The 56,203-nt window shown below is 35.9% G+C and carries 58 protein-coding genes, 6 tRNA genes and 3 rRNA genes (2 of these 67 running past the window's edge); 36 read left to right on the top strand and 31 right to left on the bottom strand.

Going from position 1 to position 56,203, the window contains the following annotated elements; all coding sequences use genetic code 11:
* On the top strand, window positions 1-784 hold the 3' portion of the coding sequence (gene dusB / locus AC6EIZ_RS10170; RefSeq protein ID WP_498510965.1) for a tRNA dihydrouridine synthase DusB. 209 nt of this gene lie to the left of the window's left edge; only the last 784 of its 993 coding nucleotides appear in the window; its start codon lies beyond the left edge, outside the window; its stop codon occupies window positions 782-784.
* Window positions 785-790: 6 nt separating this feature from the next.
* On the opposite strand, the gene cobI is transcribed toward dusB, so the two are convergent.
* The 3 genes from cobI to aroQ are packed head-to-tail and all read right to left on the bottom strand — an operon-like array spanning window position 791 to window position 2,614.
* Entirely contained in the window at window positions 791-1,519 is a 729-nt protein-coding gene (gene cobI, locus AC6EIZ_RS10165) for a precorrin-2 C(20)-methyltransferase (RefSeq protein WP_498510963.1), read from the bottom strand.
* 35 nt (window positions 1,520-1,554) lie between these two features.
* Window positions 1,555-2,169: a MiaE family protein gene (locus AC6EIZ_RS10160; protein WP_498510961.1), complete on the bottom strand. Its 615-nt coding sequence runs from the start codon at window positions 2,167-2,169 to the stop codon at window positions 1,555-1,557.
* A gap of 7 nt (window positions 2,170-2,176) precedes the next feature.
* Window positions 2,177-2,614 carry a type II 3-dehydroquinate dehydratase gene (gene aroQ, locus AC6EIZ_RS10155; protein WP_498510959.1) on the bottom strand — a complete coding sequence of 146 codons (438 nt, stop codon included), beginning with the start codon at window positions 2,612-2,614 and terminating at the stop codon, window positions 2,177-2,179.
* 108 nt (window positions 2,615-2,722) lie between these two features.
* Between aroQ and AC6EIZ_RS10150 the strand changes: the two genes are divergently transcribed.
* Together AC6EIZ_RS10150 and AC6EIZ_RS10145 are read left to right on the top strand one after the other, a co-directional pair.
* Window positions 2,723-2,804: transfer RNA gene (locus AC6EIZ_RS10150), tRNA-Tyr, on the top strand.
* A gap of 11 nt (window positions 2,805-2,815) precedes the next feature.
* Window positions 2,816-2,887: transfer RNA gene (locus tag AC6EIZ_RS10145), tRNA-Thr, on the top strand.
* Window positions 2,888-2,995: 108 nt separating this feature from the next.
* Here the strand turns inward: AC6EIZ_RS10145 and AC6EIZ_RS10140 are convergent.
* Together AC6EIZ_RS10140 and AC6EIZ_RS10135 are read right to left on the bottom strand one after the other, a co-directional pair.
* Window positions 2,996-3,196, bottom strand: coding sequence for a hypothetical protein (locus AC6EIZ_RS10140; protein WP_498510958.1), 201 nt, complete (start codon window positions 3,194-3,196; stop codon window positions 2,996-2,998).
* A gap of 505 nt (window positions 3,197-3,701) precedes the next feature.
* Window positions 3,702-4,553, bottom strand: a complete 852-nt coding sequence (locus AC6EIZ_RS10135; RefSeq protein ID WP_498510956.1) for a PD-(D/E)XK nuclease family protein — start codon at window positions 4,551-4,553, stop codon at window positions 3,702-3,704.
* 1,010 nt (window positions 4,554-5,563) lie between these two features.
* Here AC6EIZ_RS10135 and AC6EIZ_RS10130 point away from each other — a divergent pair.
* A complete protein-coding gene (locus AC6EIZ_RS10130; RefSeq protein ID WP_011125327.1) occupies window positions 5,564-5,671 on the top strand; it encodes a high light inducible protein in 108 nt (35 codons plus the stop codon).
* Window positions 5,672-6,437: 766 nt separating this feature from the next.
* The gene (locus AC6EIZ_RS10125; RefSeq protein WP_498510954.1) at window positions 6,438-6,539 is read left to right on the top strand and encodes a DUF4278 domain-containing protein; all 102 of its coding nucleotides are present in this window, start codon (window positions 6,438-6,440) and stop codon (window positions 6,537-6,539) included.
* 59 nt (window positions 6,540-6,598) lie between these two features.
* Here AC6EIZ_RS10125 and AC6EIZ_RS10120 read toward each other — a convergent pair whose 3' ends face one another.
* Both AC6EIZ_RS10120 and AC6EIZ_RS10115 read right to left on the bottom strand, forming a co-directional pair.
* Window positions 6,599-7,084, bottom strand: coding sequence for a VTT domain-containing protein (locus tag AC6EIZ_RS10120; protein ID WP_498513268.1), 486 nt, complete (start codon window positions 7,082-7,084; stop codon window positions 6,599-6,601).
* Window positions 7,085-7,422: 338 nt separating this feature from the next.
* The gene (locus AC6EIZ_RS10115; protein WP_498510952.1) at window positions 7,423-7,746 is read right to left on the bottom strand and encodes a hypothetical protein; all 324 of its coding nucleotides are present in this window, start codon (window positions 7,744-7,746) and stop codon (window positions 7,423-7,425) included.
* Window positions 7,747-7,954: 208 nt separating this feature from the next.
* Between AC6EIZ_RS10115 and AC6EIZ_RS10110 the strand changes: the two genes are divergently transcribed.
* The 3 genes from AC6EIZ_RS10110 to AC6EIZ_RS10100 all read left to right on the top strand — a co-directional run bounded on the left by AC6EIZ_RS10110 (window position 7,955) and on the right by AC6EIZ_RS10100 (window position 10,239).
* Window positions 7,955-9,334: an aldehyde dehydrogenase family protein gene (locus AC6EIZ_RS10110; protein ID WP_498510950.1), complete on the top strand. Its 1,380-nt coding sequence runs from the start codon at window positions 7,955-7,957 to the stop codon at window positions 9,332-9,334.
* A 45-nt stretch (window positions 9,335-9,379) separates the two neighbouring features.
* Window positions 9,380-9,658 (top strand): LysM peptidoglycan-binding domain-containing protein, encoded by a 279-nt coding sequence (locus AC6EIZ_RS10105; RefSeq protein WP_498510948.1) that lies wholly within the window; start codon window positions 9,380-9,382, stop codon window positions 9,656-9,658.
* A gap of 245 nt (window positions 9,659-9,903) precedes the next feature.
* Complete coding sequence (locus tag AC6EIZ_RS10100) at window positions 9,904-10,239, top strand: DUF8654 domain-containing protein (RefSeq protein WP_498510946.1); 336 nt, start codon at window positions 9,904-9,906, stop codon at window positions 10,237-10,239.
* Between the two features lies 1 nt (window position 10,240).
* Here AC6EIZ_RS10100 and AC6EIZ_RS10095 read toward each other — a convergent pair whose 3' ends face one another.
* Window positions 10,241-11,290, bottom strand: coding sequence for a hypothetical protein (locus tag AC6EIZ_RS10095; RefSeq protein WP_498510944.1), 1,050 nt, complete (start codon window positions 11,288-11,290; stop codon window positions 10,241-10,243).
* A gap of 200 nt (window positions 11,291-11,490) precedes the next feature.
* Here AC6EIZ_RS10095 and AC6EIZ_RS10090 point away from each other — a divergent pair, with 200 nt between their 5' ends.
* Both AC6EIZ_RS10090 and AC6EIZ_RS10085 read left to right on the top strand, forming a co-directional pair.
* On the top strand, window positions 11,491-11,709 hold the full coding sequence (locus AC6EIZ_RS10090) for a photosystem I reaction center subunit IV (protein WP_498510942.1): 219 nt from the start codon (window positions 11,491-11,493) through the stop codon (window positions 11,707-11,709).
* A gap of 13 nt (window positions 11,710-11,722) precedes the next feature.
* A complete protein-coding gene (locus tag AC6EIZ_RS10085) occupies window positions 11,723-12,571 on the top strand; it encodes a DNA-formamidopyrimidine glycosylase (RefSeq protein ID WP_498510940.1) in 849 nt (282 codons plus the stop codon).
* 45 nt (window positions 12,572-12,616) lie between these two features.
* Here AC6EIZ_RS10085 and rrf read toward each other — a convergent pair.
* The 5 genes from rrf to AC6EIZ_RS10060 form a co-directional block, all read right to left on the bottom strand.
* Window positions 12,617-12,733: ribosomal RNA gene (gene rrf, locus AC6EIZ_RS10080) — 5S ribosomal RNA — on the bottom strand.
* Window positions 12,734-12,823: 90 nt separating this feature from the next.
* Window positions 12,824-15,701: ribosomal RNA gene (locus AC6EIZ_RS10075) — 23S ribosomal RNA — on the bottom strand.
* Window positions 15,702-16,006: 305 nt separating this feature from the next.
* A tRNA-Ala gene (locus AC6EIZ_RS10070) sits at window positions 16,007-16,079 on the bottom strand.
* Between the two features lie 9 nt (window positions 16,080-16,088).
* A tRNA-Ile gene (locus tag AC6EIZ_RS10065) sits at window positions 16,089-16,162 on the bottom strand.
* 165 nt (window positions 16,163-16,327) lie between these two features.
* Window positions 16,328-17,812: ribosomal RNA gene (locus tag AC6EIZ_RS10060) — 16S ribosomal RNA — on the bottom strand.
* The 16S, 23S and 5S rRNA genes sit together here with 2 tRNA genes alongside, the layout of an rRNA operon.
* A gap of 650 nt (window positions 17,813-18,462) precedes the next feature.
* Between AC6EIZ_RS10060 and AC6EIZ_RS10055 the strand changes: the two genes are divergently transcribed.
* Window positions 18,463-19,914, top strand: a complete 1,452-nt coding sequence (locus AC6EIZ_RS10055) for a glycoside hydrolase 100 family protein (RefSeq protein WP_498510938.1) — start codon at window positions 18,463-18,465, stop codon at window positions 19,912-19,914.
* Here the strand turns inward: AC6EIZ_RS10055 and petD are convergent.
* Together petD and petB are read right to left on the bottom strand one after the other, a co-directional pair.
* Window positions 19,911-20,393 carry a cytochrome b6-f complex subunit IV gene (gene petD, locus AC6EIZ_RS10050; RefSeq protein ID WP_498510936.1) on the bottom strand — a complete coding sequence of 161 codons (483 nt, stop codon included), beginning with the start codon at window positions 20,391-20,393 and terminating at the stop codon, window positions 19,911-19,913. The two genes, AC6EIZ_RS10055 and petD, sit on opposite strands and share 4 nt — an antisense overlap.
* 65 nt (window positions 20,394-20,458) lie before the next feature.
* The gene (gene petB / locus AC6EIZ_RS10045) at window positions 20,459-21,115 is read right to left on the bottom strand and encodes a cytochrome b6 (protein WP_011294336.1); all 657 of its coding nucleotides are present in this window, start codon (window positions 21,113-21,115) and stop codon (window positions 20,459-20,461) included.
* A gap of 69 nt (window positions 21,116-21,184) precedes the next feature.
* On the opposite strand from petB, the gene ctpZ reads away from it, so the two are divergent.
* The 6 genes from ctpZ (at window position 21,185) to AC6EIZ_RS10015 (ending at window position 25,883) form a co-directional block, all read left to right on the top strand.
* Window positions 21,185-22,501 carry a carboxyl-terminal processing protease CtpZ gene (gene ctpZ / locus AC6EIZ_RS10040; RefSeq protein ID WP_498510934.1) on the top strand — a complete coding sequence of 439 codons (1,317 nt, stop codon included), beginning with the start codon at window positions 21,185-21,187 and terminating at the stop codon, window positions 22,499-22,501.
* Between the two features lie 2 nt (window positions 22,502-22,503).
* Window positions 22,504-23,763, top strand: coding sequence for an HD domain-containing protein (locus AC6EIZ_RS10035; RefSeq protein WP_498510932.1), 1,260 nt, complete (start codon window positions 22,504-22,506; stop codon window positions 23,761-23,763).
* A 2-nt stretch (window positions 23,764-23,765) separates the two neighbouring features.
* The gene (minC, locus tag AC6EIZ_RS10030; protein ID WP_498510930.1) at window positions 23,766-24,413 is read left to right on the top strand and encodes a septum site-determining protein MinC; all 648 of its coding nucleotides are present in this window, start codon (window positions 23,766-23,768) and stop codon (window positions 24,411-24,413) included.
* A gap of 157 nt (window positions 24,414-24,570) precedes the next feature.
* Window positions 24,571-25,386 (top strand): septum site-determining protein MinD, encoded by an 816-nt coding sequence (gene minD / locus AC6EIZ_RS10025; RefSeq protein ID WP_498510928.1) that lies wholly within the window; start codon window positions 24,571-24,573, stop codon window positions 25,384-25,386.
* A gap of 4 nt (window positions 25,387-25,390) precedes the next feature.
* Window positions 25,391-25,732, top strand: a complete 342-nt coding sequence (gene minE, locus AC6EIZ_RS10020) for a cell division topological specificity factor MinE (RefSeq protein ID WP_498510926.1) — start codon at window positions 25,391-25,393, stop codon at window positions 25,730-25,732.
* A 79-nt stretch (window positions 25,733-25,811) separates the two neighbouring features.
* Window positions 25,812-25,883: transfer RNA gene (locus AC6EIZ_RS10015), tRNA-Thr, on the top strand.
* A gap of 192 nt (window positions 25,884-26,075) precedes the next feature.
* Here AC6EIZ_RS10015 and AC6EIZ_RS10010 read toward each other — a convergent pair.
* The 4 genes from AC6EIZ_RS10010 to psbM all read right to left on the bottom strand — a co-directional run bounded on the left by AC6EIZ_RS10010 (window position 26,076) and on the right by psbM (window position 28,277).
* Window positions 26,076-26,609 carry a Sua5/YciO/YrdC/YwlC family protein gene (locus AC6EIZ_RS10010; RefSeq protein ID WP_498510924.1) on the bottom strand — a complete coding sequence of 178 codons (534 nt, stop codon included), beginning with the start codon at window positions 26,607-26,609 and terminating at the stop codon, window positions 26,076-26,078.
* A 42-nt stretch (window positions 26,610-26,651) separates the two neighbouring features.
* Window positions 26,652-27,473 carry a peptide chain release factor N(5)-glutamine methyltransferase gene (gene prmC, locus AC6EIZ_RS10005; protein WP_498513266.1) on the bottom strand — a complete coding sequence of 274 codons (822 nt, stop codon included), beginning with the start codon at window positions 27,471-27,473 and terminating at the stop codon, window positions 26,652-26,654.
* 66 nt (window positions 27,474-27,539) lie between these two features.
* Window positions 27,540-27,980 carry an acyl-CoA thioesterase gene (locus tag AC6EIZ_RS10000; RefSeq protein ID WP_498510922.1) on the bottom strand — a complete coding sequence of 147 codons (441 nt, stop codon included), beginning with the start codon at window positions 27,978-27,980 and terminating at the stop codon, window positions 27,540-27,542.
* A gap of 138 nt (window positions 27,981-28,118) precedes the next feature.
* Window positions 28,119-28,277, bottom strand: coding sequence for a photosystem II reaction center protein PsbM (psbM, locus tag AC6EIZ_RS09995; protein WP_413677325.1), 159 nt, complete (start codon window positions 28,275-28,277; stop codon window positions 28,119-28,121).
* A 492-nt stretch (window positions 28,278-28,769) separates the two neighbouring features.
* Between psbM and psbB the strand changes: the two genes are divergently transcribed.
* From psbB to AC6EIZ_RS09950, 9 genes are all read left to right on the top strand, one after another.
* Window positions 28,770-30,293 carry a photosystem II chlorophyll-binding protein CP47 gene (psbB, locus tag AC6EIZ_RS09990; RefSeq protein ID WP_498510920.1) on the top strand — a complete coding sequence of 508 codons (1,524 nt, stop codon included), beginning with the start codon at window positions 28,770-28,772 and terminating at the stop codon, window positions 30,291-30,293.
* A 37-nt stretch (window positions 30,294-30,330) separates the two neighbouring features.
* Window positions 30,331-30,426: a photosystem II reaction center protein T gene (locus tag AC6EIZ_RS09985; RefSeq protein ID WP_011294325.1), complete on the top strand. Its 96-nt coding sequence runs from the start codon at window positions 30,331-30,333 to the stop codon at window positions 30,424-30,426.
* Window positions 30,427-30,612: 186 nt separating this feature from the next.
* Window positions 30,613-31,092 (top strand): transcriptional regulator NrdR, encoded by a 480-nt coding sequence (nrdR, locus tag AC6EIZ_RS09980; RefSeq protein ID WP_498510918.1) that lies wholly within the window; start codon window positions 30,613-30,615, stop codon window positions 31,090-31,092.
* Between the two features lie 103 nt (window positions 31,093-31,195).
* Window positions 31,196-32,305, top strand: a complete 1,110-nt coding sequence (locus AC6EIZ_RS09975; protein ID WP_498510916.1) for a 30S ribosomal protein S1 — start codon at window positions 31,196-31,198, stop codon at window positions 32,303-32,305.
* An 18-nt stretch (window positions 32,306-32,323) separates the two neighbouring features.
* A complete protein-coding gene (locus tag AC6EIZ_RS09970; RefSeq protein WP_498510914.1) occupies window positions 32,324-33,112 on the top strand; it encodes an HAD family hydrolase in 789 nt (262 codons plus the stop codon).
* A 24-nt stretch (window positions 33,113-33,136) separates the two neighbouring features.
* Window positions 33,137-34,366, top strand: coding sequence for a methionine adenosyltransferase (gene metK / locus AC6EIZ_RS09965; protein WP_498510912.1), 1,230 nt, complete (start codon window positions 33,137-33,139; stop codon window positions 34,364-34,366).
* Between the two features lie 19 nt (window positions 34,367-34,385).
* The gene (locus tag AC6EIZ_RS09960; protein WP_498510910.1) at window positions 34,386-35,621 is read left to right on the top strand and encodes an FGGY-family carbohydrate kinase; all 1,236 of its coding nucleotides are present in this window, start codon (window positions 34,386-34,388) and stop codon (window positions 35,619-35,621) included.
* Window positions 35,622-35,768: 147 nt separating this feature from the next.
* Window positions 35,769-35,987, top strand: coding sequence for a DUF2470 domain-containing protein (locus AC6EIZ_RS09955; protein WP_498510908.1), 219 nt, complete (start codon window positions 35,769-35,771; stop codon window positions 35,985-35,987).
* A gap of 142 nt (window positions 35,988-36,129) precedes the next feature.
* Window positions 36,130-36,205: transfer RNA gene (locus AC6EIZ_RS09950), tRNA-Phe, on the top strand.
* A 398-nt stretch (window positions 36,206-36,603) separates the two neighbouring features.
* Here AC6EIZ_RS09950 and AC6EIZ_RS09945 read toward each other — a convergent pair.
* The 5 genes from AC6EIZ_RS09945 to AC6EIZ_RS09925 all read right to left on the bottom strand — a co-directional run bounded on the left by AC6EIZ_RS09945 (window position 36,604) and on the right by AC6EIZ_RS09925 (window position 39,620).
* On the bottom strand, window positions 36,604-36,747 hold the full coding sequence (locus AC6EIZ_RS09945) for a helix-turn-helix domain-containing protein (protein ID WP_498510906.1): 144 nt from the start codon (window positions 36,745-36,747) through the stop codon (window positions 36,604-36,606).
* A complete protein-coding gene (locus AC6EIZ_RS09940) occupies window positions 36,696-36,857 on the bottom strand; it encodes a hypothetical protein (protein ID WP_498513289.1) in 162 nt (53 codons plus the stop codon). The genes AC6EIZ_RS09945 and AC6EIZ_RS09940 overlap by 52 nt, the downstream gene beginning before the upstream one ends.
* Complete coding sequence (locus tag AC6EIZ_RS09935; protein WP_498513265.1) at window positions 36,811-36,927, bottom strand: hypothetical protein; 117 nt, start codon at window positions 36,925-36,927, stop codon at window positions 36,811-36,813. The genes AC6EIZ_RS09940 and AC6EIZ_RS09935 overlap by 47 nt, the downstream gene beginning before the upstream one ends.
* Window positions 36,928-37,013: 86 nt before the next feature.
* Window positions 37,014-37,151, bottom strand: a complete 138-nt coding sequence (locus tag AC6EIZ_RS09930; RefSeq protein ID WP_498510904.1) for a recombinase family protein — start codon at window positions 37,149-37,151, stop codon at window positions 37,014-37,016.
* A 240-nt stretch (window positions 37,152-37,391) separates the two neighbouring features.
* On the bottom strand, window positions 37,392-39,620 hold the full coding sequence (locus AC6EIZ_RS09925) for a tetratricopeptide repeat-containing sulfotransferase family protein (RefSeq protein ID WP_498510902.1): 2,229 nt from the start codon (window positions 39,618-39,620) through the stop codon (window positions 37,392-37,394).
* A 702-nt stretch (window positions 39,621-40,322) separates the two neighbouring features.
* Between AC6EIZ_RS09925 and AC6EIZ_RS09920 the strand changes: the two genes are divergently transcribed.
* Together AC6EIZ_RS09920 and AC6EIZ_RS09915 are read left to right on the top strand one after the other, a co-directional pair.
* A complete protein-coding gene (locus AC6EIZ_RS09920) occupies window positions 40,323-40,490 on the top strand; it encodes a photosystem I reaction center subunit XII (protein ID WP_498510900.1) in 168 nt (55 codons plus the stop codon).
* Window positions 40,491-40,860: 370 nt separating this feature from the next.
* Complete coding sequence (locus AC6EIZ_RS09915) at window positions 40,861-41,118, top strand: hypothetical protein (RefSeq protein WP_498510899.1); 258 nt, start codon at window positions 40,861-40,863, stop codon at window positions 41,116-41,118.
* A gap of 35 nt (window positions 41,119-41,153) precedes the next feature.
* Here AC6EIZ_RS09915 and AC6EIZ_RS09910 read toward each other — a convergent pair whose 3' ends face one another.
* Window positions 41,154-42,200: an NAD-dependent epimerase/dehydratase family protein gene (locus tag AC6EIZ_RS09910; protein ID WP_498510897.1), complete on the bottom strand. Its 1,047-nt coding sequence runs from the start codon at window positions 42,198-42,200 to the stop codon at window positions 41,154-41,156.
* A gap of 87 nt (window positions 42,201-42,287) precedes the next feature.
* On the bottom strand, window positions 42,288-43,247 hold the full coding sequence (locus AC6EIZ_RS09905; protein ID WP_498510895.1) for a UDP-glucuronic acid decarboxylase family protein: 960 nt from the start codon (window positions 43,245-43,247) through the stop codon (window positions 42,288-42,290).
* A gap of 200 nt (window positions 43,248-43,447) precedes the next feature.
* Between AC6EIZ_RS09905 and AC6EIZ_RS09900 the strand changes: the two genes are divergently transcribed.
* The 4 genes from AC6EIZ_RS09900 to AC6EIZ_RS09885 all read left to right on the top strand — a co-directional run bounded on the left by AC6EIZ_RS09900 (window position 43,448) and on the right by AC6EIZ_RS09885 (window position 46,153).
* Window positions 43,448-44,062, top strand: a complete 615-nt coding sequence (locus AC6EIZ_RS09900; protein ID WP_498513264.1) for a TVP38/TMEM64 family protein — start codon at window positions 43,448-43,450, stop codon at window positions 44,060-44,062.
* A 116-nt stretch (window positions 44,063-44,178) separates the two neighbouring features.
* Window positions 44,179-44,970: a phycobilisome rod-core linker polypeptide gene (locus AC6EIZ_RS09895; protein WP_498510893.1), complete on the top strand. Its 792-nt coding sequence runs from the start codon at window positions 44,179-44,181 to the stop codon at window positions 44,968-44,970.
* Between the two features lie 36 nt (window positions 44,971-45,006).
* Window positions 45,007-45,540, top strand: coding sequence for a phycobiliprotein lyase (locus AC6EIZ_RS09890; RefSeq protein ID WP_498510891.1), 534 nt, complete (start codon window positions 45,007-45,009; stop codon window positions 45,538-45,540).
* A 13-nt stretch (window positions 45,541-45,553) separates the two neighbouring features.
* On the top strand, window positions 45,554-46,153 hold the full coding sequence (locus AC6EIZ_RS09885) for a chromophore lyase CpcT/CpeT (protein ID WP_498510889.1): 600 nt from the start codon (window positions 45,554-45,556) through the stop codon (window positions 46,151-46,153).
* Between the two features lie 32 nt (window positions 46,154-46,185).
* On the opposite strand, the gene AC6EIZ_RS09880 is transcribed toward AC6EIZ_RS09885, so the two are convergent.
* Entirely contained in the window at window positions 46,186-47,496 is a 1,311-nt protein-coding gene (locus AC6EIZ_RS09880) for a HEAT repeat domain-containing protein (protein ID WP_498510887.1), read from the bottom strand.
* A 164-nt stretch (window positions 47,497-47,660) separates the two neighbouring features.
* On the opposite strand from AC6EIZ_RS09880, the gene AC6EIZ_RS09875 reads away from it, so the two are divergent.
* The gene (locus AC6EIZ_RS09875) at window positions 47,661-48,524 is read left to right on the top strand and encodes a HEAT repeat domain-containing protein (protein WP_498510885.1); all 864 of its coding nucleotides are present in this window, start codon (window positions 47,661-47,663) and stop codon (window positions 48,522-48,524) included.
* A 24-nt stretch (window positions 48,525-48,548) separates the two neighbouring features.
* Here AC6EIZ_RS09875 and AC6EIZ_RS09870 read toward each other — a convergent pair whose 3' ends face one another.
* The 3 genes from AC6EIZ_RS09870 to cpeB all read right to left on the bottom strand — a co-directional run bounded on the left by AC6EIZ_RS09870 (window position 48,549) and on the right by cpeB (window position 50,285).
* On the bottom strand, window positions 48,549-49,145 hold the full coding sequence (locus AC6EIZ_RS09870) for a HEAT repeat domain-containing protein (protein WP_498510884.1): 597 nt from the start codon (window positions 49,143-49,145) through the stop codon (window positions 48,549-48,551).
* A gap of 60 nt (window positions 49,146-49,205) precedes the next feature.
* Window positions 49,206-49,673: a C-phycoerythrin subunit alpha gene (gene cpeA / locus AC6EIZ_RS09865; protein WP_498510882.1), complete on the bottom strand. Its 468-nt coding sequence runs from the start codon at window positions 49,671-49,673 to the stop codon at window positions 49,206-49,208.
* Window positions 49,674-49,736: 63 nt separating this feature from the next.
* A complete protein-coding gene (cpeB, locus tag AC6EIZ_RS09860) occupies window positions 49,737-50,285 on the bottom strand; it encodes a phycoerythrin subunit beta (protein ID WP_413677301.1) in 549 nt (182 codons plus the stop codon).
* A 231-nt stretch (window positions 50,286-50,516) separates the two neighbouring features.
* On the opposite strand from cpeB, the gene AC6EIZ_RS09855 reads away from it, so the two are divergent.
* From AC6EIZ_RS09855 to AC6EIZ_RS09845, 3 genes are all read left to right on the top strand, one after another.
* The gene (locus AC6EIZ_RS09855) at window positions 50,517-50,741 is read left to right on the top strand and encodes a DUF8630 family protein (protein WP_498510879.1); all 225 of its coding nucleotides are present in this window, start codon (window positions 50,517-50,519) and stop codon (window positions 50,739-50,741) included.
* A gap of 89 nt (window positions 50,742-50,830) precedes the next feature.
* Window positions 50,831-53,248 (top strand): UvrD-helicase domain-containing protein, encoded by a 2,418-nt coding sequence (locus AC6EIZ_RS09850; protein ID WP_498510877.1) that lies wholly within the window; start codon window positions 50,831-50,833, stop codon window positions 53,246-53,248.
* Between the two features lie 43 nt (window positions 53,249-53,291).
* Window positions 53,292-54,548: a tRNA nucleotidyltransferase/poly(A) polymerase family protein gene (locus tag AC6EIZ_RS09845; protein WP_498510876.1), complete on the top strand. Its 1,257-nt coding sequence runs from the start codon at window positions 53,292-53,294 to the stop codon at window positions 54,546-54,548.
* 16 nt (window positions 54,549-54,564) lie between these two features.
* Here AC6EIZ_RS09845 and selD read toward each other — a convergent pair whose 3' ends face one another.
* Window positions 54,565-56,203: the 3' portion of a selenide, water dikinase SelD gene (gene selD, locus AC6EIZ_RS09840; protein WP_498510874.1), read on the bottom strand. 542 nt of this gene lie beyond the right edge of the window; only the last 1,639 of its 2,181 coding nucleotides appear in the window; its start codon lies off the right edge, out of view; it ends in the stop codon at window positions 54,565-54,567.

Here is a 56,203-nt window from a genome sequence, read left to right as displayed (position 1 = left end):
TTCAAAAGAAAGTGGACCAATTGGTGTTCAACTTTTTGACCATCGGCCAAATTCAATGATAGATGCTGCAATAAAAGCAGAATTATCCGGTGCATTCCTCATAGACATCAACATGGGTTGCCCAGTAAAAAAAATTGCCCGAAAGGGAGGCGGAAGTGCTCTATTGAAAGAACCAGAACTTGCTCAAGAAATCGTCAAAAAAGTTTCTCAAGCCATATCAATCCCTTTAACAGTAAAAATAAGATTGGGATGGTGTGAAACTACCAGTGATCCAATATCTTTTGCACTAGGACTACAGGACGCTGGGGCGCAACTAATAACTGTTCATGGGCGGACGAGAAGGCAAGGTTTTTCTGGGAGTGCAAACTGGGAATCTATTTCAAAAATCAAAAAGTCATTAGATATACCTGTCATCGCAAATGGTGATATAAAAAGCTCTCAGGATGCTATTAAATGTCTTGAAATAACCAATGCAGATGGCTTGATGATAGGGAGGGCGAGTATGGGTGCCCCATGGCTGGTTGGACAAATTGATGAAGAGCTTAAACATCAAAAGGCTTTTAGAACACCTGATGCAAAAATGAAAATCAATTTATCTTTAGAGCACCTCAAATTACTCGTTGCAAAAAAAGGTAATCATGGACTTTTAATTGCTAGAAAACACATGAACTGGACTTGCAGAGGATTTCAAGGCGCCTCTGCTCTTCGCCATAAATTAGTTAGAGCAAACACACCAAAAGATGCAATAAAGCTACTTGAAGACGAACTTATTAAATTCAACTAAAAATTCTTAAGGCATTGTCAAAGGCCAACTTTGCCGGATCAACAGTAAAGAAAAATATGGCCTAGTTCCTGATGGTAGATCAGATGCCCTACGAATTTGTTGATCTGAAAATCCTACTCTCTCTGCAAATATGGCCTTTTTTATAAGATCAAGTTCTTCAAGCAAGGGTTTGACCCATTCCCATTTTTTTCCAAGTTTGAGCAAAACAACTATCCTCTTCTTTGAGGCTGCATCAGACAACATAACCTTTAGCTCCTCATATGAATCTGGAACGGGTAATACAAGTAATTGTTCCTCCTGAAAAGCAAGTGGTAATTTACTTTTTGCGGCAGCAGCCGCAAAAGACGTCACACCTGGGATTAATTTGACAAGACACTCTGGATGATGTTTTTCGAACTCCTTTGAAAGATATGAACCTGTCGAGAAAAGAGAAATGTCGCCTTGAGCAAGGAAAACGACTCTTTCACCTTTCTCAACCATCTTCATTAATTCATTTCCCGCCACTTGCCATGCACTTTTTAAAATATTATTATCCTCAACCATGGGAAAATGTAAAGGTAATTTTTTTTTATCTTTGGTTATCCATTTTGAAGCAATTTTTTCAGCAAGACTTTCTCCTCCCCTTGTAGAGACAGGATAAGAAACAACTGTTGATTTTTGAATGGCATCAACTGCGGCCAAAGTTACTAAAGAAGGATCACCTGGTCCTAAGCCAGTAATAGTCAAAATTTTCATCAATTGGGTTGGTTCTGTCTACTTAAAAGAGATAATTAACTATGCATTCTTGGCTGAGGATGCATTTCCAATAAAGCATCAGATTCAACCTTAGCTAATTCTTCTAACCTGGATGTAAGAATATTTCTATCAAAACGTTCATTTGCCAACTTCCAATAAATTCCAAAATGCCTGGCTTCGCTTTTTAGTAAGTCGTTATATAAATTACGAAGTTCAATGTCAGGAGAATGTATAGACAATAATTTCATTCTTTCATGACTCCTCGCCTCAATAAGTCCGGCAACTAGAAAGCTATCCAACATTCGTAATGGTTCATCTTTACAAATATTTTTTGCCAGAATTGCTCCATATGGAGGTGAGGCTAATTTTTGAAGTTTTTTCCCACGTGCATTCAAAATAGACAAAACTCTCTCAAAATGTTCAAGCTCCTCTCTCGCTAATGGGCTTAGGATTTCTGAAAGCCCAGGCTCACTTACATAACGAAACATAAGTTGCAGTGCTACTCCGGCAGCCTTCCTTTCACAATGTGCATGATCCAAAAGTATTTCCATTGGATTAGAAATAGCAAGATTTATCCAGTCGTCAGAAGTTTTATCTATTAGCCAGCGAATCTTTGATGACCCAACAACATGAGATTCTGAATAATCCATATTCTCCTCAGACTCTTTTTAAATAAGTAACTATCCCTTGCAAAGCAAGTTGATAACTATTTGCTCCAAAACCACAAACCAAACCTAAGGCTTTATCTGAAAGGAATGATTTATGGCGAAATTCTTCCCTAGAATAGATATTACTTAGATGTATCTCCACGTAAGGGATAGCGACTCCTAATAAAGCATCTCTAAGAGCAATAGAAGTATGTGTATAAGCGCCTGCATTAATTAATATTCCGTCAATAGAACCAACACTGTTTTGAATGCAATTAATCATTTCGCCTTCTGAATTACTCTGAAAGAATTTGAGATTTGCATGAAGTTCACTAGCTAAAATAAACAACTCTTTTTGAATGTCTTCCAAAGTTTGTGAGCCATATATAGAAGGTTCTCTTTTCCCAACAAGATTCAAATTCGGACCATTAATTAGCAAAAGATCCATATTCCTTATAAATCAAACATCTTTCATGATCGTATCTATTACAACCTCAAAGGACCAACAAATTCGAGAAAAGTGGCACCATTTACTGTTAATCTCATCAAGTGGATCGGGTCGGTGCCCGAGTGGTTAATGGGGGCGGACTGTAAATCCGCTGGCTACGCCTACGTTGGTTCAAATCCAACCCGGCCCATCTTTCCACAAGCCCTTGTAGCTCAGCGGTAGAGCACTCCCTTGGTAAGGGAGAGGTCTCGGGTTCAAGTCCCGACGAGGGCACTCAAGACCCTCTACCGAAAGCACCTAAGTAGAGATCAAGAGACCTCACGGGGTCTCTTTTTTAATACCAAGTCGTTGCGATCAGAGGGAAATTCTGAACGAAGACCATTAGGAAATATCAACATACCCCCCCAAATCAAAAATCAAAGTTCCATAAAAGTTCCCTACAAAAATCCAAAAGCTCCCTACGAGAAATAACCCACTTGGCCTACTTATCAAATATAGTGCATTTGTTCTAGCGTGATCCCCGTTGCTAAGCCAAGTGAAAGAAGATCCAAGTGAGCAGGGCTCTTCTTTTGCATTTTTCATCAAGGGGAACTATGACATAGTCGAAGAGGGTAAGAGTAATTTCTCCCGTAGAAGCATTAAAAAATCCATAGGAGTGGGAATATTTCACGGATCTAGAACTAATGAAGTCCGGAGAAGATTCTATTTGTATTACGCGTGAGCAATTCACTTACACCCGTGACAAATAATGCACGACTCTTTTGACTTGTTCCATTCACCAAAAACTAATTCCTCAAAGTGAGCATCTAACCAAGAGATGTAGAAACTGGCCAAGAAAGAGAGTTATAGATATTGATTCATGCGCTGAAGTTGCCTAGATGGTCAAAATGTAATTTTTTCCATTAAAGAAGGGGGCAAGATTTTGGCTGCCCCCTTTAAGTTCAGCACTTGTTTATCCGTGTGAACAATCCATTCTCTTTCCTAACCACTTCCCTGACCTACGGGAAGACAAGTGCTAAAAATGCAATCCAATTCTAATCAAACCTAATTATTGGAACATGAGACAAAACACCTGTTTTCGTTCTTGTTAAAACAAACTGCCTTGAGAATCATCACCACGATCAATTCCATCAGGATGAACTGCTCTTGCATATTGATCTGAGTAAGCACAGTTCTTGCAACTCGCATGAGGTTGTGGGATTTGGTGCTGATTCATGAGGGCAACCATTGCATCAATCTCTTCTTCTATCCAACTCATATCCCAGTTGTAAGGAATTAGATACTCATCAAAGTTCATTGTTTTGTGGAATCCGTCTTCATCTCTTTTGGCATTGCAGACCAAGAAGTAAGCAGTCGGATGAACTTCAAAACCCATTCCTAAAAGCAGATAGGAATAGAAATCCATTTGGGTTTTGTATCCCTGATGGTATGGGTCATCTAGATACTCTCTTTTATCAACCAGTCCACTCTTTGCTTGAGATTTGTAGTCAACAACTATCAATTGATTGGTTCGAGTGTCTTGCCAAATATCGTCTACTCCTCCCGTCAAAATAATGTTTGTGTCCTTGTGCCGAAGCATCAATCCATGGTGAAGTGAGTCCCTCCACTTATCCATCTGAGGATGATCAAAAGGAACGACATGACCTAAACCATTAGGAGCAAAAAGTCTGTGTGGAATCTGCCGATGTCTGCACTCATCAAACTCTTTTTTGAGTAAACGGTCAGTGGTTTCATTGAGAGTCCAACCGGGTGTTCCGGGTGGGTCTAAACCTTTGACACGATTGAGATAAAAGCATCTAGGGCAGGAAAGAAAATCAGAGAATTTACCTCTACTTATTTTGAAGTCTTCTTGTTGATGAGGTGAATAGATCGATGATGATTTCACTCTGCATCCAGTTGCTTTCACAAATCCTTTTTTGTTTCTTTTTAGATCAATCATCGTTCAACCATTGCACGCCAGTTCTTTAATCTATTTTTTTTTGAAACCTAAAGGCTGGATTGCTTTCTCATCAAAAGTTACTTCATCACCATCCTCATCTTTGAAGATAATTTTGAAGACACCTTAGTAAGCATAACAATAGTTAGTCATATCAATCATCCCTCCAAGTGGATGATTCTTTGCAGGAGTCTTCGTATCTCAGTCCCCAATAATCTGCGATCTCCTCATAAGTGAACCAAGAAGATCCTTCTATCCATTTAAATCCCAAGGATTTACATAGACCATATTCATGACTGATCACACCATCATTGGTTCCTTAGAACCAAGTTCTTCAATGTATTCTTCTGCCGAATCACTATCTCTTATCTCCATATGTGATCTCTTCATTTACGTAATCAATATCAAAATAAAGCTTAGACTTAATGCCTGAGATAGTTGCTGAAATCAGATTGTGCTTGCACATACTCCAGCGAGCATTGGATCTACATTACATAGAACTGGAAATTGAGTATTTCACTTGATCGCATAAAACGGTATCAACCGCTACAATTTTAGAACGTTCGTTTTCCCCAGGGAAATGCATGTTCAGGTAACAGGGAACGGGGTTACCTCTACCGAGAAACGTGATGAATCACCTTCCTTTAATCAGAAAAAGCCTTTGCAGGAAAAACTCACTCCACAACGCTGAGATATTTCTTTCTTCCAGGCCAAGTCATTCAAGTTCAACCGAATTAAACATTCGGCTGCTCAAGCAAAAGGCAAAAAGAAAAGCAATACATCAGTCAGAATTGAATCTTGCTTCCAAGTGCAGTTCCAACTCCTCCAGCTTGAATAGCCACTTAGCCAGAAAAAAAGAGCAAGAGAGAAGATTGCATTCAGCGCAAATCATCTCGACGATTAAATAACCTTTACTTATAAGAAGCATCAATTCTCATAATCATAATACTGTGAGTTTTTACTCACAGTATTATCTGTTTTTCTTTATATTTGTTTTATATTTCATTTCTATCATGACTCCTGAAGCAGAAAAGTTCAACGGTTGGGCAGCAATGCTTGGTTTCGTTGCAGCCTTTGGTGCATATGCCACGACAGGTCAAATCATTCCTGGAATTTTCTAAGTGGAACTCAATCCATTTAAACCATATCAACAATTTTTTCAAAACCTTTTGAAAAGATCTAACAAAAGTTCTTAGCGGTCTGGTTAAGAACTTTTTTTTTATCAATTATAATTTTGTTTAAAACTACTACTTCAATTTCTTCATCAATCTAACAGGGAGTCAGAATTGATAACTTCAAACGCTTTATATGAAATTGGAATAGAAAAATTTTGAGAATTTCCCTAGATAAGGTAGCCAAATGTAACAAAAATATTCTTCCGCGACAATTATCAACTCTGTCTTTATGGCTTTTAATTTAAGCTCGAAGTTGAAGATGATGAATCTAACTTAAAATTAAGTAGTTGAATTATTGATGACAAATATTATTAATACAAAAATGATATTAAGTTCCAGCTCAAGACTTGATAGGCACAAAAAAACCGCCAGTTCTGAAAAGGCGGTTTTTTCACGAGATCAGACGCAAGTGTGTCCTTGTTTCCACTGCAGAGGATCTCAACTCCTCACAATATAAACATAAACAAATCTGTACATACTTCATTAACAAGCAGTAAAGTTTTTCAACTGTCACAGATCAAAAGAATTCAAAAAGTCGCACCTTAATAAAGACAGTAGGCTTTATGTAACAAGCTGAACACCAGGAAGAGAATATTATGTTTATGTTGAGTTTGTGGCAAATACTACAAAAAACGTTCAACTCATCAAATGGTGAGCCGCAGTTTGACTCAAGCCAAGGAACGGGGACTTGAGCATATTTCGGAGAAAAAAAATGTCTTTAACCTATAGAGGTCTTAAGTACAGCCAGCAAAAAGCAGTTATAGAAAAGCAGCATGTTCAACTTACTTATAGAGGTAAGTCTTACCAAAGCTAGAAATAATTGCTGTATCTATAGCCCTTATTTTTAAGGGCTTTTTTTTATAAAATAAAAAATTACTTGATAATATTAGATCTTCTAGTTAAATATAAATTTATCATTGCTAAAGAAAAAATTATCAAAAAAGATACTATGAAAAGAACAAGATAATTTCCAGAAATTATATCTAATTCGCCATTTAAAATTTTTTGCAAGAAATTTGTTAATCCTATATCCTTAATTTTTCTTGCTGCAAAGCCACTAGCTACAAAAGGTGCATCTGAGATTATTATACTAAAAATCAAAGCAGGCATAAACCTTTTCCATGTTATTTTTGTTAGTCCTATTGCATAGCAAACGAAATCAAAGAAGCCAGACATTAATAGAGCTGTCATAAGGAAATAATTCCTTTCCAGGTAATCTTGACTAATACTTTCAACCCTCCTCATTTGCCTAGAACCAAGTAATCTGCCAATGTGATTTCTTCCTAATTTCCTGGCCAATAAAAATGATATTGAACAAGATATAAAATCTGCAAAAAATATAATAAATAAGCCCTGTATAAAGCCGAACTGAAAGCCAGCAGCGACAGAAAATATTGTTCCAGGTAAAACTGGTATTATTATACTAATGGATCTTAAGATAAATAATAAGAATACTAATATTAGGCTAAAAAAATTATTCGATTTTAAGCCACTGACAATATCATAAAAGAAATCAATGATTAAATTAACATCAAAAAGAATAATAGTAATACTTAAAAAAAAACAATCAAAAATAATTTTACGTTCCTAAATTTTTTATTACTGATTAACTTATTAGTCATAAATATTTTTAAGTTAAATCTAATTCTATCTCAAAATCATAGTAATCAAATTTTTCTATAATGCTGTGAAAAGCACTAATTCTTTTCAAACTTTAAGCTGCACATTGTATTAGCCTCTGTTAAAGGCATTTCTCCAGAGTTCCATTTCTCGTATACACATGTATAAAAAGGTTCATTCAAACTACTTAAATCATTCTTTTGATCTATTAATTCTCTTAGATATTTAGCTTTCGCCCTAAGGTATTCTTTTTTATACAACCAGTACATCACTTCGGCAACCCCTATAAAAGCCAATGTAAATGCAAAAACAACAAACAAATGATTAATCAATCTTTCACTTCTGGGAATTAATATTTTAGGCTCAATACACAAAAAAAGTAACTCGTAAAGAATACTCAAAATACTTTCGTTATTATTTACTAAAAATAGTGATCACTATCTTTCATAGTTCTGATTACTAGTCTTATAAATCGCCAGAGTAAGAGAAATCCCATAGTTGATAGTAGAAGTAAAAAACTGGGTTAAAATGCTTATGAGGTTATCTTCTTAAACCTTAAACTCAATTAATGATTTAATTTGTTAGAAGAAATAGTAATTGTAAAAAGCAATGTCATTAGAAAATTCCGTTCTTAATCAACTACAAGATCTAGTTTTATCTGGCAAAACAAGACATGAGAAATGGAGAAGGGAGCAGCTTCACGCTTTATCAAATTTATTGGAAAATCATCAGCAAGAAATTTTAAATGCTTTACATCAGGATTTAGGAAAGCCCTCTACAGAAGCGTTCTTTGAAATTGTTGCTGTCAAACAAGAAATAAAATTGGCGCAGAAAAATTTATCCAATTGGATGAAAGCTAAAAAAATAAATGTTCCTGTTTCTCTTCAACCTGCTCAAGCTTTGGTCCAGCCAGATCCATTGGGCTGCATTTTGATAATTGGTCCATGGAATTATCCTTTTTCCCTTACTATTCAACCATTGGTTGGAGCTTTAGCCGCTGGGAACACTGCTGTTTTAAAGCCATCAGAGCATGCACCTAATGTTTCAGCTCTAATAAAGAGACTCGTAGCAAAATATTTTCCACAAGAGATTGTACAAGTTGTTGAGGGAGATGGAAATATAGCTGCTGATTTAATAACTCAAAAATTTGATCACATCTTTTTTACAGGTGGAGAATCTATAGGGAAAAAAGTGATGGAAGCTGCCTCAAAAAACTTAACGCCAGTAACTCTAGAGCTTGGGGGCAAAAGCCCAGCTGTTGTTATAAATGGAGCGAACCTAGAAGTAACTGCAAAGAGAATTATATGGGGAAAGAGTCTAAACGCTGGTCAAACATGTATTGCTCCGGATCATTTACTTGTTGAGCATAAACTTTTTAATAGCTTAATTTCTAATTTAAAAAATTCGATTAATGATTTTTACGGAAACATGCCTATAAACTCAAAACATCTTGGGAGCATTATCAATCAAAACCAATTTAATAGACTTAACAATCTACTAAAGGAAGCTAAAAAGAATAACCAGATAATCCATGGAGGAGAAAGCAATGAAAAAGAAAAAAGAATTAGCCCTACTCTGATCAAAATCGAGAGCAGAAATGATCCACTAATGAAGGAGGAACTTTTTGGCCCATTGCTACCTATTTTGTGTATTAAAAATCTCGACCAGGCTATTTCAGACTTCAAGTTATTGCCTAAACCCCTCGCTCTATATCTTTTTGGAGGGGATGATAAAGAACAGAGAAAAATCCTTTCAATGACAACTTCCGGCGGTGTTTGTATTAATGATGTTGTTTTACAGGCAGGTATACCAGAACTTCCATTTGGAGGAGTCGGAACAAGTGGCATGGGGAAATACCATGGTAAATCCGGGTTTGACAATTTTACTCATTACAAATCAGTTCTAAAAAGACCTTTTTGGCTAGATCTAAATTTCAGATATCCTCCGTATAAGTTAGATTTATCTTTACTTAATAAATTAATCGGTTAAAATAAATTTAATTACTTTAAGATAGCTTATTAACTCAGACTAAATATGATAAAAAAGATAAAGATAAATCATGGTTTATTTTATATAAATAGCATTATATTTGTCTTATCAATACTTACTACAGAAGTTAATGCAGAAACTAAGATTATCGCAAGAAGTGGCGATACCCTTTTAAAAATATCAAAGCAATATGGAGTTACTTTAAAAGAACTAATGTATAAAAATAATTTCAATGATGCGGCTAAAATAATAGAAGGAGAAGTCATAGTAATTCCGACTGAAAGTAATAATAAAGATAAAAAAATGAATATCTTAAACATATAGTTATCGAAGGAGATACTCTTTACAAGATTTCAAGAGATTACGGCGTAAATATAAAAGATATTATTTCCATAAATAGATTTAGAGATAACTCTTATCTTAAGCTTGATCAAATTATTTTATTACCGCATGGATCTAAATATAAGAAATTAACTAGTAAAAAACATATTAAATTAGCAAGTAAAAAAGTTTTCTATCATCAAACTTCTCAAGCAGAGTATCTTTCAAACATTGCAAAGATTCATAAAATGTCAATAGAAGAAATTAATAATTTGAATAAATTAAATTACCCTATAAAAATCAATCCCAATATTAAGTTGCAATTGAGAGAAAAAAAATCTTCAAAATGGCAGAAATATGGATCAATAATAGTCAACTGGTCAGACTGGACATATTTTGATGGCAATTATATTGCTCAAGCAAAAACAAAGAAAAATACATCTTTCTATATAGCTCTTAACTGCAAAAATAGAACATTAAATAATACGTTAAATAATTCTTACTGGACAAGTTGGTATTTCCCTAAGACTGATTTTGAATTTAAATTAATTAATGATTTTTGTGATCAGAATTTAATTTTTTAACTTATTTATTCATTTCAATAGATGGGGGTTCCAATCTTTCAGAGTCTTCCTCAACAAGTTGCAATCTCAACCTTTTCCCTCCTGAAAGCTCTCCAAGAGAAACTCTTATTGTTGAACCGGTGAGTGTCTGAAGCGTATCTAAAAGTTCTCTTAAATAAGGCGTGCTACTGCCAGACTCGAGCCAAAGTCTCTCTTGCAAGCCTTCTAATCTTTTCCATGCAGAATGAAACTTTAAGATAGAACTCTCTATAGTTTTTGCTTGTCCAAAAGCATCAGATAGCAATCCTAAAGAATCCAGCCTGAGAGCTTCTTGAGTAGCTTTATCTAAATTTAAATTTTTATCTTGAAAAGCTCTTAATGCTAGAGAAGCATCTAAAGACTTACCCATCCATTTAGCAGTATTCGTCAAATCTTTCACTGAATCAATTTCAGGATTTTCTCTTAAGGATTCGCAGATTTCATCTTGCTGAATAGGCGTCAACTTAGATAATTCTCTTACTAATGGTGCAACAAACTTGGCTGGCAATAAATTCGATTGCGTTTTTTCTCTAATTTCATCAGGCAAAAGAGAGCTGGTGGCAGCCATAAATTGATCAGTTAAGCTCTTTACTTGTTTTCTTGTTATGTCCTTCCCTTCATTAGCAGCCTCCGAAATCATATGCTGAATCTCAGGTTCAGCATGAGCCGTTTCGATAAAAGCTCTTTTGGAAAAATTATTTACACTTGATTCTTTAAGTATTCCATCAACTACAAGATTGTCCGACGAATCAGCTAATTGAATCAGAGAATATGCTTTGCTTTTACTTATTTCCATCTCTCTTAACCATTGCAAAAAGCCTGTACCTCTTCCATCACCACCTCTCTTTTCTTTATCTCTTACAACTCGTAAAATTCTTCCACGCCAAATTTCGGTTTGCAAATCAAACTGCTCGCAAATTGTCCATGCATCCTCTAATCTCTCGATGAAATCATTATTACTTAACTCGTCTTTTTCAGGATCAGGTAAATCAAAGCTAAGAGATGAGGGGTCTAGAGATGGCTGTGATATCACAAAAAAACTTTTAAGTTTAACAACTCAAAGCTAATTGAAAATTTGCCCGAAAATCAATATGACTTGTTTGCTTCTGAACGTAACAAATCTTTTGTAGGCGCCCTACTATTTCAAAATACCAGCGACAGTCTGTGACACAAATACAAATATTTCCTTTTCTGATAGATAATATATGTATAAAAATCATTTAGAGAAGTCAGATGAGCTTTGCTAGAAAAGATAAGGTTCGCATTTTGCGTCAAGAATCATACTGGTTCAATCAAATTGGAGAAATAGTCTCTATCGATAAATCGCCATCAATGAGGTATCCAGTAACTGTCAAATTTGAAAAATGTGATTTTAAAGCTTTTAGTGGTGTTGATGGTGGAGCCAATACCAGTCAATTTTCAACAAAAGAATTAGAAGCTGCAGCAAGTTAGCAGATTATTACTTTTGCCTGAATTACCTGAGGTTGAAACAGTTAGAAAGGGACTAGAGAAGGGCCTAAATAATTTTTATATTGAAAGAATAGAAGTATTAAAAGAACGATCAATTGCCAGTATTGGTGGATCAAAAAGTTTCATTAATAATATTACTAATAGTTATTTAGGTAATTGGCAAAGAAGAGGTAAATATTTAATAGGATCGCTCCTAACGAAGAAAAAAAATAGTAAAGGTTTTTTAGTTGTTCATCTTAGAATGACAGGCCAATTTAAATTACTTGAAGAACAAATAGTCCCATGCAAACATACTAGGGTTAGGTTTATTGAAAAGAGAGGTAAAGAACTTCGTTTTATAGATATTAGAAATTTTGGACAAATGTGGTTCGTACCATCATCGAAATCAATATCAGAAATAGTATCTGGAATTAAAAGATTAGGGCCAGAGCCATTTAGTTCTGATTTTAATAGTCATTATTTAAAAGAAAACTTGAAAAAAAAAACTCGCTCAATTAAATCTTCTTTATTAGATCAAGAAACTGTTGCTGGTGTTGGAAATATATATGCAGATGAATCATTATTTGATGCAGGTATTAATCCAAAAACTAAAAGTAGCAATTTAAAAAGCTACGAAATAAAAAGACTATGCAATAGTCTGGTAAAAATTTTAAATATAAGTATTGGAGAAGGAGGGACTACTTTTAGTGACTTTAGAAATTTAGAGGGAATGAATGGAAATTATGGTGGACAAGCGTGGGTTTATAGAAGGAATGGTAAAAATTGCAGAAAATGTGGAGAGAAGATTTTGCGAGAAAAGATCTGTGGAAGAAGCACTCACTGGTGTCCTAATTGCCAAAAATAATTGAACATTAAAAAAGAGTCCAAAAGGACCCTTTTTTAATGTTTTACCTGGCATTGAGCTATTTTCTCAGGGGGCTACCCCCCAAATATCTTCGCCGCTTATGCGTTTCACAACCGAGTTCGAGATGGATCGGAGTGGTTCCACATCGCCATGAACACCAGGATAGTGTTAATTATGAACCCTGAAAACTGCATAGAAATTATTAAAAATAATCAGAAAAAATAAAGCAATAATTTTTAGTAAAAGCAAAAGAAGGTCAAGCCCTCGATCTATTAGTACTCCTCCGCTGCATCTGTTACCAGACTTCCACGTAGAGCCTATCAACGGGTGTTCTTCCCGTGATCTTACTGGTTTAAACCATGGGAATACTCATCTTGAGGTGGGCTTCCCACTTAGATGCTTTCAGCGGTTATCCACTCCGCACATGGCTACCCAGCGTTTACCGTTGGCACGATAACTGGTACACCAGAGGTGCGTTCCTCCCGGTCCTCTCGTACTAGGGAGAAATCCTCTCAATATTCCTACGCATACACCGGATATGGACCGAACTGTCTCACGACGTTCTGAACCCAGCTCGCGTACCGCTTTAATGGGCGAACAGCCCAACCCTTGGGACCGACTTCAGCCCCAGGTTGCGATGAGCCGACATCGAGGTGCCAAACCTCCCCGTCGATGTGAACTCTTGGGGGAGATCAGCCTGTTATCCCTAGAGTAACTTTTATCCGTTGAGCGACGGCCCTTCCACTCAGAACCGTCGGATCACTAAAACCGACTTTCGTCCCTGTTCGACTTGTAGGTCTCACAGTCAAGCTTCCTTCTGCTTTTGCACTCGACGACTGATTTCCAACCAGCCTGAGGAAACCTTTGTGCGCCTCCGTTACCTTTTAGGAGGCGACCGCCCCAGTCAAACTGCCCAGCAGATACTGTCCGTTTCCCGGATAACGGGTAAACGTTAGATCTCTAGCTCTGAAAGAGTGGTATCTCACCGTTGACTCAGTAGCACCCAAAAGCACTACATCAATGTCTCCCACCTATCCTGCGCATTCAGAGCCCGAGAACAATACCAACCTGCAGTAAAGCTTCATAGGGTCTTTCTGTCCGGGTGTATGTAGTCCGCATCTTCACAGACAATTCTATTTCGCCGAGCCTCTCTCCGAGACAGCGCCCAGATCGTTACACCTTTCGTGCGGGTCGGAACTTACCCGACAAGGAATTTCGCTACCTTAGGACCGTTATAGTTACGGCCGCCGTTCACCGGGGCTTCAGTCGCCAGCTTCGCTTACGCTAACCAGCTTCCTTAACCTTCCGGCACTGGGCAGGTGTCAGCCCCCATACATCGTCTTGCGACTTAGCGGAGACCTGTGTTTTTGGTAAACAGTCGCCTGGGCCTCTTCACTGCGACCAGCTCGCGCTGGCATCCCTTCTCCCGAAGTTACGGGACCATTTTGCCGAGTTCCTTAGAGAGAGTTATCTCGCGCCCCTCGGTATTCTCTACCACCCCACCTGTGTCGGTTTCGGGTACTGGCAGTTATGCCTTAACGGGTATAGGGATTTTCTTGGAAGCATGACATCACCAACTTCGCTGCCGTAGCAGCTCGTACTCACGCCTCAGCTCAGAACGTTTTCTCCGTTCCTCAAAGCCTTGAACGCTTGAACCAGTAACCAACATCTGGATTGGCTAGCCTTCTCCGTCCCCCTTCCCAAAACATAACTGGTACAGGAATGTTGACCTGTTATCCATCGACTACGCCTTTCGGCCTGACCTTAGGACCAGACTAACCCTCCGCGGACGAGCCTGCCGGAGGAACCCTTAGGGTTTCGGGGCATGGGATTCTCACCCATGTTTTCGCTACTCAAGCCGACATTCTCACTTCTATGCTGTCCACGCCCGCTTACGCTAACGCTTCACCCTACATAGAACGCTCCCCTACCACTTAAAAAATTAAATCCGCAGCTTCGGTACAACACTTAGCCCCGTTCATTTTCGGCGCAGGATCGCTCGACCAGTGGGCTATTACGCACTCCTTTGAGGATGGCTGCTTCTAAGCAAACCTCCTGGTTGTCTGGGCAATCCCACCTCCTTTATCACTTAGTGTTGATTTTGGGACCTTAGCTGGCGGTCTGGGCTGTTTCCCTTTCGACTATGGAGCTTATCCCCCACAGTCTGACTGCCTAGTTACACACAGGGTATTCAGAGTTCATCACGATTTGGTACCGCTCTCGCAGCCCGCACCGAAATGGTCGCTTTACCCCCCTGCTGGAGCACTAGACGCTACGCCTCAACGTATTTCGGGGAGAACCAGCTAGCTCCTGGTTCGATTGGCATTTCACCCCTAACCACAGCTCATCCGGTGACTTTTCAACGTCAGTCGGTTGGGACCTCCACTTGGTATCACCCAAGCTTCATCCTGGCCATGGTTAGATCACCAGGGTTCGGGTCTATAAACACTGACAAAACGCCCTATTCAGACTCGCTTTCGCTATGGCTCCACCATTCCCGGTTTAACCCGCCAGTGCCTATAAGTCGCCGGCTCATTCTTCAACAGGCACACGGTCACCCGATAAGTCGGGCTCCCATTGCTTGTAGGCTCATGGTTTCATGTTCTATTTCACTCCCCTCCCGGGGTTCTTTTCACCTTTCCCTCACGGTACTGTTGCACTATCGGTCACACAGGAGTACTTAGCCTTACGAGGTGGTCCTCGTAGATTCACACGGAATTCCACGTGCTCCGTGCTACTCGGGATACAGCTAGGCTAACTCTCCTTTCGATTACGGGGCTTTCACCCTCTATGGCGCGCCATTCAAACGCTTCTTCTAGGTTTGTTAGTCCATATTGCTGTCCCACAACCCCGATAGTCGAAACTATCGGTTTGGGCTATTCCCCGTTCGCTCGCCGCTACTTAGGGAGTCGTTATTTACTTTCCTTTCCTCCAGCTACTAAGATGTTTCAGTTCGCTGGGTTGGCTCGTGCCAGCCTATATATTCAGCTGGCCGTTCTAAGGGTTGCCCCATTCGGAAATTCCCGGATCAAAGCGTGTATCCAGCTCCCCGAGACATATCGCAGGTAACCACGTCCTTCATCGCCTCTGTGTGCCAAGGTATCCGCCATGAGCCCTTTGTAGCTTGACCTTAAATACAAACACAAAATCAATTGTGCTCGGCTATTACTCAAGAATTAAACATGAATTCTGAAATTTGATCAGTTAGTTTTTTAGCTAAAAAATCAAAACAGAACTATGCATCCATGAGATGCTTTATTCTTTCTAATCTATGCAGTTTTCAAGGTTCTACTGAATTCACATGGAATAAATCCATGGGAGCCCAGCATATTATCAACTATTGAGATGATAAGAAGCTAGGTTCTTTCAAATAGACAATTCTAAGTCAAGTTCTACAAATTTTCTCCAGAAATTTAGTTGCAGGATAGTTTTCAGTGGAGGTAAGCGGACTCGAACCGCTGACATCCTGCTTGCAAAGCAGGCGCTCTACCAACTGAGCTATACCCCCAACAACGAATGGGCCATCCTGGACTTGAACCAGGGACCTCACCCTTATCAGGGGTGCGCTCTAACCACCTGAGCTAATGGCCCAGGAGAAACCTTTGTTGGGTGTGACCTAGACAAGTTTAGGAACTGAAATAAAAGAATTAATTATAAAAAAATTCTCAAACCTGAGGTACCGATCGACCTTAAGGTGACAGGATTGCGGCCTAAGATAATTTACTTAGACATCACAATCAATTTATTGTCTCCCTGTTAGGAGGTGATCCAGCCGCACCTTCCGGTACGGCTACCTTGTTACGACTTCACCCCAGTCATCAGCCCCACCTTCGGCGTCCTTCTCCACAAGGGTTAAAGTAACGACTTCGGGCGTGGCCAACTTCCATGGTGTGACGGGCGGTGTGTACAAGGCCCGGGAACGTATTCACCGCAGTATGCTGACCTGCGATTACTAGCGATTCCTACTTCACGTAGGCGAGTTGCAGCCTACGATCTGAACTGAGCCACGGTTTATGGGATTTGCTAGCTCTCGCGAGTTTGCTGCCCTTTGTCCGTAGCATTGTAGTACGTGTGTAGCCCAGGACGTAAGGGGCATGATGACTTGACGTCATCCACACCTTCCTCCGGTTTATCACCGGCGGTCTTTCTAGAGTGCCCAACTAAATGCTGGCAACTAAAAACGTGGGTTGCGCTCGTTGCGGGACTTAACCCAACATCTCACGACACGAGCTGACGACAGCCATGCACCACCTGTCACTGCATTCCCGAAGGCACCCTCTAATTTCTTAGAGGTTCGCAGGATGTCAAGCCCTGGTAAGGTTCTTCGCGTTGCATCGAATTAAACCACATACTCCACCGCTTGTGCGGGCCCCCGTCAATTCCTTTGAGTTTCACACTTGCGTGCGTACTCCCCAGGCGGAACACTTAACGCGTTAGCTACGACACCGAAGGGGTCGATTCCCCCGACACCTAGTGTTCATCGTTTACGGCCAGGACTACAGGGGTATCTAATCCCTTTCGCTCCCCTGGCTTTCGTCCATGAGCGTCAGTAATGGCCCAGCAGAGCGCCTTCGCCACTGGTGTTCTTCCCGATATCTACGCATTTCACCGCTACACCGGGAATTCCCTCTGCCCCTACCATACTCAAGCCAATCAGTTTCCACTGCCATGATGGAGTTAAGCTCCACGTTTTAACAGCAGACTTGAAAGGCCGCCTGCGGACGCTTTACGCCCAATAATTCCGGATAACGCTTGCCACTCCCGTATTACCGCGGCTGCTGGCACGGAATTAGCCGTGGCTTATTCCTCAAGTACCGTCATATCTTCTTCCTTGAGAAAAGAGGTTTACAGCCCAGAGGCCTTCGTCCCTCACGCGGCGTTGCTCCGTCAGGCTTTCGCCCATTGCGGAAAATTCCCCACTGCTGCCTCCCGTAGGAGTCTGGGCCGTGTCTCAGTCCCAGTGTGGCTGATCATCCTCTCAGACCAGCTACTGATCGAAGCCTTGGTGAGCCATTACCTCACCAACAAGCTAATCAGACGCGGGCTCATCCTCAGGCGAAATTCATTTCACCTCTCGGCATATGGGGTATTAGCGGTCGTTTCCAACCGTTATCCCCCTCCTGAGGGCAGATTCCCACGCGTTACTCACCCGTCCGCCACTAACCCGAAGGTTCGTTCGACTTGCATGTGTTAAGCACGCCGCCAGCGTTCATCCTGAGCCAGGATCAAACTCTCCGTTGTAGTCAGGCCCTATTGTAAAAATAATTCTACTCAGTCTGATTTGCTTCTCCCACTAATTTAAGCACTGGCGTACTTATATTGTGATTGTTGCCACCTTATCTTTGTAAGGGTTCTAAAGAGTGCACTTAGATTTATCTTCGTGACTTTCCCGGATCTCAGATCCGTCGTTGCTCTAAATCTGTAACACCGAATATCGAATTAGAGCCGTGAAACTCAAATTCAAAATTGCGACAAAATTAGGCAACTAATTTCTTTTGACGGGACCTCACACCTTTATCGCAAATACATCCGTTTCTATAAAGAAGCCGGACGCGATAAAAGCGTCAGTTCCTAAACTTTTAAGTTGTCTAGGTGCAATGTTTTGGGCTTAAAAAGCCAAAAACATTTTTCGATCTTGCGACCGTTTTTCAGCTTACAACACAGAAGGGTTTAGTCCTCAAATGTTGTAAAACTCCCACTTAACAAAAAAACTTGTGAAGTAATTTCCGCTTAGTGGGTACGCTCCAGATCAACTTTCGCGCAGAAAAATATTGTAGACCCTCAACGTACTTAGATGCAACAAAGTTGCAAATGAAATGTTTTACCTCTTACTATCAATATCAAAGGAGTAAGCCATAACTAGCTTTTAGCGATGGCGTCAGATTATTTTAATGCCCGCACGTTTTAGCCAACAGCACCAAAGAGTACGCCCCAACTCTAATGAAGACAAAGTTGTTGCAAGAGCTAAAGAGCATTTTGAAAAAACTCTCATTGAAATTTCTGGAGATATTGCAGGTAGTGTCGCTGCCTTAGAGCATCCGACAAAAAATGATGCTCTCAATTACGGAGAGATCTTTTTGAGGGACAACGTCCCAGTAATGATTTACCTAATAACTCAAAAAAGATTTGACATAGTCAAAAAATTCTTGACAGTAAGTCTTGATTTGCAAAGTACCACCTACCAAACTAGAGGAGTTTTCCCAACAAGCTTTGTCGAGGAAAAAGGGAAATTAATAGCAGATTATGGTCAGAGATCTATTGGACGAATCACCTCTGCCGATGCAAGCCTATGGTGGCCAGTACTTTGTTGGCTATATGTAAAAAAAAGTGGCGATCAAAGTTTTGGAACAAGCCAACAGGTTCAAAGAGGGGTGCAACTTCTTCTTGATTTAGTGCTGCATCCAACTTTTGAGGGGAATCCAGTTTTATTTGTGCCAGATTGTTCGTTCATGATCGATCGACCTATGGATGTTTGGGGGGCGCCCCTTGAGGTAGAAGTTTTATTGCATGCATGTCTAAAAAGTTGTATTCAACTAATGGAATTAAGCAGAAAACATCAAAAAAGTCGATTACTTGATCAAAGACTTGTTTTAACTCGTCAGTGGGTTCATGACCTTCGACAATTTCTTTTGAAGCACTACTGGGTCACAAGCAAAACAATGCAAGTTCTGAGAAGAAGGCCTACTGAGCAATATGGTGAAGATCAACATCAAAATGAATTCAATGTTCAGCCCCAAGTAGTCCCTTCATGGCTTCAAGATTGGCTTGAAAATAGAGGTGGATATCTAATTGGGAACATAAGAACTGGTAGACCAGATTTTCGTTTTTATAGCTTGGGGAATTCCTTAGCATGCATGTTCGGAGTATTGACAGCACCTCAACAAAGAGCCTTATTTCGGCTGGTTTTACATAACCGTGAACACCTTATGGCACAAATGCCAATGAGGATATGCCATCCACCAATGGATGTAGAAGAATGGCAAAACAAAACAGGCTCAGATCCCAAAAACTGGCCATGGAGTTATCACAATGGTGGGCATTGGCCTAGTCTTTTATGGTTTTTTGGTGCCTCTATATTGCTTCATGAAAAACGTTACCCAAAAGCCGATGTTTTGCTTATGGGACAAATGAGAGCCCTTATAGAAGAATGTTATTGGAGTCAGTTGAATCAACTTCCAAGACAAAAATGGGCTGAATATTTTGATGGACCGACAGGAACATGGGTAGGTCAACAATCAAGAACTTATCAAACTTGGACAATTGTTGGGTTCTTATTATTACATCATTTACTAAGAGCTTCACCTAATGATGTATTGATGCTTGATTTAGAGGAAAATTTCTAGAACAAACCTAAGGTGAGAGATTTATCAATAGGCAAGCATGCTCCTATACCTAAATAAATTGTCAAAACTGTTCCAAATAAAAATAATGACATTGCAACTGGTCTTCTGAAAGGATTAGCAAATTTATTGATATTTTCGATAAAAGGAAGAATCATTAAGCCCAGAGGAATTAATGTCTGTAAAGCGATACCAAGTAACTTATTAGGTACGACGCGTAAAATTTGAAAAACGGGATATAGATACCATTCAGGAAGAATCTCTAGGGGAGTTGCAAAGGGATTTGCTTTATCTCCCAGAAATGCAGGATCTAAAACTGCTAAACCTACAACACAAGCTATTGTCCCAAGAATTACTACAGGGAATATGTATAGTAAGTCATTTGGCCAAGCTGGTTCTCCGTAATAATTATGCCCCATTCCTTTAGCAAGTTTTGCTCTTAGTTTTGTATCAGATAAATCTGGTTTTTTAAGAGTAGACATGGATTAAAAATTTATGAGAAGATTTAAGGATTGCTTGGGAAAAAAATAACTTATCTATATATAGCCTATAGAGGACCGGAGATTCCCTGTTTTCTAATCATTAGAAAATGCATCAACATAAATACAGCAAGTAGCCAAGGCATTACAAAAGTGTGGAGGCTATAAAACCTAGTCAAGGTTGACTGACCAACACTCTCACCACCTCTAAGAAGTTCGACCATAAAGTCACCAATAACAGGTATGGCGGCAGGAACTCCCGAAACAATTTTAACTGCCCAATACCCTACTTGATCCCAGGGTAAAGAATATCCCGTAACCCCAAAAGCAACTGTTATAACTGCCATAACAACACCAGTTATCCATGTCAATTCTCTTGGCCTTTTGAATCCTCCGGTTAAATAAACACGAAAAACATGCAAAATAAGCATGAGTACCATCATTGAGGCACTCCATCTATGCACTGATCTGATCAACCAACCAAAGCTCACGTCTGTCATAAGATAACTAACAGAGCTATAAGCTTCAGTTACTGTAGGTTTGTAATAAAAGGTCATCGCGAATCCAGTCGCGAACTGAATCAAAAAACAAACAAGTGTTATCCCACCAAGACAATAAAAAATGTTGACATGTGGAGGAACGTATTTTGAAGTGACATCATCAGCTATGTCCTGTATCTCAAGACGTTCCTGGAACCAGTCATAAACCGGTGATGAGTTCGCCATCCACTTATGCACTGTACTTTCAAATATCTTACTAGATGTGCCCCTTGGTCGCTGCAAAAGATCAATCCAATGCTTCTATCTGTTAAATCTTTAACTAAGCTACTGCAAAGATTTTTTGCAGTTTTAATTAGTTTTGGTATTTTTTTTCAAATCTTGACTAAGCCAGCAATTGCCCTAAACGATGGGCAATTGCTAGTTATTGAGGCATGGAATCTAGTTAACGAGGGTTATCTAGCTCCTGAGAAATTTGATGATATTCAATGGAAAAAACTTCGTCAGAAAGCCCTTGAAAAGCCAATAAACAATTCTCAACAAGCTTATTCAGCCATAGAAGCAATGCTTAGCCCTCTTGGCGATCCTTATACGAGATTGTTGAGACCAGATGATTATGAAGCGATGAAAAAAAGCAACATAGGGAGCGAAATAAATGGAGTTGGACTTCAGTTGGGAGCAAGAAAAGACGATGGAGAAATTGTTGTGATATCTCCTCTGGAAGGCTCTCCTGCCTCAGATGCAGGTATCAAAAGTGGAACAATTTTACAAAAAGTCAATGGTCAATCTCCAAAACAATTAGGACTTGAAGCAACAGCAGCAAAATTAAGAGGGCAAACTGGGACACAAGTAATTGTTGAATTACAGCAACCTGGTAACGAAAAAGAGGTAGTTACTTTAGAGAGAAGAAGTGTTGATTTAAGACCAGTCAGGACAAAGCGGATAAGGAATGAATCTCATACGCTTGGCTACTTAAGAATTACACAATTTAGTGAGGGAGTCCCTGAGCAAGTCAAGGAAGCTTTAGAAGAACTTTCTGGGAAAGAGATAGAAGGACTGATTTTAGATTTAAGAAACAACTCTGGAGGACTAGTAAGCTCAGGACTTGCAGTTGCTGATGATTTCCTTAGCAATTTGCCTATTGTTGAAACAAAAAAAAGAGATTCAATCAATGATCCGATCAGCTCTGGAGTAGAAACTTTTTATGATGGACCAATGGTTACGCTAGTAAATGAGGGGACAGCAAGTGCTAGTGAAATTCTTGCGGGTGCTTTACAAGACAATAAAAGATCTGAGCTTATAGGTAATAAAACATTTGGGAAAGGCCTCATACAATCTTTAACAAATCTAAGTGATGGCAGTGGTTTAGCAGTAACAGTTGCCAGCTACTTAACTCCAAATGGAAGAGATATTCAAAATCTTGGAATAGATCCTGATCGCTTCTTAGAAATGCCAGAGCCACTTAATCCAGGTTCTGATGAGGACAGATGGCTTTTAGATGCAGAGCTAATTATGCAAGCCACTTTGGATAAAGAAGAGCTGTCAGAGGACGCATCACAAGAAAGTCATTTAAAAGAGGAAAAAAAGCAATTAATTAGCAACGAAATTGATTAGGCATGTCAACAAGAACTTACTATGACCCTCTCCATCATTCCATTACGTTAGACAGCTCAATTCCAGAAGAACAAATGGTGATGGAGTTAATAGATTCTTCCCCATTTCAAAGATTAAGAAGAATCAAACAATTAGGTCCAGCTTATTTAACTTTTCATGGTGCTGAGTCAAGCAGATTCACTCATTCTCTGGGTGTATTTCATCTGGCGAGAAGAGCAATAAATCATTTATCTAAGTTGGACTCTAAATTAAAAGAGCACAAATTCATTCTCTACGGTGCGGCTCTTTTACATGATTTAGGGCACGGACCACTAAGTCATACAAGTGAGGAAATATTCAAGACTAAGCATGAGGAATGGACAGCTAAGTTAATAAATTCAAGCCAAGAAATTACTTTGATCCTTAATAAATATGGCAAGGGAAATGCAGAATTAATTTCAGATTTAATTCAATCTAGAAAAGTCTCACATAAATTAATAAGTTCGCTCATTAGTAGTCAGCTAGATTGTGATCGACTTGATTACTTAATGAGAGATAGTTATTCGACAGGGGCAAGATATGGTCAGTTAGATATTGATCGAATAATCTCAGCAATGACAATTGCGCCAGATGGAAATCTGGCGATACATCCTAAAGGGTTAATGGCAGTTGAGCATTATTTAGTAATAAGAAATCTGATGTATAGAAGCGTATATAACCATCGATTAAATGAGGTTTGCAATTGGTTATTAGAACAAATCATAACAACAGCAAGGGAAATGGGCCCCAAGAAAGTATGGGCAGATAGGAACATGTATGAATGGCTATGGAATCATGAAGGAATGAGCTCAGAAAGTTTTTTATCTAATGACGATATCGTAACTGGTTATCATATTTATCGATGGCAAGAATCTAGTTCCAATAATTTATCTAAACTCTGTAAACGTTTTATAAATAGAAATTTATTAAAAGCAATAAATATATCGTCCTTTACTTTAGAGATAAGATTAGAAGCTCTAGCAAAAGCTAGGATATTATCAGAGGGATATAGCATAGAGCCAGATATATCATGTGGACTAAGAGAGCAAATAGTTAAAAGTTATCATCCATACAAACATGGACTTCGCTTGTGGGATGGAGACATGCTAAAGGCTCTAGAAGAAGTCTCACCATTAGTTGAAAGATTGATTGAGCCTAATCAATCTTCATGGTTGATTTATCCTAAAGAAATTGAAAATGAATTAAAAAGAGAGATTGAAAAACTAAAAATAAAATATAATTAAAAATGAAAAGATACAATGAAAAAATAATCATTAATATCGAGGGTATTAGAACTCAAGATTGGAAATTATGTTTAAAAAATAAATTAAAGATTCTGAAGTCAAACTGCATAGAAATCGATTGTAAAAATTATGATCTTTCATGTACAGATATTTCAGAAATAATAGAAATTGCAAATCAATATAATTGTAAAATAATTAGTTTCTGCTCAACATCTACAAAGACTATTGTAAGCTCTGAATCATTAGGTTACAACGGTCAATTTATTATTCCAAATGATTCAAGCAACACTTTACAGATTAATGAGAAAAATATAATTTTTTCAAAAACTCACTTTCATCAAGGAACTGTTAGATCTGGGGAATATCTTGACAGTCCAGGAGATTTATTAGTCCTTGGTGATGTTAACCCAGGTGCAAAAGTTAGCGCAGAAGGCAATATTATAATTTGGGGAAGACTTCTCGGGATTGCACATGCAGGAAGCAAAGGCAACACTCAAGCAACAATATCGGCACTTCAACTTAGACCTGTTCAACTAAGAATCGCAAAGAAAGTTGCTAGAGGGCCTAAGGAGAAACCTCAAATAGGTCTTGCAGAGCAAGCAAGTATAAATTCCGAAGAAATTGTAATTTCTCCACTGGAGTCCAATTAATTGGAAGTCGAACTAAAAGAGTTGTAAAAAAGTCGAAAAAATCAGGCAACAAGGTCGAAGAGATGTCTTCAAAAGCAAACCCAATGCAACCGATCCAACAATAAAGCTTTTTTCTCAATCAAAATCGAACTAAAATTTGTCGAATTCAAGGAGGTCCGTGGCGACAGATACACGAGTCATTCTTATCTGCTCAGGAAAGGGTGGAGTCGGCAAAACAACTCTTACAGCAAATCTTGGTATTTCTCTCGCCAGACAAGGTCTTAGTACTGCTGTCTTAGACGCAGACTTTGGTCTAAGAAATTTAGATTTGCTGTTAGGTCTGGAGAATCGAATCGTTTACACGGCTCAAGAAGTTCTGGAAGAAGAGTGCAGACTTGATCAGGCCTTGGTCAAACATAAACAAGAATCAAATCTATCTTTGCTTCCTGCTGGAAATCCAAGAATGCTTGATTGGTTAAAACCAGATGATATGAAACGCATAGTCGAGATGTTAAAAGAACAATTCAACTACGTTCTGATTGACTGTCCTGCAGGAGTTGAGGATGGATTTAAAAACGCTGTGGCGGCCTCCCAAGAAGCAATAGTTGTTACCAATCCGGAGGTTTCGGCCGTCAGAGATGCGGACAGAGTAATAGGTTTACTTAATACAAATGAAATCAAGCCAGTTCAGTTAGTTCTCAATAGAGTTAGGCCCAGAATGATGGCAAGCCAAGAAATGCTATCTATCGATGATGTAACTGATATTTTAGCCTTACCTTTACTTGGTTTAGTTCTCGAAGATGAACAAGTTATTGTTAGCACTAATCGCGGGGAGCCTCTTACATTAAATAGCGTTAATTCTCCAGCAGCTAAATGTTATCTGAATATTGCTAAGAGATTACAAGGTGAAGATATTCCACTAATTAATCCAATAGAGGTAAATTCTGGGTTTGGTGCAAAATTTAGAAGGCTAATGCAAACAAAAATTTTCTAAACCAATGACACTAAGAGACCTTATCAACAAATTACTAAGAAGGCAGCGTGCAAGTGCCAGCACTGCAAGAGAGAGGCTGCAACTTGTTTTAGCTCATGATCGTTCAGATCTTAGTACTGAACTTTTGAATCAAATGAGAAGAGAAATCTTAGAGGTGGTTGCAAAATATGTCGAAATAGATATGGATGAAGGTGCAGTAAGTTTAGAGACTGAAGATCGCATGACCGCACTAGTTGCAAACTTACCAATAAAAAGAACTTTAGATGGTCAAATCAAGCTTATAGAGTCTTTTAATGAGCCAGAAGAAAATTCTGAAGGTAAAGAAAGCACAGATTCAAGTTCTTAATCATTTAAAAAAGTATTTTCAACAAATTTTCCAAATGGATTTACTTTTGGATTCCTTTTTTAGGTAGGATAAAAATGTTGCCGGCTTAGCTCAGCGGTAGAGCAGCGCTTTTGTAAAGCGAAGGTCATCAGTTCAAATCTGTTAGCCGGCATTTTTCAAACCAGAACCAAAAGATCTATTTAGATTTACCAGATATAATCCAAATAAAAGAAGCAATAACAAAGAAATGGAAAAATTTTAATTGATAAAGCCAATCAAAACCGATTATGGGAACTCGAAAAATCCACCAAAAAAGAGATTGCAATAACAAAACAATTAAAAATAGATAAATCATTCGTTACTTTCATTGCAAAACGACTGAACCAGGTCTTAACACTTTCCATCTTCCATCTTCCCATTGGACAACTGTGCTTGCAATACCTGACGAATTTGGCCAAGGTACAGGAGCCAGTATTGGAATCCCAGGAAATTGAATCGAAGCTTCTAAAGCATCTTTAACAGGTGCTTCTCCAGAGATGTTTGCACTTGTAGTAGCAAGAGGACCAGTTTTCAAAAGCAATTCTCTTGCGAGATTTAGGGCAGGGACTCTGAAACCTAGAGAGTTAGAACGGCAATTCAAATCTTCAGAAAATTTTCCTATTGTTGGCAAAACAATTGTTAAGGCTCCAGGCCAATAGATTTTTGCCAATTTCAAACCATCCTCCACAGCACAAGGATGAACAAACTCAAATAAATCATCTAAGCAGCCCCCCATTAATATGAGCGGCTTACTAATTGGCCTTTTCTTTATTGTCCATATTGCTTTTGAATATTTAGGGCATGAACAAAGTGCTGGCAAAGTATCTGTAGGGAATAAAGCTAAAGATCCCTTTTTCAACTTTAAGGCCAGATCAGAAATTCCAAATTGATCAATGATCATTTATTTTTTACGACATATTGCGTAACGCTTGTTTCCAGTTAAATCTTTCTCAAAAGAAACTTCTTCCATTCCAATATTCTTCATAACATCAGTTATGTTTTCACTTTGATCATAATGATGTTCCAGAATTAACCAACCTCCAATAGCAAGTCCATTTGATGCCCCATGGATAATTTTTCGAGATGCATTCATTCCATCCTTTCCGCCATCCAAAGCTAAGCGAGGCTCATGATTTTTAACAACTGGTTCTAAGTCTTCAATCAAATGAGAAGGAATGTAGGGAGGATTACTTAAAACCAAATCAAAGCTTCCCCACCATCTTTTCAAAGGTTCCCACCAATCTCCCAAAGAAAATCTCACGTTCGCATCAGGCACAATAGATTCTAAATTTTTTTTTGCTAGATCTAATGCTTCATTACTAATATCAGATGCATGCCCTTTCCACTTAGGAAGAGATTTAGCTAGAGATACCGCAATAGGGCCAGATCCAGTTCCTAGATCTGCCCATCTTCCAGACTCAAGATTAGTCACTTTTTTTAAAGCAAAATCAATCAAAAATTCTGTCTCTTGCCTAGGGATCAGAGCGTCTGCTGAAACCTCTAATTCAATATCTCTCCATGGGCACTTAGAGATCAAATATTGAAGTGGAGTGTGATCTTTTAAATGAGATTTCCAAATAAATTCTAATTCTTCTGTTGAGATTTCTAAGTAAATAAAATTCTCAGGATTCAAAATAATGCTTTGCAATTGACTCCAAGAGACTCCAGCCCCGATATCTAGAAGCCAATCAAAATCAACTTTCCTACCACCTATGGATATCATTTTTTTTCTCCATTGAAGAAAAGAATGCCCAGGAATAGATTGAAAAATCATAAATCATTCAATTCCTTAAACTTTTGGTCCTTCTTCTAACATTAATAATATATTTTTAATTTGTACTGGTAATTCTCTTACTAACTTTATTGAGTCATTTATTGTTCTTACAACAACAAGTTCAATTACTGCTTCTGCACCAATATCACCATTTGATTTAAAAAATACACTTTTACAAATAAGTCTTATATTATTTTTCAGCTTAAATTGACTCGTTACAAGAACCTTTTCGCCATGAATAAAAGATTTTTTATATCTCATTTGAATTGAGATCACTGGAATTTCAAAACCATTTTTAGATAATTGTGAATATGAAAATCCAACTTTATCTAAAGCATCAATTCTCCCCTCTTCTAAAAAATTTAAATAAGAGCCATGCCACATGACACCTGCATGGTCAGTGTGCTGAGGAAGAACAGTTTTGATTAACTTCCAATGATTATTTATTGAGCTCATCCTAAAGAAATTCCAAATATCTTAATTCTTTAATTGAATAAATAAAGCTTTGAAGTAATACCATTCTAAGATAAAACCTCATTAGTAATTTAGATCTCAAGTATTTCTTGAGATCTTTATATTAAAAAAAGTCCTAACCTATTTTTTAGGCTCAGGACTTAATCTACCCTTGCTGGAATCTGAATAAAAGCTTGATTTCTCACCATCACTGGTAGAAACAAACAAACCAATAAGAAAGATAGTTGGTACTCCAACAAATAAAAGACTTGCGGCAAAGCCAAAACTAGTGGTTTCCATAACCGAGGTTTTTACTCAGAACGATTTTTACTGAAATAAACTATATATCCCTTCAGCAGAAAAATCGGGATTTGAATCAAAGAGTCTGAGATTTTGTAATTTGCCGAAAAATAATCAATAAAATTTGTCTTTTTAATTATTTAAATTTCGAATAGCTTTGAAAAATTTTTTGAAATATTCGATTTCAAGTGTAATTAGACCTTGAATTAGGCCCTGAATTTTCGTTTTTTCAAATTGATTAGATAGAAAAACAACTTAAAATTACAAAATCAATTGATATTTGAAAAATTCTTCTTTTTCTTTTTTTTTTAATTTTTTCTAGTCTACCACTGTTTTTTCGCCAATTGAAGGCCCTCAAAACAAGCTAAATTTTATCCAATAGTGTCAAAAGTCATTTCAGGTCTCTCCATCCTGTGCATTAACTCAAGCAATACCATTTACGATCATGCGAGTCTTGCTGCATTAAGCAGCTTCGTTATACGAACCTGACCCATGGGATTGCCCTGGTATCGGGTGCACACAGTCGTTATCAACGACCCTGGCCGCCTCTTGGCCGTGCACCTCATGCATACTGCTTTGTTAGCCGGCTGGGCCGGCTCAATGGCCTTATATGAATTGGCCATTTTCGATCCTTCTGATCCAGTCCTTAATCCAATGTGGCGCCAAGGCATGTATGTCATGCCCTTCATGGCCCGCTTAGGAATTACCGGAAGCTGGAATGGATGGGATATAACCGGTGCAACCGGAGTTGACCCCGGCTTTTGGAGCTTCGAAGGGGTTGCTGCTGCTCATATAGTTTTCAGCGGTCTTTTAATGCTCGCTGCCGTATGGCACTGGACATACTGGGACCTTGAATTGTGGGAAGATTCCCGCACAGGAGAACCAGCTTTAGACCTTCCAAGAATTTTTGGAATACATCTTTTCTTGGCTGGATTGACATGCTTTGGATTTGGCGCATTTCATTGCTCAACCGTTGGCATATGGGTTTCTGATCCATATGGTTTAACTGGTCATGTAGAAAAAGTTGCTCCAGTTTGGGGTGCTGAAGGATTTAATCCATTTAATGCTGGAGGGATTGTCGCTAATCACATTGGGGCAGGACTTTTAGGAATAATTGGTGGAATATTCCACATCACCAACAGACCTGGAGAAAGGCTTTATAGAGCTTTAAAACTAGGTAGTTTGGAAGGCGTTCTTGCCAGCGCTCTTGCTGCTGTTCTTTTTGTATCTTTCGTAGTCGCTGGAACTATGTGGTATGGATCAGCAACAACTCCTGTTGAACTATTTGGGCCTACTAGATATCAATGGGATTCTGGGTATTTCAAAACTGAAATCAACCGCAGAGTTCAAGATTCTATGAGTGATGGTGCCTCAAAAGCGGAAGCTTATGCATCTATCCCTGAGCAACTTGCTTTCTATGATTATGTTGGTAATAGTCCTGCTAAAGGAGGCCTATTCAGAGTTGGTGCAATGGTTAATGGCGATGGGGTCCCAAGTGGATGGCAAGGTCACATCTCATTTACAGATAGTGATGGCAATGACCTGGAAGTAAGAAGAATCCCAAATTTCTTTGAAAACTTCCCAGTTATTCTTGAAGACAAAGATGGGAATGTTAAAGCTGACATTCCTTTCCGTCGCGCCGAAGCTAAGTATTCCATTGAACAGACCGGAGTCACAGCTACTGTCTACGGTGGCGAATTAAATGGGCAAACATTTACTGATCCAGTAATAGTTAAACGTCTAGCTAGAAAATCTCAACTTGGAGAAGCCTTCAAGTTTGATAGAGATCGCTACAAGTCAGATGGTGTATTCAGGAGCTCTCCAAGAGCATGGTTCACCTATGCACACCTATGCTTTGGCTTGTTATTCCTCTTTGGGCACTGGTGGCACGCCGCAAGAACTCTCTTTGGCGATAGATTCTCAGGTATCGATCCAGAGCTTGGGGATCAGGTTGAGTTTGGTCTCTTCAAAAAACTTGGAGATGAATCAACCCGCCGAGTTCCTGGTCGAGCCTAAATCAGGAGTCTTTACCCCCTTTATCCCGAGAACTTAGATGGAAGCTTTCTCCTACGTGCTAATCCTTACTTTGGCACTTGTAACTCTCTTCTTTGCTGTCGCATTTCGCGATCCGCCTAAATACGACAAGTAAAAAACATAAAAAAAGCCCTGAAATATCAGGGCTTTTTTTATGTCTGGAACTTAATTTAAATAATTTTATTAACTTAGCCAGCAATATAAAAATAATTTTTTCAAGTAAAAGTATTTTTATTTAATCTACCCCTTCTCAGAAGCCAAATAAATGTTTAAAGTTAGTTAAATCATTGAAAAGGGCTGCATGCAGTGCCCATCTTGCCAAAATACAGACAGTCGGGTTCTTGAATCTCGTTCGGCCGATTCTGGAAGAAGCGTAAGAAGAAGAAGGGAGTGCTTAAATTGCGACTTCCGATTTACTACTTATGAAAGAGTTGAAACGACACCAATTACTGTTCTAAAAAGAAACGGAGCAAAAGAATTATTTAATCGGAGTAAAGTAACAAGTGGTTTAAGCAGAGCATGTGAAAAAACACTTATAAATGGATCTAAAATTGAATTTATTGTTGATGAAATAGAACTAGAACTCCATCAAGGAGTTAGAAAAGAAGTAAAAACAAATGAGATTGGAGAAATGGTTCTTTCACATTTAAAAGATATTAATGAAGTTGCATATATAAGATTTGCCTCTGTTTATAGACAATTTGATGGAATTAATGATTTCATGAAAACCCTTGAATCACTCAAACCAATAAAAAAAGAACAATTGGCTTCAGTTCTTTAACTAGAAAGACCTATCAATAAAGTAGAATTTAATCTCAATATGGTCGGCGGGCCATTTTGTATTTCTATCGCACTGTCCTAAAAAGGCAGACCGCCATTCAAGCATGTCTGAAAATCCAGCAAGCAAAGTTCAAGAAAAAAATCCTGAAAAAGAAATATCAATACCTGAAGAAACTATCACAAGTTCCGTAAGTCCAGAATTCGAGGAGAATCCGAGTAACGAATTAAAAGAAGAAGATATTCCCAAAAACATTCCTGCAGCTGATGATTCTTCAAGCAGAATTAATAAGAGTGATCTTGAAAGTGCAGGTTTCACACTCGATGAATTTGCATCTTTACTAAGCAAATACGACTACAACTTCAAGCCTGGCGACATAGTCAATGGAACTGTTTTTGCTCTTGAATCCAAAGGAGCAATGATTGACATTGGTGCCAAAACAGCTGCTTTTATGCCTATGCAAGAAGTATCGATAAATAGAGTCGAGGGCCTTAGTGATGTTTTACAGCCTTCAGAAATTAGAGAATTTTTTATAATGACCGAGGAGAATGAGGATGGTCAATTATCTTTATCAATTAGAAGAATTGAATATCAGCGAGCTTGGGAAAGAGTCAGACAGTTACAAAAAGAAGATGCCACAATTTATTCGGAGGTTTTTGCTACTAATAGAGGTGGTGCTCTAGTTCGAGTTGAAGGGCTGAGAGGCTTTATACCTGGATCACACATAAGCACTAGGAAGGCCAAAGAAGAACTAGTTGCTGATTTCCTACCTTTGAAATTCTTAGAAGTTGATGAAGAAAGAAATAGGCTGGTTCTAAGTCATCGCAGGGCTTTGGTTGAAAGGAAAATGAATCGTCTTGAAGTTGGAGAAGTTGTTGTAGGGGCCGTAAGAGGAATTAAACCTTATGGTGCGTTTATAGATATTGGAGGTGTAAGTGGACTACTTCACATTTCCGAGATAAGTCATGAACATATCGAAACTCCTCACTCAGTATTAAACGTCAATGACCAAATGAAGGTGATGATAATAGACCTAGATGCTGAAAGAGGACGAATTTCCCTTTCGACAAAGGCACTGGAACCAGAGCCTGGAGATATGCTTACAGACCCTCAAAAAGTTTTTGATAAAGCTGAAGAGATGGCAGCAAGATACAAACAAATGCTTCTTGAGCAAGCTGAAGAAGGAGAAGATCCTATCGCTGTAATGACTATTTGATTATTTACTTTTATTGGAATGGCTGAGCTATTAATAAAAAATAGTTCTCTTGGTTTTGTTAAAGGAATAATATTTGATAAGGATGGAACATTATCAAATAGTGAAGAATACTTATTAGAACTGTCGAGAACTAGAATAGATCTTGCAGTTGATAAATTTAAAAAATTAAAAATAAACAATTTTAAAATTTTTTTATTAAGAAAATTACTTAATTATATCTATGGATTAAGAAATCAAGCTCTTTCAGCTAATGCTAGTCTCGCCATAGCTTCAAAAGAGCAAAATATTATATCTACAGCAACAATATTATCTTTATTTGGTTTTGATTGGTTTAAATCACTTTCAATAAGTCAAACAGTCTTCGATGAAGTAGATATTTTACTTTCTAAAAATCAAGACAATATCCAAAAAAAAAGGACTTTAATTTCAGGAGCATTTGATCTATTAGTTAATCTAAAAAGCAAGGGCGTGAGTATTGCATTGATGACAAATGATACACAAGCAGGAATAGAAGAATTTATTAACAGCAATAAATTAGAAGGTATATTTGATTATCTTTGGAGTGCTGAGAATAAACCGTCAAAACCTAACCCAAAAGCAGTTATAGAACTTTGCAAAAAAATGAAGATAAATCCTTCAGATTGTGCTTTGATTTCAGATGCAGATACTGATTTAAGAATGGCCAAAAAGGCTGACGTATCAATAATAATAGGCTTTACTGGTGGATGGAAAAATCCTCCCACTCTCACTGAAAAACATTTAATTGTCGAAAAACTAAGTGAATTAAATATTCAGACAAACACCTAAAGTAGTCTTCAATTCAGATTTCCAATGAGTAGATACGTTTTCACCTCTGAATCGGTAACAGAAGGACATCCTGATAAAATTTGTGATCAAATAAGTGATGCTGTTTTAGATGCTCTTTTAACCGAAGATCCAACAAGTAGGGTTGCATGTGAGGCAGTGGTTAATACTGGCTTATGTCTAATAACTGGAGAAATAACTTCTAAAGCAGAGGTTGATTTTAATAAGCTTGTTAGAGAAGTCATTAAAAGCATTGGCTATGAAAGTGCAAGTGCTGGTGGATTTGATGCTTATAGTTGCGCAGTCCTAGTTGCTCTTGACCAACAGTCTTCAGATATTGCTCAAGGAGTAGATGAAGCTGACGACCACTCAACAGATCCATTAGATCAAGTTGGTGCTGGTGATCAAGGAATTATGTTTGGTTTTGCTTGTGACGAGACTCCTGAACTGATGCCATTGCCAATTAGTCTCGCTCATCGTTTAGCAAGACGATTGGCATCGGTTAGGCATCAAAAATTAATTGATTATCTTTTACCTGATGGCAAAACCCAAGTAAGTGTCTCATACGAAAACGGAGTCCCCTGCTCCATAGACACAATACTGATCTCTACTCAGCACAAATCAGAAGTAGATGGAATAACTCTTGAAGAGGAAATCCAAAAAAGAATTGCAAAAGACTTATGGAAATTGGTTGTTGAGCCAGCCACAGAGGATCTAGCTTTAAAGCCATCAATAGAAACTACACGTTTTCTAGTTAATCCAACAGGTAAGTTTGTCATTGGAGGACCGCAAGGAGATGCAGGACTCACAGGTCGGAAAATAATTGTAGACACATATGGTGGATATGCTCGCCATGGAGGTGGGGCTTTTTCTGGAAAGGACCCTACAAAAGTTGATCGATCAGCAGCTTATGCAGCAAGGTTTGTCGCGAAGGCTTTGGTTGCTGCAAATCTTGCAAAAAAAGTTGAAGTCCAACTAAGTTATGCAATTGGTGTAGCCAAGCCAGTATCAATACTTGTTGAGTCTTATGGCACCGGTAGGGTTTCGGATGACGAATTAACTCAAATCGTTCAAGAACATTTTGATTTAAGGCCAGGCGCGATTATGGAATCTTTTAACCTGCAAGAACTTCCTAAGCTAAGAGGAGGTCGTTTTTACAGAGATATTGCAGCTTATGGTCATTTTGGAAGGACTGATATTGCTCTACCATGGGAAGATGTATCTCAAAAAGCAAAAGAATTAAGTTTGCTCATATAAAAAAATTTCAATCAAAAAAATGTCAAATAAATCTCTTGTACTTGGTATGGATTTCGGTACATCGGGAGTAAGAATTGCAATCATTAATACTAAAAAAGAAATACTATTCACATCATCAAAAACATACTCTAAAGGTCTTGAGATATCAGAAGACTGGATAAATAGCCTAGCAACTCTAATAAAAGAAATTCCGCAAGATCTAAAAGAAAAATTGATTTCTTGTTCTGTCGCTGGGACATCTGGAACACTTTTAGCATGCAAAAAAAATGGAGAACCTATAGGAAAAGCGCTACCTTATTTCTTATCATATGGGGAATATTCACATGAGATTAAAAAGCTATTTACTAAAGAATGTGCTGGCTCAAGCATAAGTGGAAGTGTAGGTCGAGCAATAAGACTCTTAGCCTTATACGGTGATGAAATAATCTTAAGACATCAAGCAGATTGGATTAGTGGATGGCTTATCAATAACTGGGAGTATGGGGAAGAAGGTAATAATATTAGGATGGGTTGGGAAATATCAAATAGTTCATGGCCAGATAATTTTCAAAATTTAAAATGGTTAAAATGTCTTCCAAAAATCATTCCTTCAGGTCAAATAATGGGGAATATATGTACTGAAAAAGCCAAAGAATTAAATTTACCAAAAAATCTTCAAATAATAGCAGGAACTACAGATTCAAATGCTGCGGTTTTAGCCACTTTTCCTAATAAAAATGATGGGATAACAATTCTTGGCAGCACAATAGTAATTAAGAAGTTTGTCAATGATCCCCTTGAAGGGAAGGGCATATCAAATCATAAATTATTAGGTAATTGGCTATCCGGAGGAGCATCTAATACAGGAGCTTCCATACTACTAGATTTCTTTAATCTTAAGTATATTGAAGAATTAAGCAAACAAATAAATCCTCATAAGTCAACAGGATTAAATCTTCTTCCGCTATCAAATCCTGGAGAAAGATTTCCAGTAGACGATCCCTATTTAAAACCTAAACTTGAGCCAAGACCAGTAAGTGATTCTCTTTATCTTCATGCGTTATTTGAAGGGTTAGCAAAAATAGAAGCTCGAGGCTGGCAAAAACTTAATGAATTAGGAGCTGATTTGCCTAGACAAATAATTTCCATTGGAGGAGGTGCAAAAAATATTGCTTGGAAAAAAATAAGAGAAAGAGAAATCGGCATACCAATAAAAATTTGTAACCGACCCCCCGCAGCAGGAGTAGCAACTATTGCTTTGCAAGGATTAATATGAATAGACCATTAAATTTTTATAATATTTTTAATCTCAATTTCTAAAAATCTAACTAACTTATTAATTGATTTATAAAGTCACTATCTAAAAAAGTTCATGAGTTCCGAGCCTATCAACCAAGAGTCAAGCAAAAGAATCTGTAATCACATGAATAAAGACCATGGTGATGCAGTCTATGCATATGCAAAACATTATGGAAAAATCAAAACTTTTAAATCAGCAAAAATGATAAGTCTATCTCCAGAATCTATTCAGCTTAAAATTGATGACCAGACATTAGAAATAGAATTTGATCATACTCTTCAAGACTGTTCTGATGCGCATAAAACATTGGTGAAGATGATTAAATCTATTCCAATCTCATGAAACATACTTCCTAGAGAATCAAAAGGAAGCTAGCTGTCTCTTGATTTTCAAGTTGCCTTTGCAATTGAACAAAAAAATTAAGGAGATTTCAAATTATTTTTCAATAAGGTACTTACGAATTGGTAGATTATTAAATGTTAAAGCCGGGATAGCTCAGTTGGTAGAGCAGGCGACTGAAAATCGCCGTGTCCCCAGTTCAAATCTGGGTCCTGGCACCATCTATCTCAACAATAGATACCTCTAAAACCCTTGCTAGCACAAGGGTTTTTTAGTTTCTGAGCACCCTAATTAAATCAACTGAATTGGTCGGTAAGTGGTCGGTAAGCAAGATATATTTTTAGTGCCCTAATTTTCAGATCATTATCAACTAATAGTTACCGACCAGAAAGCAAAGAGTGAAGTGACCAAGATCCCTTTAATTGCAGAAATTTTCTAAACATTTATCAACTACAGCACCTAGTTGAGGATGATGTTCCTTTACTTCCGAGAGTCTTTTCTTGTAATTGAATCTTTGTGCTCTTGAATCCGTACTGTTGAACTCAAAAGAAACTTTTTCGCAGTAATCAGTTCCATGCTGTGCTCACATAGCAGCAGATAATCCAGTGGTTTTAACTAATCAGACTTTCTCCTGCTTAGGGAGGCGGTAAACTCTGTCCCTATGAATATTCAATTGCTTGGCAATAGCAGTTGCACCCAATCCTTCATTCTTTAATCGTCTGATTTCATCAATATCAATATTTGCTCTTCTTCCTCTGTACACGCCACATTCCTTTGCTCTTGCGATCCCTTCCGTCTGCCTTTCCTTGCGAAGTTTGTCTCTAATTCAGCGAAAACACGAAAGCATGTCCAAGAAGCATTTAGAAGTTGCATCCTTAGTTGAGATAGATTGTTCAGTCGCAGCAAGAGAAACTCCTTTATCAACGAGTTCTTTGACTATCAACTGAAGATCCAAGACTAAACGAGCGACCCTATCAACCCTTGAGAAGCAGAATTAATCACCTTCACGAACAAATTCAAGACATTCCTTCAGTTGAGTCCCCCTTGAGTTGATGTCCCTGACACCTTCTCTTGGAAAATCTTCTCACAACCAATATTTTTAAGTGCATCAAGTTGGACTTCTAGCGACTGCCCTGAACTTGAAACTCTTGCATAACCAAGCCTCATCGCTCTAAGTGTCGTTTAATTTGCAGAGATTTAGGTATACCCAATAACTACATTCCTTGTCTGGTTTCCAAACAAACCTGAATACTCATATGCTTTCTGAGTATTCAGGTAGTCCTTTTACAACCCAGAACTGATACATTCCTATGAATGTATCTTGATGCTTCTCTTCAAATATTGCCCAATTTTGTCAGTTCGTTTGTTTTTTATCTTCTTGGAAGTAGTGCTTGTAAAGAGAGATAATTAGTAGTCAAAATATGAAACCCATTTCTCTAGATATGGGTGACAATCCTCAAAGTATTTCTCATAGTTTTTCCATTTCTCAATAGATGACTTATATAGGGGTTGAACAACTTGAGAAGATGAGGGCGTATTTATCTTTCCTCTTTCTAATGCTGTTTTTCTATAATTTCTAATATTTTCATCCCATCCAACTCCTAAAAAATCTAATATTTTAACGGTATGATTCTCAAACTCTTCAATCAGATGTTCATATTTTGATGTTATAAAGTCAAGAGGTAGATTGTTCTTATATATATCCCAAGCATTCATAACTTGATCATACATTATTGAAGATGATTTAAGACTTACTAGGTTCGCCATTGCGTTATTTGGATTGAAAGATTGCTGAAAGCAGGAAAGAACTGTGTCGTAAGGATGCCTATGAGCAAAAATTATTTTGGCGTTAGGGAATAGGAGATTAATCAATGGAAGTGATACTGTATTCAATGGTAATTTATCTATTCTTAGGCATGCTTCTTTAGTTGTAAATTCTTTCAATAGTTCAAAATATTTCTTCCTCAAGTTTATTATTATATCTTTGGGAAGAGTATATAGATCATCAATTTTTGTATTAAACTTTTCTTTAACCAACTTATCAATATTTGAAATTATAGGTTTTTCTTCTATTACTTCAATATCTTTATGACTTCTAAGAATAGTATCTAATAGAGTAGTTCCAGATCTAGGAAATCCTATTAAGAAAGCAAGATTAGAATCATCAAGCTTATCATTAAATTTATTCAATATTATTTTTTTATTAACAACACTTTCTTTATAAGAATTAATCTTATTTAAGTATGAATCTTTATTGCATCTCAAATATGAAGGGTTATATTGACTTTTTTCAAAACAAGAATAAGCAATATCATAATTTCCGACTTTATCCTCTATAAATGCTTTATAACTCCAAAAAATTCTTTTTTGATTATGATTACTTTTTTCTATATATTGAGTAGTGATACAATTAATTAATTTTTCAGCAGTTTTATGTTCCTTATTTCTAAAACTTAATCTAGCAGTGAAAAGCAGTAGTTCATTTTTAATACTGTCTATCTTATTAAACTCATTTAATGATTCTTTTAATTTTTCTAAATTATTTATTTTTTCATAGAGGTAGAATAGACTGAAATAAGTATCTGCGAAATCAGGATTAATCTCAATTGCTTTGCGAGTGGATATTTCTGCTTCTTTTAAGTTGCCAAGATCAATCAATATGCTTCCCAGATTTAGATACGCCTCTGGATAATCAGGATTAATTTCAATTGCTTTGCGAGTGTAGGTTTCTGCGTCTTTTAAGTTGCCAAGATCAATCATTATTCTTCCCAGATTAAAATACGCCTCTGGATAATCAGGATTAATTTCAATTGCTTTGCGAGTGTAGGTTTCTGCGTCTTTTAAGTTGCCAAGATCATTCATTATGCTTCCCAGATTGGAATGGGCATTAGCGGAATTAGGATTAATTTCAATTGCTTTGCGAGTGTAGGTTTCTGCGCCTTTTAAGTTACCAAGATCTTTCAAGATAAGTCCTAGATTGGAATGGGCATTAGCAGAATTAGGATTAATTTCAATTGCTTTGCGAGTGTAGTTTTCTGCTTCTTTTAAGTTACCAAGATCTTTCAATATAAGTCCTAGATTGGAATGCGCATCTGCGTAATCAGGATTCAATTCAATTGCTTTGCGAGTGGATATTTCTGCTTCTTGTGATTTGCCAAGATTACTCAATATTTCCCCTAAATTGGCATAAGCACTTGTGAAGTTGGGATTCAGTTCAATTGCTTTGCGAGTGGATATTTCTGCTTCTTTTAATTTACCAAGATCTTTCAAAATGATCCCCAGATTAGAATATAAGTCTGCGAAATCAGGATTCAGTTCAATTGCTTTGCGAGTAGATATTTCTGCTTCTTTTAATTTACCAATACCTCTTAATATTGCTCCATAATTAGAAAAAACTCTGTAATCATTACATCCTTGATTTATTATCTGTTGATAATATTTTGTTGCTTCTGGAATATTTCCTTGTTGATGTAATTTTCTTGCCTTATTAATTATTTGTTCTTCAGAAGGATTAGAAGGAGTGTTAGTGGAAATAGAAATATTCTCTTTTATTCCCACTAAACCAAATGGAACTGAATATGTTTTTACTTCAGTAATTTTCTTCTTTCCTTCTCTTCCTTGACTAGAACTATCCATTACCTCTTATCTTTTCTCTCTTTTGGTTCTTCTGATTTTACTACTTAAGTAAAGCGGATACTTGAAATTGAATGATTTCCTGAAGTTGCTTAAAGATCTAATGACCTGAACTCTTCTGCATAAATTCCAATGCCATTGATTTAACTGCTTGCTTCTCCTTAAATAATCTTCTTTGATAAGTCTTTTTCTGAACAGAGCTTATAAATGACTATTAACCACTGGTCCACTCTTCTGGTACTTCTGATGTAACTAAGTCCTCAGAACTTCCATACCAAAGACTATTAAACAAGAAATAAAAAGCAACTCCTCAAGAAAGGTACTTGTATGGGATTGGGATGGAAGTTTATTTAAGGCGCTATATCTAGTCATTTGCCCTTTAGTACCAGGCATAAATAGTGTTTTTCATTATTTCTTTAGTTCTCCCTAGTTCAAATCTGGTTCTTGGCACTATTCAATTGGGACATTTTCATTAAAAAAGCACCTCCAAAAAGGTTTTTTTAATGCAAATAAAAGTGATCATAAAACTTTTAACCCTTTTAGTTACACTCCTCTTCTTTGGGACAACAAAGCATTTACTTCTTCAGTTAGTAACTCTAGAAGTCATAATTATTACAAAAATGCATAAGAGTTGGTACTAGAAGCTTAAAAATCAAAAGATCATTTCAATCTTGAGTTAGCATAAAATAAATTAGTAGTTAAGAGATGATGAACCTTTTACTAGGAGTGCAAAGTACATTTGATCTATCTAAAATAGATTTCTCCTCAGGTCTAGGTATAAATTCGCCTGATCTTGCAGGCATATCGTTTTTAATGGTTATTTTTGCAGGAGTTTTAGCTTTGAGACTTGGGACAACTCTTAGAGACTCTTAGTTTCCAAAAGTACTGCAAATTAATTTTCTAAAATTGATAATTTTAAAAACTAAGAAATTTTTATCTTAAACCGTACGTAATATTTAGTCTTCTAATTTCGATTTCTTCGAAAGAAGTTTACAATTAAAATGAAGACGATAATAAGTAAGACTAAAAGATCGTTAATATCTGGCAAAATAAATAGCTTATATTCAAAACTATCTTAATCAATAATCAAAATTTATGTTGGTTTTCATATCATTCATCTCCAAATGCATTAGTTAGTTAATAAACCAGGAATCATACTAAAATAGGCTTTTTAGAGAAAAATAAATAACGCTTAATTATTTTAAAACCAAGATGCATTTTTATATCCCACTAAGGAGTTAAAATGAATTATATATTTGATTCTATTCTTGTGAATTTAGAGGCATCTAGTGAAAATTTATATAATAATGCAGATAGTTTTGCAATGGCATTTGATTCAGCCTGGAAGGATTGTGATCTAGAAAATCATAAAGATATAAAAATAGATGAAAAGATTGAAATAGCTTTTAAGAAGATTAAAAATCACCCTTTTCTAATTTCAAATCCAATCAAATCAAAAAACATTGCTCTCTTCAGAATCAAATTATTAGGACTAACCTAAGTTTTAAATAATCAAAAAAAATCAAAAACGATTCTTCAATAAGTATTTTTAAAATAATCTAAGTACCAGTCAGAAAACAATTTAATACCATTTTCTATAGATGTTGTGGGTTTGTATTCTACCCATGAATTAAGCAAGTCCATCCTTGCAGCAGTTGAAACAACATCTCCTGGCTGCATAGGCTGAAATTCCTTTATAGCTTTCTTTCCTAAATTTTTCTCTAATAACTCTATAAAATATGTAAGTTGAGTTGGACGTGAATTACCTATATTAAAAATCCTATAAGGCGCAGATGAAGTTGAAGGATTAGGGACAAGAGCATTAAAATCATCGTCAATACTTGCTTTCTTGAAGCAACAACGAATTATCCCTTCTACTACATCATCGATGTAAGTAAAATCCCTTTGCATTTTACCGCGATTAAACACTTGGATGGGCTCATTATTTAAAATTGATCTCGCAAAAATCATTGGAGCCATATCGGGTCTTCCCCATGGGCCATAAACGGTAAAGAATCTAAGCCCAGTTGTTGGCAAGTCATATAAGTGGCTATAGGTATGGGCCATTAATTCATTAGATTTCTTAGTCGCCGCATACAAGCTAACTGGATGATTTACTGCTTGTTCTTCATAGAAAGGCAGATTTTGATTGCCACCATAAACAGAACTGCTAGATGCATAAATCAAATGAGGAATCTTATTCTGCCTACATCCTTCAAGAACATTTGCAAAACCTACTAAATTACTTTGTATATATGCAGCAGGATTAGTTATTGAATAACGTACCCCAGCTTGCGCGGCAAGATGAACAAAAACTTGTGGATTGTATCTATTAATTATTTCTTGCAATACTTTATTATCTTCTATAGGTATCTCATAAAAAAACCATTCTCCATTTACCTTAGAAACCTTCTCAATTTCAAATAATCTAGATCTCTTTAATGAAGTAGAATAATAGTCATTTAAGTTATCTATGCCTACAACTTTAAAATTCAAAGTAAGAAGAGCTTTTACTAAAGCCGCACCAATAAAACCTGCCGCACCAGTCACAAAAATTGTTTCATTCAATGCCTTTGAATTCATGAGCTTATTATAATTTACAAAAAATCAAAAAATCTGAAGAACATCATAGCATCATATTGATTAACTTTTTATATTAAAAATAGTTAATTAATTATTTTCTCTTTCAGAGATTAATTTATTTTCAAAATACTTTCTTGTAGTTTCTAATCCTTCTTTAAACATTATTTTAGGCTCCCAATTTAATTCTTTTTGTGCAAGATAAATTGAAGGTTTTCTTCTCAAAGGATCATCCTCTAGTTCTTTTAAAAATTTCAAATTTACTTTTTCAACTGATATATTTCTAATTAGGTTAGTTATCTTAAGAATAGATAATTCTTCAGGATTACCTAAATTCATCGGTCCGATATTTGAAGAATTCATGAATAAAATTAACCCATCTATCAAATCATCAATAAAACAAAAACTTCTGGTTTGATTACCATTTCCATAAATAGTTAAGTCCTTGCCATGTATTGATTGAACTAATAAGTTGCTAATCAGTCTTCCATCATTTAATAACATTCGAGGACCATATGTATTAAATATTCTGGCAATTCTTATCTCTATAGAATGCATTCTCATGTAGTCATAACACAATGATTCGGCAACACGTTTTCCCTCATCGTAGCAACTACGAATTCCTATAGGATTTACATTACCGTTATATTTTTCAGGTTGAGGATGTATTTCGGGGTTTCCATAAACTTCGCTAGTACTTGCAAATAATATTCGAGCTCCAACTCGCCTCGCTAATCCAAGCATATTGAAAGTCCCTAGGAAACTCGTTTTAGCTGTTTTAATAGGGTTAAATTGATAATGAATTGGAGAAGCTGGACAAGCTAAATGCCAAATCCTGTCAACATCGAGCTTGATTGGCTCAGTAACATCATGATATATAAGCTCAAAAAATGGATGTCCAATCCAATGCTGAATATTTTCCTGAGTCCCAGTAAAAAAATTATCCAAACATATAACTTTTTCTCCAGACTTCATTAAGCGATCAACCAAATGAGAACCCACAAAGCCAGCTCCTCCAGTAACCAAGTTTTTCAAAGGAGATGCAGGCATCAAATTTCACGCTTAAAATTTCATTTTAGTATCGTGCAAAAAATCATGAAATTCATTAATTGTATGCAAGTAAATCTTTATGGATTAACTAAATCAAACACATTTTCAATAGGATAATTAAATTAGGAATCTTTAAAGAGCTTATCCTCTATAGCCAGGAGTTCAATTTGAAAAAAGAAAATTTAAAAAAGTCCCTTACTATTGCATTATTCACAGGTGCTTTCATTTTACTTGTCTTCTTAATTCAGACTTATGGAATTGAACCATTAAGAAGTGCCGTCAAAGAAATGGGGATTTGGGCACCTATGGGAATTCTGATACTTCGAGGAATAAGCGTAATCCTTCCAGCATTGCCTAGCTCAGTTTATTCACTTTTAGCTGGATCATTACTTGGTTTCAAAACAGGCTATCTAACTATATTTATATCTGACCTGATTTTTTGCCAATTAGCGTTTTTTATAGCTAGAAATTTCGGGCGTTCTCCTGTTCGTAAATTGGTTGGCGTAAAAGCCATGAAAAGAATTGAAGGCTTTAATCAAAATCAACTAGAAGGAAATTTCTTTCTAATGACTGGATTACTAATGACTGGACTTTTTGATTTTTTAAGCTATGCGCTAGGGATAGGGGGGACACGTTGGAGGGTTTTCACACCCGCTCTAATAATCAGTTTATTAATAAGTGATTCAATTATTGTTGCTGTTGGAGCAGGTGTAAGCCAGGGGGCCGGACTAATGCTGGGGGGGGCTTTGCTTGGAATGTTTGCACTAGCAACCATCGCTGGATTTAATAAAAATAGAGTTTCCAAAGCTCAATAGAAAAGCCAATGAATTCGCACCAACTATTAAGAAATTGATAATATAGATAACTAAAGAGAAAAAAATTATATTTATTGTATTTATATTGTTAAACTTTACTTAGTATAAATATTGATATGTCAAGTATTCCATTTAAAGCGCTCAAGTTAGGAGCGGAATCTATTAATGAAAATCCAGTTAAATATAACAAAAGCAGAGTATCTGGAAGCAAAAAAACAATATATGGATTACATATAAGAGGAGCCTCGATGCCAGGAGAAAAAGAAAAGTTCACAGTCACATCTAAAACCAAACCTAAACAATTTGAAAACTTAATTCATAACAAAGTTATGAGCAGTTACAGAAGGGATAAAATTGATAGTTATAAATACAAAATAGAAAATAAAGAAAGTACTGGAAAAAATATGCTTCAAATCAATGAATTTGTTCCTAATGATGATGATGCATTACTTGTAGCAATCAAAGCGTTATATAAAAACATCTTCGGAAACTTATCTTTAATGCAATCAGAGCGCCCAATTGATATTGAAAGGAAGCTAAGGAATGGTGATATCACAATAAGAGAATTTACAAGAAAAATTTGTAAATCAACTATTTATAAAAATTACTACTTTGATAATATTAGCCAATATAAATCTATCAAGTTAAGATACAAACATATTCTGGGTAGGCCCATAAAGAATCAAACCGAAATAGCTCAAAGTTCTAATATTATAAACAACCTAGGTTTTGAAGAACATATAGATTTTCTGATAGATTCTGATGAATATAATAATATTTTTGGTGAAGATATAGTTCCCTACATTAGGTCATGGAATTCTCCAATTGGTTTTAAAACAAAAAGTTTTCTAGAAACTTCATCAATAGCAAAATCTTTTGCCGCGAGTGACATTTGTGACATTATTTAATTATCAAAAAAAATTTAATTAAGGCTAAAAAAGTAGATGAATATTGAAGAATTTTTCTTAAAAAGCGTAGGTGAATGGAACTCAATGAGAAGCGGACATTCACTTGCATTTCAAGAGTTTGAAGAAATAAGGAGTAAAATAAAAATCATTCGTTCTGAAAACAATGATTCTAGAGTTATTAAATTTTTAAAAGATAACTCAATAACTTCTAATGCAATAAATAAAGCATTCCTAATTAATTGGGAAGCAAAAAGTGAATGGGGCGAGGAGAATCAAAAAGAAAGCTCTTCTGGCGAAAGTATACTCGTTCCGATAGAGTTTTCTAAAACAGAAGGAAAGATAATCAGAAGCGTTGGATACACTGAAGCAGTACAAGTAGTATCACTATATAAGATCCTTGATGATGGAACTCTAATTATTTATTCAAACTATAGTCATATTTGCACAGAAGAAAGAATATGGTTTGTATCAAACAATTTAAGGAGTAGATCTTCTGTAACAAGAGCAATAGATTCATCAGCTATACTACAAACTTCTTATGCATCGGAAATTCGTTCTATAAAAAAATAATTATATCTAAAATATGAGAAATAAAACTGTACTAGAATTTGCAAAGATAATTTCAGGCATATTTAGTAATAAGGAGCAAGCTTTAGATAATCCAAAAAACTTTGCTCATATTCAAATACATATTCGGCCGTTATTTTTTAAGACTTATAAATGTTTTGCATTTTATTCAGAACAGAGATATCAGCACGATATATGGAATCCATATAGACAGTCTGTAAATATATTATCCCAGGAAAAAGAAATTTTTATTTTAAGTAATCATAAGATTGAAGATAAAGAAAGATTCACTGGTGGTGGTTTAGATATATCTATTCTAGATAAAATATCTAAATATAAGTTATACAAAAAGTCTGGATGTTCTATGTATTTTAGAGAAACAAGCCCAGGGATTTTTTCAGGGGAAATAGAATCAGGTTGTAAATGCTATATACAATATGGGAAAGATAAAACTTATGTAAAAAGTGAAGTTAAAGTTAATAAAAATAGTCTTATTTCACAAGATTCTGGATACGATATAGAAACCAACAAAAAAATCTGGGGATCAGACTTTGGGCCATTAATATTTAAAAAAATAAATAATTTTAATTCTTTTATTGATAAGAATTGGGAATAAAACTTCCATTTATTTCACCAAAGAGAAATTGACTAAGAACTAATTTCTATTGCCTTTAATCTCACAAATCTATGACTATCATGAAAAAATAACTTAGCGAACTCCTGTTTAATTTCAAATTGCTTATTTTGTAATACAAGCAAGGCTGTATATCTATTTTTCCAGTAGGGAGTTAGCCTTTCATCTGCAAACTCATTTATATTTTCATAAAATTTAGTCTCATTCAAGTTACCCAATATTTGTATTGCTAAAGATTTAAATTTCATAAAATTAGGCCAATTATCGGATAATAAAAAATCTACTTTATCTAAAATGGATTCATCATATAATCGCTTTTCTAATAATAATTTATATAAGGAAATAAAGAAGTATATCGCTCCATAATCAGATTTAGCCCTATCCCAATTACGATTTAGAGAATATAAAACTTCATCTGACTGAAATCTTAGCAATTCTTTGATTGACTGATAGCATCTATTAAAGTCAGTATGAAAAAGCTGCTCAATTAAAAAACTCAAATCATTATTAAAATTGTTAACTTCTAAAGTATCTATCTTACTTGGATCATCAACAAGAACTGAATCTATACATTTAAATAGATTTATATTTTGCCACAATACTACTTCATTAGTCCAAAGAGAGTCTATTGCCTCTAATTTAAATGATGGAGAAATTGGCGCATGAATTAAAACTGGTAAAATAGATAAATCACCAGCATTAATAATATCCTGCACTGCACAATGTCTATCATTTTGATTAGATAGTCTCAAGAGATCCTTTAGTTCACTAATTTTGTCTGCTTCACCAGCAAGTTTTATTAATGCCGCAAAAGCTGCACCTTTAACTCCATGGGATGATTGCTTATCTTTAGATAATGCTCTAATCTTATCAATTTCTTTTCTAACTCCTAAATTAGTTAATGTTTGTATTACTATTCTTTTATTATTAAATTGCTTATATAATATTGAACAAATCTTATTAATAATATCAATATCTTTACATTTAAGTATACCCAGTGACCAGACAACCGTTTCAATAAGATAATAATCATTATTATCATCGTGAAGGATTTCTGCAATAGTTGGTATAGCTTTCTGACAATCGAAAATAGCAAGTACCTCAATAGCTTTTCTCTTTGCTATCTTGTATTCAAGTTTTTCATAGTCATATTTAATAAAGTCAAGAAGTACCATTTCTGATTCTTCACCCGGGAAGTTTGCAAGGTGGAATACAGCTTTATAATAATCTGCTAAAAACTTAACCTCAGAAATTGGTTTTCTAAGAATATTTATAGCTTCTATTTTATTTATTTTTGGTAAATTATTAAATGGATTGGATTGCACTTTAAATATAAGGATCTGTATTTAGTAGATAAGCTGAGAGCATTATATTAAGCACAAAATTTATGCTTAATATGAAAGGATAATATTTATGAAAATACATTTAATAAAATCATCGTGAATAATTTAATCTAGAATGTATAATAATCTTTCAAGTGTACAAAAAAGTGGATAATGACTTAGGAAGTGAACTTACATATGAAGAGGAAAGAGAAAGAAGCAGGAGGGATAAAAGCAATATAAGGAGTAAGAAAAAATCGAGTCAAAACGACATCAAGTTGTTAATCAAAGGCCTTAGTGATGAAAATGGTTTAGTAAGAAGAAGTCATGCAGAAGCATTAGCACTATTTGGTAAAGCAGCTTTGCCTGAACTAATCAACGTTCTTCTGAGTAGTAAAAACGTCATACAGAGAAGAGCAGCAGCAAAGACTTTAAAGTTAGTTGAAGATCCAACAGCTTTACCCCATTTAATAAAAGCACTTACAAGTGATTCAGATTCTGTAGTGCAATTCTCCGCAGCTGGTGCAATTGCCATTTTTGGAGAGGCTGCTGTCAAGCACCTCGTCATTGTCCTAGAGAATCAAGAACATACAGAAATGCAATATGGTCTTGCAGCCTGGTGTTTAGAATTTATTGGAGCCAAAGCCCCTAGTGCAATAAAAAAAGCAGCGAACTCAAAAAATACCAATGTTAAATCAGCTGCAATTTCAGCCCTAGAAGAACACATTAGACAGTCTCAAGATTTAGAAGCAATTCAATTAGTTGAAAGTGCTATTAATGATGCTGCTGAAAATGTTCAAATTGAAGCTATAAAATTAGTTGGTAAATTGTACAGAATAGAATCTTTAATTCCTAGCCTAATATTAAAATTAAAAAACAAAAGCCCAGACATACGAAAAGCTACCGTATTGTCTTTGATGCAACTTAATGTTAACGAGGCTATAAATCCACTCAAAGAACTTCTTAATACAGAGCAGGATACAAACGTTAGAAAAATCATTAAATTAGCTATAAAAAAAATCAATAATTAAAAGACTTAAAAAACAATCTGAATATTAAATATTTTTGTCTCTTAAAATATCTTCTTTTATCATTGGATCAATAGATTTGTCATTTAATAAATCATCAAATAAATCATCAACAATCTCATCTTTCATTTCCAAAAGAGCGCTTATAGAAGCTTTCGCTCTTAATAAATTTTCATCTCTACAGGTTTTCATCAAAATATTTCTACCAGTTTTTCCTAATTGCCTTAAAAGAGAAATAACTATCAATATTATCTCAGGAGAGTCATCTTTTAGTGCTAAATTAACTACTAACATCACCTCCTTAGTTAATTCTTCTAAATTAGAATTAACGACAACTTTTATAATAGTTTTAAGGCAGCTAACTTTAACAGTTGTATTGTTAGTATTCTTATATAATGGAACGATTGAATTTAAAGTCTTTTCTCCAAGCTGTCCCAAAGCTAATATTGATTTTCTTCTTATAAATAAATCTTCTTCCTTGAGATTAGCTAAAAGATTATTCAAAAATCTAACCTCAAATTCTTTTCTTAAAATCAAAAATGCTTTAGAATTAATATTTGGATTTGGATGCAAGAAATCTTGATAAAGTTCTATATATTTATTTAAATCTAAAGAATTAATCATTATCATTTAAGATGATTATTTATAACCAGTAAAAAATATTTTAATTGAATTAAATTATTTTTATGCAAGTGCGTTTATTAAATAATCCAATAATCCTTTGAATTCCGTTTCGGCTTGCTGACTCATAACATCATTGATTTTAATTTCATCTCGAATAAAAATAAATGCTTCTATATATGCAGCTGTTGGTAATAGCTGGATACGAATAATTTCTCTCATGCCTGATATTCCCCATTCATCTAAAGGACCAGTGCCTCCAGTTACTAAACAATAATTAATAAGGCGCAGGTAATGATGAATATCTCTCACGCACTTATCTTTGTTAGCCTGCTCATATGATCCATTTTGATAAACAGCATCAACGGCTAGATTGGTAAATTTATCAAGACAAGCAGCAAGCTTTTCTGCGGCCTCTAGACGAGCTTTTGCCCTATCAAAAGACCCTTTAACAGACTCAAAATCGCTCATACTAGGAAATCTTCCTGCTGCATCAGCTGCACTAACAACGGTTGTAACTGCAGATTTCATGGTGACTTAATAAGATTTAATTTGGGGTGCTTTAAAAGAGGAATTAAAATTAAAGTTGAATATTCAACTCAAAGCCTCTATTACAAGATCAAAATAGGATGCTGCCTCCGCAGCGATATCTTGACATTGTGCTCCTGAGCCAGAATTAATTCCCTTAAACATTTTTCTCCCTGTATTTGTCTCAGTCATAATTGCAACTGTGGCAATTTTCATTATTTCAACTGCCCGAATAGCATTAGAAGTTGGGACTCCGAGCGCTAAATAAGTCTCTTTTAAACCATTGAGACATCTATCTTCAAGGACAGAAGGATCTCCTGCAAGAAGTGCGTAGCTTACATATCTCAAAATAATTTCCCCATCCCTTAAACAAGCTGCCATTCGACGCGTTGGATAACAATGCCCCCCCGGCTGAGTAAGTCCAGTATTCTCACAAACCATTCCTGCTACTGCATCTGCAGCGATGCAAGAAACATTTTGAGTTATTGCGAGGGTTGCATCAATTCTTTTATTTGCATCTGCTACGTACTTTCTTAAATCTGCAAGATCCTCACTTCCAATTGCTGCACCCTTGGCGTCAGCACTTACAACTGTTCTGGAGAACGCATCAAGCATTTTTTGACTACCTAGGCTCTATTAAGTAAAAAAGTTGAATAAGTAATGACTTTTTACTCATTACTTATTCAACTTAAGACTTATAGTTAAATTTCACTGAAAGAGTTCTAAGAACGCAATGCTTCTTAACTGTAAAAAAGAATTTTTACTAAAATCATTCATAGAGTTATCTCAAAAAGCTTATAAGCAAAGGGGACATAACTAATTTGGGCTATTGTTGAGATAAAAAAAATGCAACATCTAACCGAAGAAGAGTTAGAAGAATCAATTAAGGAACTAACCGATTACAAAAATCGTTTAGAAAAAGAGGTGGTAACTATTTCAAATAAGCTAAAAATGCCTCAGAAAAAAATCAACTCAATTATCAACTCGCATTCAGAGCTTAATCAAATAAAAATAATACTTTCCAAGCTAAATAAACAAAAAGAGAATTTAGCTTCTAGCTTAATACCATAAATTTATTTTATCTGCTTAAATAATGTAACATGGTCTCTAATAAATATCCCAAAAACTAAATTTAACTCAATTAATTCTCAGTCTATAAAATGAAAAAATCAAACAATATATTTTTAAATGGATTAAACCATGCTCAGTCTCAAGCAGTTGATCATTTTCATGGTCCATTATTAGTTATAGCAGGAGCAGGAAGCGGAAAAACTAGAGCTCTTACTCATCGTATTGCACATTTAATTATTGAATATAATGTTGATCCAAGCTCTATTCTTGCAGTCACTTTTACTAATAAAGCTGCAAGAGAAATGAAAGATAGACTTGAACTACTCTTAGCAAAAAGATTATCAAATATCAGTTATGGAAAGCCTTGGTCAGCATTACAAGTAGCAGAACAAAGACAAATTCGTAATCGTATATATCGTGAAATAAGCCGTGAATTATGGATAGGGACTTTTCACGCTTTATTTGCAAGATTATTACGCTTTGATATTGACAAATTCAAAGATCCTGAAGGATTGACATGGACTAGACAGTTTTCAATATATGATGAGACAGATGCACAAAGTCTTGTCAAAGAAATAGTTACACAAGACCTACAATTAGACCCTAAAAGATTTGAGCCCAAAAAAGTACGCTGGGCAATCAGTAATGCCAAAAATCAATGCTTGCTTCCTGATGATTTTTTAAAGAGTCAAGAGGGGCAGAGAGGCAAATTAGTTGCTGAGACTTATAGACTTTATAGGAAAGCTTTAGCTGCTAATAATGCATTAGATTTTGATGATCTTCTATTAATACCTGTTCAATTACTACAGCAAAATGAAAATATTAGGACTTATTGGCACAGTCGTTTCAAACATGTTTTGGTTGATGAATATCAAGATACTAATTGGACACAATACGAATTAATTAAACAATTGGTTACCAATGGTCAAAATCCATCTTCTTTTAAAGATTGGAATAATCGATCAGTTTTTGTTGTTGGCGATGCAGATCAAAGTATTTACAGCTTTAGAGCTGCTGACTTTAGGATACTTATGGGATTTCAAGAGGACTTTGGGGAGAAATGCCCCGACAATGCAAACGATTCAACACTCGTAAAACTTGAAGAAAATTATCGTTCCACTTCTACCATCCTCGAAGCTGCCAATTCACTAATCTCCAACAACAAAGAAAGAATAGATAAAGTTCTTAGAGCAACCAGAGGGGAAGGGGAGCCTATTAAGTTAACAAGGTGTGACGACGAGATAGCAGAGGCAGAGGCAGTTATTCATAGGCTAAGAATTTTAGATGCCTCGAATCCAGAATTAAATTGGGGAGATATGGCTATTCTTTATAGAACCAATGCTCAATCAAGAGCAATTGAGGACTCATTGGTACGCTGGAGTATTCCATACATTGTGGTTGGAGGATTACGTTTTTATGATCGAAGAGAAATCAAAGATCTACTAGCTTATTTAAGACTTTTAATTAATCCATCTGACAGTGTCAGTCTCTTAAGAGTTTTAAACGTTCCTAAAAGAGGGATTGGTAAAACAACAGTTCAAAGATTAAGTGATGCTGCTAGTCAATTAAAAATTCCTCTTTGGGAAGTTGTAAATGATCCAGAAGCTGTCAGATCCCTCGCCGGAAGATCAGCTAGAGGTCTTTTGATTTTTAGTGAGCTTATCAATGAATTACAAAGTCATCTTCTTTCTTCAAGCCCAGCGGAATTAGTTCAATTAGTTTTAGAAAAAAGTGGCTACTTGAGTGAATTAATTGCGACAGGAACAGATGAGGCAGAAGAAAGAAGACGAAATCTTCAAGAATTAGTTAATGCCGCTTTGCAATATCAGGAAGAAAGTGAAGATGCCAATTTAGAAGGTTTTTTATCAACTGCTGCCTTATCAAGCGATGCAGATAATAAAGACACTGCTTCAAATCGAGTCACATTAATGACTCTTCACAGCAGTAAAGGTTTGGAATTTCCTGTTGTTTGTCTTGTGGGAATGGAGCAAGGTTTATTCCCAAGCTATAGATCACTTGATGATCCATCTTCACTTGAGGAAGAAAGGCGACTTTGTTACGTAGGGCTTACCAGAGCGAGAGAAAAATTATTTCTCTTTCATGCATCTGAGAGAAGGATGTGGGGAGGGATGAGAGAACCTGCTATCGCATCTATATTCCTCTCCGAGATACCAGAAGAGCTTGTTAAAGGCGATATCCCATTATCTAGTGGAGCCAGATTGAGAAGGGAAAAAAATCTAGATAGACTAACTAGAATTGATCGTCAAAGTAATAAAAAGTCTTTTCCTAGTGAAGCTGAAAATGCAGTAAGAAAAACATATTCTGGTCCTTCCCCAGGGAAGAGATGGTCAGTTAACGATAGAGTTCTGCATTCTGCATTTGGAGAAGGGAAAATCACACATGTTTTTGGTTCAGGAGAAAAAATCTCACTAGCTGTAAAATTCTCAGGAATGGGACCAAAAATATTAGACCCAAGACTAGCGCCATTGCAATTAATAGATGACTAGAATTTATTCTGAAAAATGTTAATCAACTAAAACAATATTACTTATGGAATTACTTGACAAATCTACAATTGAAAAACAGATAAAAGAATTACCCAGTGGAATTCTAAAAATTATTCTAGATACAGCTATCTCAATCAATATACCTTCTATTGCAATAGTTGGAGGAGTTGTAAGAGATTTAATAACAAAGTCAAATAATCAAGATTATAAAATTACCTTCAATGATCTAGATTTAATTATTGAAGGTAATACATCAAACTATATAAAAGAATTGCAAAAACGCATTGGCGAAGAAAGAGTAAAAGTCATACGCGATAATATAATTTATAAGACCTCAGAAATATTAATTGATGGCATAAAAGTTGATATAGCAAGTGCTCGTAAAGAAAGTTATCCCATCCCCGCAGAAAATCCAATAGTTGAATTATCAACAATCAATAAAGATCTAAAAAGAAGAGATTTTAATATAAACGCAATGGCAATTGAGCTCAAAGATAATAGTCTAATAGATTTATTTTCAGGATCAAATGCAATTGAAAATAAGAAAATAGACTTTTTGCATGAATCAAGTGTTTTAGAGGACCCAACTAGAATTATTAGAGCTTCTCGCTATTCTGCTAAGTTAGATTTTCATCTATCAAATCAAGCCTTAAAACAAATAAAGGATACAATAAATATTTGGCCTTGGAATTGGCATATTGGAGATAATACTGATTTAGCCCCTTCAGCATTATCCATAAGATTAAAAATGGAACTAGAATTACTATTAGAAAGTAAATATTGGAAGAATGCATTAAAAAATCTACAAGCCTTTGGAGGGCTTAGGATAGTAGATTCAAAATTACAGAACGATAAACGACTCATTGAAAAAATTCTCATTGCAAAGAAATCACATATTGACCCTCTTACAGCATTAGTTTATGAATCTAAAAGCCCTATCTATCTTGCTCGAAGATTAAACTTAAATCAACAGCAAAAAGAAATAATAGAAGGAGCTTGTCGAGTAAAAAAATATCTAAAAACTATAACAGATAATAATTTATATAAAAATTGGTCACCATCGAAGTGGACAATTACACTAGAGAAAATAAATGCTAATGAATCTTCTTTCATACTTGAAATATGTCAAGGAAACCCTCTACAAAAATATTTAAAATCTTGGCTATTTAACTGGAAACTTATAGAGTCACCAATAAAGGGAGATGATTTAATAGCTAAAGGTTGGGCACCTGGACCAGAAATAGGAATAGAAATAAAACGACAAAGAATGAAATTAATTGATGAAAAAATTATTTTCTGAATGATTTAATAAATAATTATTCAGAAATAAAACCTATTTTAATCCAAGGTCCTTTCTGTATAAGTTCTTCTGAATAACTAGATGAACAACTAATAACTAAAGGGCCACAAGTTTGTGGGTCTACTAAAATTCTCAACATAGTATTATAAAACGACTTATTAAAGGGATAATTATTAGATATGAGCTCAAATCTTAAGTTTTTAGCTCCACCAATATATTGTAAAAAAATTTCATTTGAAGGGGCTAAAGTACTTTCAAAACCTTTGTCTAAAAGTTCTATCACTCCATCATATACTGGTATGTGATCTAGCTCAAGAATAATTTTCAAGGGTTGTAAATTCATCTTTAATTGATCGCTATTTGTAGATCCCAACATTTCAGATAAATGGCCTAGCAAACCAAAACCAGTTATATCAGTACAGGCATTAACAATTTTTGTGTGTGGATTTATACTTGTTAATTGATTAATATATTTGACAATATGATGTTGACTTATATTCATTTCTTTTAAAACAGAATCAAGTACATAAGGTTTTACTTGGCCATTCATAAATGCAGAAAATATTATTCCAGTACCTAAAGAGCGGCTAATCAAAATTTGATCTCCATTTTTCATTCCTCCCTTAGACCAAAAATGTTTTTTATCATCAATAATTCCATTAACAGTTAATGAGCTTTCTATTCCTAGAGAGAAAGGCTCTTCAGATATATTTCTTGATTCTAATGTATGTCCACCTATAAGTTTTGCCCCCTGAATATTTAAAGCAGAATTAATACCCTCCAATACTTGAAATAACAATTCTTCTTGTAAATTATTATGTAAGGATGGCAAATTCACAACAGATTGTGCAGAAATCACAGAACCTCCGCATGCCCAAATATCAGAACAAGAATGAAAAGCCAAAAGCCTTCCATTTAGCCATGGATCACTAATCAAAGAAGGGAATCCATCTACACTTTGTATCAAAGTCTTACTAGAATTTAATATTCCTATATCAATAGAATCATCTGTTGAAGATTCTATTAAATCTATTTTTTTTAATGCTGAACTTAATGGAGTAAAAGCTAATTTTGCCGCACATCCTCTACATTTATTCATCTTTATTTTTGCAAACATTTCTGTATCTATATCTTGAATAAGATGAAATTTCGATACAAATTTTCTATCAATTGATTCTTTTAATCTTGAGAGAAAGTAAAAAGGTCCAATTATCAATTCACTCCAAGACACAAAAGCTTTCGATTGCTTGTTTATATAGTTGACATCTAAAATTTGTATTGCTTTTCTTTGAGGTTTCCATTCCTTAAGTTGTAAACCTTTACTTATTTTCTCTAAATTCTTTGCCAGTGGTTTTGCTGAACGAACAGCCCATACGCCCGAAGAAGGGCGGGGATAATCTCTAATAACTGCACAATCTCCTACAGCAAATAACTCTGGATAATTAAGGACTTGAAGCGTGTTTTTTGTTAATATCCTCCCATTTTTATCTATAGGGAAACCACTATTTTTTATCCAATCAAATGATTTATTGCCAGTGCATATTAATTTTGGGTACGAAACAGATGAATCCTTTTGTATGATCTGAATCTTTAAATCTTCTAATTTGTTTAATAACTTCTTACTAAGTTTTCTTCGAGATTTGACTTTTAATAAA

This window comes from Prochlorococcus sp. G4PB16 (assembly GCF_059772465.1).
The sequence above is the reverse complement of the archived record's forward strand: the minus strand, read 5'-3'. Positions and strand labels throughout refer to the sequence as shown.

What these genes read in the sequence shown, in the direction of transcription:
- AC6EIZ_RS09985 (WP_011294325.1), top strand. Translation starts at nt 30,331, where the DNA reads ATGGAAGCTTTCTCCTACGTGCTAATCCTTACTTTGGCACTTGTAACT.
- prmC (WP_498513266.1), bottom strand. Translation starts at nt 27,473, where the DNA reads ATGATATCCATAGGTGGTAGGAAAGTTGATTTTGATTGGCTTCTAGAT.
- AC6EIZ_RS09870 (WP_498510884.1), bottom strand. Translation starts at nt 49,145, where the DNA reads ATGATTAATTCTTTAGATTTAAATAAATATATAGAACTTTATCAAGAT.
- AC6EIZ_RS09905 (WP_498510895.1), bottom strand. Translation starts at nt 43,247, where the DNA reads ATGCCTGCATCTCCTTTGAAAAACTTGGTTACTGGAGGAGCTGGCTTT.
- minE (WP_498510926.1), top strand. Translation starts at nt 25,391, where the DNA reads ATGACACTAAGAGACCTTATCAACAAATTACTAAGAAGGCAGCGTGCA.
- AC6EIZ_RS09970 (WP_498510914.1), top strand. Translation starts at nt 32,324, where the DNA reads ATGGCTGAGCTATTAATAAAAAATAGTTCTCTTGGTTTTGTTAAAGGA.
- AC6EIZ_RS10130 (WP_011125327.1), top strand. Translation starts at nt 5,564, where the DNA reads ATGACTCCTGAAGCAGAAAAGTTCAACGGTTGGGCAGCAATGCTTGGT.
- aroQ (WP_498510959.1), bottom strand. Translation starts at nt 2,614, where the DNA reads ATGGATCTTTTGCTAATTAATGGTCCGAATTTGAATCTTGTTGGGAAA.
- petD (WP_498510936.1), bottom strand. Translation starts at nt 20,393, where the DNA reads ATGTCTACTCTTAAAAAACCAGATTTATCTGATACAAAACTAAGAGCA.
- AC6EIZ_RS10140 (WP_498510958.1), bottom strand. Translation starts at nt 3,196, where the DNA reads ATGAAAAATGCAAAAGAAGAGCCCTGCTCACTTGGATCTTCTTTCACT.
- AC6EIZ_RS10090 (WP_498510942.1), top strand. Translation starts at nt 11,491, where the DNA reads ATGAGCTTTGCTAGAAAAGATAAGGTTCGCATTTTGCGTCAAGAATCA.
- psbM (WP_413677325.1), bottom strand. Translation starts at nt 28,277, where the DNA reads ATGGAAACCACTAGTTTTGGCTTTGCCGCAAGTCTTTTATTTGTTGGA.
- AC6EIZ_RS10105 (WP_498510948.1), top strand. Translation starts at nt 9,380, where the DNA reads ATGATAAAAAAGATAAAGATAAATCATGGTTTATTTTATATAAATAGC.
- AC6EIZ_RS09910 (WP_498510897.1), bottom strand. Translation starts at nt 42,200, where the DNA reads ATGAATTCAAAGGCATTGAATGAAACAATTTTTGTGACTGGTGCGGCA.
- psbB (WP_498510920.1), top strand. Translation starts at nt 28,770, where the DNA reads ATGGGATTGCCCTGGTATCGGGTGCACACAGTCGTTATCAACGACCCT.
- metK (WP_498510912.1), top strand. Translation starts at nt 33,137, where the DNA reads ATGAGTAGATACGTTTTCACCTCTGAATCGGTAACAGAAGGACATCCT.
- AC6EIZ_RS09915 (WP_498510899.1), top strand. Translation starts at nt 40,861, where the DNA reads ATGAATTATATATTTGATTCTATTCTTGTGAATTTAGAGGCATCTAGT.
- petB (WP_011294336.1), bottom strand. Translation starts at nt 21,115, where the DNA reads ATGGCGAACTCATCACCGGTTTATGACTGGTTCCAGGAACGTCTTGAG.
- AC6EIZ_RS09960 (WP_498510910.1), top strand. Translation starts at nt 34,386, where the DNA reads ATGTCAAATAAATCTCTTGTACTTGGTATGGATTTCGGTACATCGGGA.
- AC6EIZ_RS09955 (WP_498510908.1), top strand. Translation starts at nt 35,769, where the DNA reads ATGAATAAAGACCATGGTGATGCAGTCTATGCATATGCAAAACATTAT.
- cpeB (WP_413677301.1), bottom strand. Translation starts at nt 50,285, where the DNA reads ATGCTTGATGCGTTCTCCAGAACAGTTGTAAGTGCTGACGCCAAGGGT.
- AC6EIZ_RS10135 (WP_498510956.1), bottom strand. Translation starts at nt 4,553, where the DNA reads ATGATTGATCTAAAAAGAAACAAAAAAGGATTTGTGAAAGCAACTGGA.
- AC6EIZ_RS09850 (WP_498510877.1), top strand. Translation starts at nt 50,831, where the DNA reads ATGAAAAAATCAAACAATATATTTTTAAATGGATTAAACCATGCTCAG.
- minC (WP_498510930.1), top strand. Translation starts at nt 23,766, where the DNA reads ATGAAAAGATACAATGAAAAAATAATCATTAATATCGAGGGTATTAGA.
- AC6EIZ_RS09975 (WP_498510916.1), top strand. Translation starts at nt 31,196, where the DNA reads ATGTCTGAAAATCCAGCAAGCAAAGTTCAAGAAAAAAATCCTGAAAAA.
- AC6EIZ_RS10035 (WP_498510932.1), top strand. Translation starts at nt 22,504, where the DNA reads ATGTCAACAAGAACTTACTATGACCCTCTCCATCATTCCATTACGTTA.
- AC6EIZ_RS10160 (WP_498510961.1), bottom strand. Translation starts at nt 2,169, where the DNA reads ATGGATTATTCAGAATCTCATGTTGTTGGGTCATCAAAGATTCGCTGG.
- AC6EIZ_RS10125 (WP_498510954.1), top strand. Translation starts at nt 6,438, where the DNA reads ATGTCTTTAACCTATAGAGGTCTTAAGTACAGCCAGCAAAAAGCAGTT.
- AC6EIZ_RS10100 (WP_498510946.1), top strand. Translation starts at nt 9,904, where the DNA reads ATGTCAATAGAAGAAATTAATAATTTGAATAAATTAAATTACCCTATA.
- cobI (WP_498510963.1), bottom strand. Translation starts at nt 1,519, where the DNA reads ATGAAAATTTTGACTATTACTGGCTTAGGACCAGGTGATCCTTCTTTA.
- AC6EIZ_RS09940 (WP_498513289.1), bottom strand. Translation starts at nt 36,857, where the DNA reads ATGCAACTTCTAAATGCTTCTTGGACATGCTTTCGTGTTTTCGCTGAA.
- AC6EIZ_RS10055 (WP_498510938.1), top strand. Translation starts at nt 18,463, where the DNA reads ATGCCCGCACGTTTTAGCCAACAGCACCAAAGAGTACGCCCCAACTCT.
- AC6EIZ_RS10110 (WP_498510950.1), top strand. Translation starts at nt 7,955, where the DNA reads ATGTCATTAGAAAATTCCGTTCTTAATCAACTACAAGATCTAGTTTTA.
- AC6EIZ_RS09895 (WP_498510893.1), top strand. Translation starts at nt 44,179, where the DNA reads ATGTCAAGTATTCCATTTAAAGCGCTCAAGTTAGGAGCGGAATCTATT.
- cpeA (WP_498510882.1), bottom strand. Translation starts at nt 49,673, where the DNA reads ATGAAATCTGCAGTTACAACCGTTGTTAGTGCAGCTGATGCAGCAGGA.
- AC6EIZ_RS09885 (WP_498510889.1), top strand. Translation starts at nt 45,554, where the DNA reads ATGAGAAATAAAACTGTACTAGAATTTGCAAAGATAATTTCAGGCATA.
- AC6EIZ_RS09920 (WP_498510900.1), top strand. Translation starts at nt 40,323, where the DNA reads ATGATGAACCTTTTACTAGGAGTGCAAAGTACATTTGATCTATCTAAA.
- AC6EIZ_RS09855 (WP_498510879.1), top strand. Translation starts at nt 50,517, where the DNA reads ATGCAACATCTAACCGAAGAAGAGTTAGAAGAATCAATTAAGGAACTA.
- AC6EIZ_RS09925 (WP_498510902.1), bottom strand. Translation starts at nt 39,620, where the DNA reads ATGGATAGTTCTAGTCAAGGAAGAGAAGGAAAGAAGAAAATTACTGAA.
- ctpZ (WP_498510934.1), top strand. Translation starts at nt 21,185, where the DNA reads ATGCTTCTATCTGTTAAATCTTTAACTAAGCTACTGCAAAGATTTTTT.
- AC6EIZ_RS10000 (WP_498510922.1), bottom strand. Translation starts at nt 27,980, where the DNA reads ATGAGCTCAATAAATAATCATTGGAAGTTAATCAAAACTGTTCTTCCT.
- AC6EIZ_RS09845 (WP_498510876.1), top strand. Translation starts at nt 53,292, where the DNA reads ATGGAATTACTTGACAAATCTACAATTGAAAAACAGATAAAAGAATTA.
- AC6EIZ_RS09930 (WP_498510904.1), bottom strand. Translation starts at nt 37,151, where the DNA reads ATGAGGCTTGGTTATGCAAGAGTTTCAAGTTCAGGGCAGTCGCTAGAA.
- nrdR (WP_498510918.1), top strand. Translation starts at nt 30,613, where the DNA reads ATGCAGTGCCCATCTTGCCAAAATACAGACAGTCGGGTTCTTGAATCT.
- AC6EIZ_RS09890 (WP_498510891.1), top strand. Translation starts at nt 45,007, where the DNA reads ATGAATATTGAAGAATTTTTCTTAAAAAGCGTAGGTGAATGGAACTCA.